Genomic DNA, 57,671 nt, shown 5'->3' on the forward strand with positions numbered 1-57,671 from the left:
CCCGGGTCGACGCTTTCGAGTCGGTGGCCGTTGTGGGGGCCGCCGTGGGCGTGGAAGTACCACCAGGGGATGCCGTTCTGGGCGGCGATCACGGCCGTATCGGGGTGGAGGAGGGGTTCGATGAGGGGCCCGCACGCCGCGTAGGAGGTGGCTTTGAGGCCGAGGAAGACGTAGTCGACGGGGCCGATGTCGGCGGGGTCGTCGGTGGCGTGGGTGTGGGCGGTGAAGTCGCCTCGGGGGGAGAGGATCTGGACGCCGTTTTGCCTCATGGCCGCGAGGTGGGGTCCACGGGCGATGAGGTGGACGTCGGCTCCTGCGCGGTGCAGGGCGGCGCCGACGTAGGCGCCGATGGCTCCGGCGCCGAGGACTGCGACTTTCATGGGGTGGGAGCTCCGTTCGGTCGAGGGTGTACCGCGGAACCGTCGAACTGTGTCGACGAAATATTGTCTACAGGATGGAATGAAGGGCAGCAAGAGTTCGGCCACCCCGCTGTCCGGTTCCCGCGCCCCAACTCCCCTCCGCCCGGCCTTTTGTGCGCCGTAGACTGTAGGCGAAAGCCAATTCATAATTGGCTCCTGCACACAGCGACGATGCTGACGAGGAGGGGCCGTGATGTTGTCGACGACTGGCCTGCCGCAGGGTGCGGTGCCCAAGCTCGAACGCCCCGGCCCGTTGCGTGACCGTGTGTACGAGGCGCTCCTCGAACTCATCACCACGCGTGCGTTGCAGCCTGGTCAGCATCTGGTCGAGAGTGAGCTGGCGGGGCATCTGGGGGTCTCGCGGCAGCCGGTGCGGGAGGCGTTGCAGCGGCTCAGTACCGAGGGGTGGGTGGATCTGCGGCCCGCGCAGGGTGCGTTCGTGCACGAGCCCACCGAGGAGGAGGCCGATCAGCTCCTCACCGTGCGGACACTGCTGGAGGCCGAGGCCGCCCGGCTCGCCGCGGCCAACGCCACAACCGCCGCCATCGCCGTCCTGGAGGAGATGTGCGCGGAGGGCGAGCGTGCCGTCGCCGACGACGACGTGGACGCCGCCGTCGCGATGAACGCCCGGCTGCACGCGAAGATCATGGAGCTCGCCGGCAACGCGGTCCTCGCGGAGCTGGCCGCCCAGGTCGACCGGCGGGTCCGCTGGTACTACACGCCGGTGGCCCGACAGCGCGGCCGGCAGTCCTGGATCGAGCACCGCGAACTGATCGCGGCCATCGCGGACCGCGACGAACAGGGTGCGACCGAGGCGATGCGGGCCCACACCGAGCACACGCGGAAGATGTACCACGAGCGGGCGAAGCAGCCGCCTGCCGAGTGACCGCCCGGTCACTCACCGCACCCCTGGCACCGCCCTGCCGTGGCCACCGCCCGGCCTGCGGATATGCAGGTGAAAGGCGCTCCGAAAGCTTGGTATTGTTGTCCATGTCGCCGCGGGGAACACCTCCGGCCAGGCGGCAGACACCTAGTCCGGGTGGCGGAATGGCAGACGCGCTAGCTTGAGGTGCTAGTGCCCTTTATCGGGCGTGGGGGTTCAAGTCCCCCCTCGGACACAGAGAGTAACCGCAGCTTGTGCGGGTCGAGGTTTCGCCTCGGCCCGCACAAGCTGTTTTACGTTGCCTTGCGAGCCGTCGAATATTCGCGTGCCGACCGCTCCACCCGCTCCCTACACTCACCACGAACCGCACGCCGCCCGTGACCGGGCCCGGTGTGCCGTACGACGAGATCCATGACGAGTGAGGGGAGTCCGGCCGTGTGTGAGCGCACCGCTGCCGTCGCTTCCCGTGCCCGCTACGAGGTGATCCTCGTGTCTCCGGCCGCCCGGTGCCTGCTGCGCGGCCGGTACCGGATGCCCGTCACGAACTCCTGACGCAACGTCAAGTCGAGTGTCTCGTACGGGAATCGCGCTGCCCTTTTCCCGGAACACCTCGAAAGGCCTCGGGCCGTGCGTACTCGCATCAACCCTCTCACCACCGTCCGCAACCTGGGCATCCTCGCCCATGTCGACGCGGGCAAGACCACCGTCACCGAGCGGATCCTGTTCGCCACCGGCACCACGCACCGGCGCGGTGAGGTCCACGACGGCACCACCGTCACCGACTTCGACCCGCAGGAGCGCGACCGCGGCATCACGATCTTCGCGGCGGCGATCAGCTGTGCCTGGGACGGTCATCGGGTCAACCTGATCGACACCCCGGGCCATGTCGACTTCGCCGACGAGGTGGAGCGCTCGCTGCGCGTCCTCGACGGCGCGGTCGCGGTGTTCGACGCCGTCGCGGGCGTGGAACCGCAGAGCGAGTCCGTCTGGCGGCAGGCCGACCGGTACGGCGTCCCGCGGATCGCGTTCGTCAACAAGATGGACCGCGCCGGCGCCGACCTCGACTCCGCCGTCGCCTCCCTCCGGGAGCGGCTGCACCCGGCACCGCTGGTCGTGCAGCTGCCCATCGGGGCGGAGGACGGCTTCCGCGGGGTCGTCGACCTGGTCCGGATGCGGGCGCTGACCTGGGCCGACGGCGCCGACATGGTCGTAGCGGAGATCCCGGAGGCGCTGGCCGAGGAAGCCGCGCGGCGGCGTCGGCTGCTGGAGGAGGCCGTCGCCGAGCTGCATCCGGCGGCGCTGGAGGAGTTCTGTGCCCGCTCGGCGCTCGACAACCGGACGCTCGGCGAGGCGCTGCGCGAGCTCACGCACTCCGGCGACGGGGTCGTCGTGCTGTGCGGCTCGGCCTACCGCAACCGCGGTGTCGAACCACTGCTCGACGCGCTCGTGGCGTATCTGCCGTCCCCGCTCGACGTACCCGCCGTGCGCGGCACCGGCGAGGGGGACGGGCAGGAGCGGCCCGCCGACCCGGCGGCGCCGTTCGCGGCGCTGGTGTTCAAGGTGAACGCCACCCCGACCGGCAGGCTCACCTACCTGCGGGTCTACTCCGGAACCATCGAGAAGGGGGACGCGGTGTGGGACTCGGGTGTACGGCGTACCGAGCGCGTCGGACGCATCCTGCGGGTCCAGGCCGACCGGCATGCCCAGCTGGAGCGGGCGGTCGCCGGGGACATCGTGGCGGTCGTCGGGCTGAAGGCGGCCCGCGCCGGGTCGACCCTGTGCGCGCCGGACGCGCCGCTCGTCCTCGAACCGCCGAGCGTCGCCGAACCGGTCGTCTCGGTGGCGGTCGAGGCCGTACGCTCCACCGACACCGACCGGCTGAGCCAGGCGCTCGCCCGGCTGGCCGAGGAGGACCCGTCGCTCGTCGTGCGGGCCGACCCGGAGACCGGACAGACCGTGCTGTCCGGCATGGGCGAACTGCATCTGGAGGTCGCGCTGGAGAAGGTACGGCGTGATCAGGGGCTGGACGTCAACGCCGGGCGGCCGCGGGTGGCGCACCGGGAGACCGTCGGACGCGGGGTGTCCGGGTTCGTCTTCCGGCACGTCAAACAGGACGGTGGAGCGGGGCAGTTCGCGCATGTCGTCCTCGACGTGGAGCCGTGGGACGGCGACGCCGGGTTCGAGTTCCGCTCGGCCGTCGTCGGCGGACGGGTGCCGCAGGAGTACGTCAGGGCGGTCGAGGCCGGCTGCCGGGACGCCCTGGCCGAGGGGCCGCTCGCCGGTCACCCCGTGACCGGGCTCCGCGTCACCCTCACCGACGGGGCGACCCATGTGAAGGACTCCTCCGACACGGCCTTCCGTACGGCGGGCCGGTTCGGGCTCCGGGACGCCCTGCGCGCCTGTGCCATGGTGCTCCTCGAACCGGTGGCCGAGGTCACGGTCACCGTGCCGGACGCCGCGGTCGGCGGAGTGCTCGGCGACCTCGCGGCCCGGCGCGGCCGGGTCACGGGCTCGGCGGCGCGCGGGGGTTCGGTGGTCGTCACGGCCACCGTTCCGCTCGCCGAACTCTTCGGCTACGCGACCCGGTTGCGCAGCCGGACCCAGGGCCGCGGCACGTTCACGGCCCGGCCGACGGGGTACGCTCCGGCGCCGTCCGGGGTGACGGCCGGGTAGTCCTGGGGCTGCGGTCCTAGGCCGAAGGCCCTGTTGTCAGTTCGTACCACGAACCAATAACGTTCGTGGTACGAACTGAAACGGCGCTCCGGGGAACGGGGCACGCAGTCGACGGGGAGAGGGCGGAGTCCGCCATGTCATTGCACAAGCCGGTGTTCGGTACCGGTATCAGCACAGCCGTCGGTGACATCGAGGAGTCGCTGCGGCTCGCCGTCCAGGCGGACCGGCAGGGCCTCGACCTGGTCACCGTCTCCGACCACCCCTACTACGCGGCCAGGCTCGACGCGTACGCCCAGGTCGGGGTGGTCCTCGGCCGGACCGAGCGGGTCTCGGCGCTGGTCAGTGTCAGCAACCTGCCCAGCCGCCCCGCGCCGATGCTGGCGCGCACGGTCACCTCGCTGTCCGCGCTGACCGGCGGCCGGCTGGTGCTGGGCATGGGCGCGGGCGGGCTGTGGGACGAGATCGCCCGGCTGGGGGTCGAGCGGCTCGGGCCGGGAGCCGCGGTACGGGCCTTCGAGGAGGCGGTCACCCTCATCCGGCTGCTCGGCGGGGGCGGCGAACCGGTCACGTTCGAGGGGGAGTTCTACCAGGTGCACGGCCTCGAACCGGCCGCGGTCGCGGTGCCGCCGGTGTGGACCGGCTCGGTGGGGCCGAAGTCGCTCGCCGCCACCGGCAGGGTGGCCGACGGCTGGATCCCCGGCCACGCCGCCGACTGGCTGAGTCCGCGCCACCGTGACTCCCGGCCCGTCATCGACGAGGCCGCCCTCGCGGCGGGCCGCGATCCCGCCGACATCGTCACGGTCTACAACCTCCCCGGTGTCATCACCCGCACCCCCGTCGCCGCCCCGCGCGACACCGACGGGGTGTGGCGGGGTGGCTCGGTGGCGCAGTGGGTCGAGGAACTCACCGGCGCCGTACTGGAGTTCGGCGCCCACGGGTTCGTCCACTTCCGCGTGGACGACGGCACCCCGGCCGACGTCACGCTCGGCCGGTGGGCGCAGGAGATCGCTCCGGCGGTGCGGGAGGCCGTGATGACCGCCCGCACCTGACGGCACGTCAAGATCGGTCAGGGATACGACACCACGGTGGACGGCACGGTCGAGGTGCCCGACGTCGCCGCTCCCGTCTCGTTGATGACGCGCTCGTACTGGCCCTGGCCCCCGAGCGAGACGACGAGCAGGTCGTGGAAGCGCACTCCCGGCCGGTTCGGGGCGGCGAACCCGTGGTGCTGCACGATCGTGGGGTCGACGTTGTAATAGCAGTAACTGCCCAGGCCCCAGCCCTCGTGGGCGGTCACCGCGTCGCCGACCCGGTAGGCCGCGTACCCCTTGACCGTGCCGTTCTGGATCGCGGCCTGGTTCGGGGCGTCGTACGCCTTCTCGTTCTGGAAGAAGATCGTGCGCCCGCGCTCGCCGAACCACTGGACGTCGTACTTGTTGAAGTGTTCCACGAACAGGCCGGTGGCGAGGACGTCCGAGCCGTGGACGACCACGCCGTAATCCGCGCGGTTGGTCTCCCAGCCGACGCCCTCGCCGTGGTCGGCGCGCCAGACCCAGGTGTGGTCGACGATGGTGTGCCGGTTGTTGATGACCATGGAGGTCGTGGCCTTGCCGGGGCCCGCGCCGCCGATGCGGATGAACACGTCCTGCACGGTGGTGGGGTTGGCGGAGTGGTTCCGCCACGCGCCGCTCGGGCCGACCTCCAGCAGGGAGGGGGAGTTGACCGGCCCGGCGTCGATCAGGAAGCCGGCCAGCCGCACGCCGTCGACATCGGCGACCTTCAGCGCGGTGACGCCGTTGTCCGGCACGAGGGTGGCGTAACCCAGGCCCAGGACCACGGTGTTGGCGCGGTCCACCTGGATCGGCCGGTCGACGTGGTAGATGCCCGGCGTCAACAGCAGGTGCAGTCCCTGGGCGAGGGCCTGGTTCAGCGTCGCCGCCGAGACGCCCGGCTTGGCGACGTAGAAGAGCGACAGGGGCAGTGAGGTGCCGCGCGGCGTGCCGTTGCCCCAGGTCACCCCGCGGGCGTTGGTACGCGGGGCCGGCAGGAAGACCCGGTACTCGCTGCCGCTGAGGTAGAGGAACGGCTTCTCACGGGAGACGGGTGTGGTGTCGAGGGTGGTGTACGGCGGGTTCGGGAAGCTCTGGGCGGGGGCGCCCTCGACGCCCGAGAACACCATGTTCCAGACGCCGTTGAGCCAGCTGCCGATCGAACTGTCCCGGGTGTACCACTGCTGCTGGGAGTACGGGCCGACCTGGCCGTCGATACGGCTGTCGGCGATGTAACCGCCGCTGGCCCAACCGTAGCCGGTGGGGGAGAGGTTGAGGCCGCCGCGGACGTGCATCCGGCGGAACGGGGCGGCCTGGGCGACCGCCCAGCGGTTGGTGCCGTTCGCCGGGACCAGCGCCAGGTTCTCCGCCGAACGCCAGAAGTTCTGCGTGGCGTTGCCGCCGAACCAGCCCGCGTCGACCGTCACGTCCCCGTTGATCGTCGTGTCGTCGGGGGAGAGGCCGAGGCCCGCGATCGAGGTGTAGAAGCCGAGTTGGGCGTTGAGTCCGTGGTAGGTGCCGGGCTTGAAGAGCAGTGCGTAGCGGCCGGTGCCGAACTGGGCCGACTCCTGCCGGGCGAACACCGCGTCCAGTCTCGCCTGGATGTCAGGGGTGCCGGGGTCGAAGACCAGGACGTTCGGGCCCAGGTCGCCGCCTCCCGGCAGGGCCTTCGGGCGGCCCCAGGACGGGGACGCGGACAGGGCGAGGGCGGTGGGGACCGCGGCGCCGAGGACGGTTCTCCGGCTGAGCGGGGACGGACTCATGGGCGGCTCCTTGTTCAGGAAGTCCTTGTTCAGGAAGTGAACGACGCAAGGGTTGGGAGCGCTCTCTCGCCGAGGGATGCTTCAGTGTTCGAACGCGGACGTCAAGAGGTGTCGCCGAGTTCAACAAGTGCTGTTCAAACCCTTGACGCGCCGAACGCGGCCCGTTTAACTCACGTCCTAAATTAAGCCGTGAGTGCATTCCCTGAAGGGACACCAGGAGCCATGCGCAGCATCCGAGCCGCGGCCGTAGGCGCCGTCACCATGTCTCTCGCCCTGGCCGCATCGGCCTGCGGAGGCGGTTCGTCGACCGAGGGCGGGTCCAACGACTCGCCCAAGACGCTCACCTACTGGGCCTCCAACCAGGGGGCGAGCGTCGAGATCGACAAGAAGGTCCTCCAGCCGGAACTCGACAAGTTCAAGAAGCAGACCGGCATCGAGGTGAAGGTGGAGGTGGTGCCCTGGTCGGACCTGCTCAACCGCATCCTCACGGCGACGACCTCGGGCCAGGGCCCCGACGTCCTCAACATCGGTAACACCTGGAGCGCCTCCCTCCAGGCCACCGGCGCGCTGCTGCCGTGGGACGCGAAGAACTTCGCGGCGATCGGCGGCAAGGACCGCTTCGTCGACTCCGCGCTCGGCTCCACCGGTGCCGAGGGCAAGGACCCGGCCGCGGTGCCGCTGTACTCGATGGCGTACGCGCTCTACTACAACAAGAAGATGTTCGCCGACGCGGGCATAGCCCAACCCCCCGCCACCTGGGCCGAGTTCGTCGAAGACGGCAAGAAGCTGTCCAAGGGCGGCAAGTGGGCGCTCGGCGTGGAGGGCGCCAACCCGTCGGAGAACATCCACCACGCGGTCGTCTTCGCCAAGCAGCACGGCGGCGACTTCTTCACCGCCGACGGCAAGCCCGACTTCACCAACGACGGGGCGGTCGCCGGCGTCAAGGAGTTCGTCGATCTGATGGCCAAGGACAAGGTCATCGCCCCGGGCAACGCCGAGTACGCGCAGAACCAGTCGGTGAGCGACTTCGCCAAGGGCAAGACCGCGATGCTGCTGTGGCAGTCGGCGTCCGCGAACCTCAAGTCCCAGGGCATGAGCGAGGACTCCTTCGGTATCGCCCCGGTGCCCGTGCAGTCCGGCACCCCCGGCACCGGTACCGGTGTCAACTCGATGGTGATGGGCATCAACCTCGCCGTCTTCAAGAACTCCGACAACCTCGACGGCGCCAAGAAGTTCGTGAAGTTCATGACGAGCGACGCCGAACAGAAGATCCTCAACACCGCCTACAGCTCCATCCCGCCGGTGAAGGGCGCCCAGTCCGACGCGGCGTTCAACACCGCCGCCAACGGTGTCCTCAAGGACACCCTCGCCACCAGCGCGGTCGCGGCCCCGCAGGTCGCCGACGAGTCCCAGTTCGAGACGGCGGTCGGCACGGCCATCAAGGGCCTGTTCGCCGACGCGGCCGCCGGCCGCGCGGTGACCACCGAGTCGGTGAAGGCGGCCCTGGAGAAGGCCCAGGCGCAGATGCCGGCGGCGTGACCCAGATGACCAGCACCGTCGAACTCCCGCTGAGCAAGGGGGAGTCGGGCGAGACGGCGGCGCGTGGACCGCGCCGCCGCGCTCCCGGCCGGATCCGCCGCGTCGGACTGCCCTACCTGCTCCTTCTGCCCGCCCTGATCCTCGAACTCCTCGTCCATCTCGTGCCGATGATCATCGGCATCGTGATGAGCTTCAAGGAACTCACCCAGTTCTACATCCGTGACTGGGGCGCCGCCCCCTGGGCCGGCCTCGACAACTTCCGGGTGTCGGTGGACTTCGACGCCCCCGTCGGCGAAGCCCTGCTGCACTCCTTCCTCGTCACGATCGCCTTCACCCTGCTGTCGGTCGGCCTGTGCTGGCTGATCGGCACGACCGCCGCGATCTGCATGCAGGACACCTTCCGCGGCCGGGGCCTGCTGCGCGCCCTGTTCCTGGTGCCGTACGCCCTGCCGGTCTACGCGGCCGTCATCACCTGGGTGTTCATGTTCCAGCACGACAACGGCCTGGTGAACCACGTCCTGCACGACCAGCTCGGCATCACCGACAAGCCGTCCTTCTGGCTCATCGGCGACAACAGCTTCATCGCCCTGCTCGTCGTGTCCGTGTGGAAGGGCTGGCCGTTCGCCTTCCTCATCGTCATGGCCGGACTCCAGAACATCCCACGGGAGTTGTACGAGGCGGCGGCCCTCGACGGCGCCGGGATGTGGCAGCAGATCCGCCGCATCACCCTGCCGTCGCTGAGCGCCGTCAACCAGGTGCTGATCCTGGTGCTGTTCCTGTGGACGTTCAACGACTTCAACACGCCGTACGTCCTGTTCGGCAAGTCGGCGCCGGAGGCCGCGGACCTCATCTCCGTCCACATCTACCAGGCCTCCTTCGTCACCTGGAACTTCGGCACCGGCTCCGCCATGTCCGTGCTCCTGCTGCTGTTCCTGCTCCTCGTGACGGGCGTGTACCTCGCTCTCACCTCGCGCGGACGGAGGGCGTCGCGTGTCTAGTTCCGGTTCTCCGATGGCCCCACCGAAGTCCTTCCTGTGGACCCGGCGTGTCTTCCTCACCCTGCTGGCGGGCTTCGTCCTGCTGCCGGTGTACGTGATGATCTCCAGCTCGCTGAAGCCGCTGGCGGACGTCACCGGCAAGTTCCGCTGGATTCCGAGTGAGGTGACCTTCCAGCCGTACATCGACATCTGGTCGACGGTCCCGCTCGCCCGGTACTTCGTGAACTCCCTGATCGTGGCGAGCGCGGCAGCCGTCTGCTCGGTCGTGATCGCCGTCTTCTCGGCCTACGCCGTGAGCCGCTACGACTTCCGTGGCAAGCGCGTCTTCACGGTCACCGTCCTGTCGACGCAGATGTTCCCCGGCATCCTCTTCCTGCTCCCGCTGTTCCTGATCTACGTCAACATCGGCAACGCCACCGGCATCGCCCTGTTCGGCTCGCGCGGCGGGCTGATCCTGACGTACCTCACCTTCTCGCTGCCGTTCTCGATCTGGATGTTGATCGGGTACTTCGACTCGGTGCCGCGCGACCTGGACGAGGCGGCGCTGGTGGACGGTTGCGGGCCGCTCGGCGCGCTCTTCCGGGTCGTCGTGCCCGCCGCGATCCCCGGGATCGTCGCCGTCACCGTCTACGCGTTCATGACGGCCTGGGGCGAGGTGCTGTTCGCGTCGGTGATGACCAACGACACCACCCGCACCCTCGCCGTCGGCCTCCAGGGCTACTCCACGCTCTACGACGTGTACTGGAACCAGATCATGGCGGCCTCGCTGGTCGTGAGCGTCCCGGTGGTGGCCGGCTTCCTGCTCCTCCAGCGCTATCTCGTCGCCGGTCTGACGGCGGGCGCCGTCAAGTGACCATTCCTGAAAGGACTTACGTGACCATCGATCTCGCCGCACTCCCGCACGACTTCCTGTGGGGCACGGCCACAGCCGCCTACCAGATCGAGGGAGCCGTGGCGGAGGACGGCCGTGCGCCGTCGATCTGGGACACCTTCTCGCACACCCCGGGAAAGGTGGCGGGCGGCGACACCGGCGACATCGCCTGCGATCATTACCACCGCTGGCGCGAGGACATCGACCTGATGCGCCGACTCGGGGTCGACGCCTACCGGTTGTCCGTCGCCTGGCCGCGGGTCGTGCCGGGCGGTGACGGCCCGGTCAACCCCAAGGGCCTCGCCTTCTACGACGAGTTGATCGACGGTCTGCTGGCGGCCGGCATCACCCCCTCCGTCACCCTCTACCACTGGGACCTGCCCCAGGCCCTCCAGGACCGCGGCGGCTGGCCCGCACGCGACACCGCCGAGCACTTCGCCGCGTACGCCTCGGTCGTGGCCGAGCGGCTGGGCGACCGGGTGCACCACTGGACCACCCTCAACGAACCCCTGTGCTCGGCGTGGATCGGCCACCTCGAAGGGACGATGGCCCCCGGCTGGACGGACCTGACGGCGGCGGTCCGGGCCTCCTGCCATCTGCTCCTCGGCCACGGCCTCGCCGTACAGGCCATCCGCGCGGCAGCCCCCGGAGCCCAGATCGGCATCGTCAACAACCTCTCCACCGTGCACCCCGCCACCGACCGCCCGGAGGACCTGCGAGCCGCCCGCCGCATGGACGGCCACACCAACCGCTGGTGGCTGGACCCGATCCACGGCCGCGGCTTCCCGGCGGACATGCAGGAGGTGTACGGCGTCGAACTCCCCTTGAAGCCCGCCGACTTGGAGACCATCGCCGCCCCGCTCGACTGGCTCGGCCTGAACTACTACTTCCCGCAGACCGTCGCCGACGACCCCGACGGCCCGGCCCCGCACGTCCGTTCCGTCCGCCGTACCGGCGTCCCGCGCACCGGCATGGACTGGGAGATCGACGCGAGCGGCATCGAGACCCTGCTCCTGCGCCTCACCGAGGAGTACGGCGCCCGGCGGCTGTACGTCACCGAGAACGGCTCCGCCTACCCGGACGTCGTACGCCCCGACGGCACGGTCGACGACCCCGAGCGGCAGGACTACCTGATCCGGCACCTCGCCGCCTGCGCCTCGGCGGCCCGCAAGGGCGCCCCCCTGGCCGGGTACTTCGCCTGGTCCCTGCTCGACAACTTCGAGTGGGCCTACGGCTACGACAAGCGCTTCGGGCTCGTCCACGTCGACTACCGCACCCAGACCCGCACGATCAAGGGCTCCGGGCACCGGTACGCGGAGATCATCCGCGCGCACCGGGGGAGGGAGCGGAACGCGGCGTAGGGGAGCGACATCACCGACCGGACGCCCGAGAGCGAGCTCGCGCCGAGCTGAGGGCCGTTGTCAGTGGTGCCTGCCAAGATCCGGGGCATGCTCTACGACGACTTGGCGCGGGCGTTGACCGACGCGGCCTTCGAACGGGACGTCCGGTCCGCCGACCTGGCGCAGCTCACCGACGAACAGCTCGGTGAGCTGCGCCAGGTGGCCTACCGGGTGGACCACATCGAGGCCACGCCCGCGACCTCGCGGGTGGCTCTGGCGGTCCGCCGCGCGGCCGACGAACGGCGACCGTGCGCCACCCCCGACGCCTGCCGCCGGCTGTTCGAGGCGCTCGTCGAGCGGAGCCGGCACAGCGACCTCGGGGCCGACCTCCTGCCGGGCGTGGCGGCGCTGGCGCGCTGCGCGGACCCCTGGCCCGACCTGTCGGGGCCCGCCCGCGCCTTGACCGAGAGCCTCCTGGAGAGGAAGAGCGTCGCGCACCCGTACGCGCTCTTCCTGGTGGCCGGACTCGGTGACGACGACACTCGGCGCGCGGTCGCGGAGCGGCTCGGGGAGGGACCCGTCGCCCGGGCGGAGATCGACCTGCTCACCGGGTTCACCCCGGCCGAGCTGCTCGTGATGACCGAGCTCGACCTGGTCAACACGTACGTCGAGCCGGAGTCCACCCCCGAGGTGTGGCGGAGGCTGGCCGACCTTCCGGCCTACGTCGACTTCGCCCGGCGCGCGCTGGAAGCGGCGGCCGACCGGGCCGACGGGATCGGGTCCGGCGAGATTCCGTACCGCTCCGACAAGGCGTTCACGGCCCGGGAGGTCGCCGTGCTCGGCCAGGCCGCGCGGGTGGCACTGCTGCGGGACGAGGACTGGCTGCCGGACGTGTACGGGCGACTGCTGCCCGGCGTCGCGGTCGCGCCGACGCCCGCGAGGACGGTGCCGTCGCAGGCGCTCCTGTACGAACTGGTCCGCGCGGCCAAGGAGTTCCCCACCCCGGAAGCGGTCACCGCGATCCGCACCGCCCGCTCGCTCACCCGGCACGCGGGCGTGCCCAAGCAGCTCGACAAGCTGCTCAAGAAGGTGGAGGCGGCGCTGGCCCAGCGCACGGAGGTCGCCCTGCGCCTGCCGAGGCTGGGCTTCGACGACGAGGGGGTCCTGCGCAGACCGGCGGGCGACGGATACACGGCCGTCGTCACGGTCACCGGGGCCGCCGAGCTGACGTGGCGGAAGGACGGCCGTCCGCTGCGCGGCGTCCCGGCACCGGTCCGCCGCGACCACGGGGACCTGGTGAAGGAGCTGCGGGACCTGGTCAAGCGCGTGAACCTCCAACTGGCCACGTTGGCACGGGCCTTGGAGGGCGGTCTGCCGGTCGACACCGTCCACCGCTTCGGCCGGTGGCGGACGGAGCTGGCCGAACACCCGCTCGCCCGGCCCGTCGTGGGGAGACTGATCTGGGAGATCGAGACGGCCCCGGGCGCGTGGCGGACCGTCCTTCCGGCGACGGAGGACCTTCCCGACGCCCCTGACGACGCCTCCGTCCGCCTGTGGCATCCGATCCGCGCCGACGCCGAGACCGTACGGGCGTGGCGGGACCGGCTGGTGGACGGGCAGCTGGGCCAGCCGTTCAAGCAGGCGTTCCGGGAGATCTACCGGCTCACCCCGGCCGAGGAGGAGACCCGGCTGCACTCCCACCGCTTCGCCGCGCACCTCGTCCACTACCGCAGGATGCGCGGGCTGTTCCGGGCGCGAGGCTGGACGAGCCGTCTGCTCGGTCCGTGGGACGGCGGCGACGGGGACGAGGCGACGCGGACGCTGGTCGCGGACGGTTGGCGGGCCCGCTTCTCGCACGCCTTCGTGGACTGGGCGGACGACGACCCGGTGGCCTCGACGGACCGGGTCCGCTTCGACCAACGGGTGGGCGGCCGTTGGCGCGAAGCCCCGCTGGCCGAGGTGCCCCCGCTGGTCTTCAGCGAGGCCATGCGCGACGTCGACCTCTTCGTCGGCGTCACCTCCATCGCCGCCGACCCCGACTGGAGCGAACAGGGCCCGGCCCGCGCCTACTGGGAGCGCGCCGGTTTCGCCGACCTCACCGAGACCGCCGAGGCCCGCCGCGACGCCCTCTCGCGCATCCTGCCCCGCCTCAAGATCGCCGACCGCTGCACCCTGCGCGACCGCTTCCTCGTGGTCCGAGGCGATCTGCGCACGTACCGCATCCACCTCGGCTCGGCCAACATCCTGATGGACCCCGACGACTCCTACCTCTGCATCGTCCCGTCCCGCACCCGGACCCCCGCCGCCAGGATATTCCTGCCGTTCGAGGACGACCGTCTCTCGCTGATCCTCAGCAAGGCGATGCTGCTGGCCGCGGACAGCGAGATCAGTGACGGTTCCATCCGGGCCCAGATAGCCGGGGGAGCCGGACGCCCGCGTTTTTGAAAATGGATGTCATGTCGGTAGGTTGTGGGGGTGTTCCCGACCACTGTCACATCACCCCGTGATCAAGCGTTTCCGCTAATGCATATGATGCGCAAGTGCATGACTACAGCATCAGGGCCGCGGGCCCGGACGACCTGGACGGTGTGCGGGCCGTGATGCTCGACACCGTCTACCGCGACTTCGGCACCGGGTACGTGCCCCGCTGGCACGGCGACATCATCGACCCGGCCGCCGCCTATCTGGCCCCGTCGCGGCACACCCTCCTCGTCGCCACCGACCCGGCCGGCGAGGTCGTCGCCACCGGCGCCCTCGACGCGCGCGGCCCGGCCCACCCGCCGAACCCCCGCCATGTCGCCGAGCGTTACCCCTCCGGGGAGACCGCCCAGGTGCGCCGGATCTACGTCCGCCCCGAGCACCGCCGACGCGGCCTCGCCCGACGGCTGGTCGCCGAACTGCTGGCGTTCGCCGCGGCCGACGGCGCCTACCGCGCCGTATATCTGCACACCGATCCGTCCGTTCCCGGCGCCGAGGCGTTCTGGCGGTCGCTCGGCAAGCTCGTGCACGACGAGCGCGACGACCCGGACGGCGGCAACGGCGTTCTGCACTTCGAACTTCCGATGGGACGGTGACCGGCCGATGCGCCGCCTCCGACTGCTCTGCGCGTTCCTCCTCACCCCGGTCCTGAGCGGCTGCTTCGCCTCCGAGGGAGCCGACGGCTCGGCCGACGACACGGACGACGGCTCCCGGCTGCGGGTCGCCCTCGCCTTCCCGCCCGCCGAGAACCTCTCGCCGTACGGCGCCGACGCCACGATCCTCAGCCGCCTCGGTGTCACCGAGGGCCTGACCGCCCTCGACGCCAACGGCGCCCCGGCCCCCGCGCTCGCCTCGTCCTGGCGGCGCGAGAACGACCGCACCTGGCTCTTCACCCTGCGCGAGGCCGGCTTCCAGGACGGCACCGAGGTCACCCCGGCCGCCGTCGCCGCCTCCCTCACCCACGCCACCGAGGCCAAGCCGGCCCCGGCCGCCCTCGCGGGCGTGACCCTCACCGCGAAGGCCGAGGGGAGCACCGGCGTACGGGTCACCACGAAGGACCCCGACCCCGTCCTGCCGCTGCGCCTGTCCAGCCCGAGCCTCGCCGTCCTCTCCGCGCAGGCCTACGCCGAGGAGGACGGCGTCGACCCGGTAGGCCACGCCACCGGACCCTTCGAACTCACCAAGGTCATGGGCGCCACCGCCGCCACCCTCGACCGTTTCGCCGACTACTGGGGCGGCCGGGCCCAGGCCGCCGGGATCGACGTCAAGTTCGTCTCCGACGGCACCGCCCGCGCCAACGCCCTGCGCACCGGCCAGGTCGACCTCGCCGAGGCGATACCCGTCGCCCAGGCCGCCACCCTCGACAAGGGCCTGCGCAAGGCGACCGCGACGACCCGTACCACCAGCCTGCTGCTCAACACCGGGTCGGGGCCCTTCAAGAACGCCGGCCGCCGGGCCGCCGCCCGTCAGGCCGTCGACACCGCCGTGTTCGCCAAGGACGTGTACGAGGGATACGCGGACGCCGGCACCGGCATCTACGGACCCGCCGTCACCTGGGCCGAGGGCAAGCGGACCGCACCGGGCGGACGTGCGCCGGCCGCCGACGCCGACGGGACCGCGATCACCCTCGCCACCTATGACAACCGGCCCGAACTCCCCGAGGTCGCCCAGGTGTTGAAGCAGCAACTGGAGAAGGCCGGATTCCGCGTCGACCTGGAGGTGCGCGCGTACGCACGGCTCGAAACCGACGCGCTGGACGGGAAGTTCGACGCGTTCGTCCTCGCCCGCAACACCCTCGTCGACACCGGCGACCCCGTCTCCGTGCTCGCCAGTGACCACACCTGCGACGGCGGCTACAACATCGCCCAACTCTGCGACCGGAGCGTGGACAAGGCCGTCGCCAGGGCCGAGAGCCTCGCCGACACCGACGCACGGCAGGACGCGGCCATGGCGGCCGAGGCGCGGATCCTGGGCACCGACGCCGTCGTCCCCCTGGTCCACCAGCGGATCATCACCGGCGTCGGCACCGGCGTACGCGGCGCGCTCCTCGACCCCTACGAGCGCACGCTCGTCGGCATCGGCACCCGGCGCTGACGCATGCGGAACCGAGCGGCCGCGCTGCTGTGGCGGGCCGGGATCGCCGCCGCCCTGGTGTGCGCGATCGGCCTGCTGCCCTGGCTGACCCGCACCGACCCGGCACTGACCGTGCTCAAGGCACGCTCGGCCGAACGTGATCCCGACCCCGCGGTACTCGCCGACATCCGCGACGAACTCGGCCTGGACGCCGGTCCGTTCCGTCTCCTCGGAGAGTGGCTGGGCGGGCTGTGGCGCGGGGACGCGGGACGGTCGTGGATCTCCGGCGACGCGGTCACGCCCGCCGTGCTCCAGGCACTGGGCGCCTCGCTGCTGCTGATGGCGGTGGCCCTCCTGGTCGCCGCCGTCACCGTCGCGCTGATCTGCGCGCGCACGCTGTGGCTGGGCGCGCACCGGCGGCTCGGCGGACGCCGTGCCGGTGGCAGCGGCTCCGCGGTCCTGGCCGCGCTGCCCGAGTTCCTCACCGCGTCCGTGCTCGCCACCGTCGTAGGCGTCCAACTCGGCTGGCTGCCCGCCCTCGGCTGGTACGGGCCCCGCTGGACGATCCTCCCCGCCCTCGCCCTCGGCCTGCCCGCGGGCGCGGTGCTCGGCCGGCTCCTCGACGACCTGCTGCCCGGCGCCTTCGCCGAACCCTGGGCACTGGCCGCCGCCGCACGCGGAGTGCCGGGCCGCTCCGTCGCCCGTCAGGCCGTCCGCCGCTGTCTGCCCGGACTCCTGCCCAACACCGGCCTGTTCGCGGTCGGCCTGACCGGTGGCGCGGTCGCCGTGGAGCAGATCTTCGACATCCCCGGCCTCGGCCGCACCACCCTCCAGGCGGCCCTCGCCCAGGACCTCCCCGTCCTCCAGGCCGGCACCCTCGCCCTCGTCCTGCTCGCGGCCGCCGCGGCGGGCCTCGCCGCCCTCGTCGGCCGCCTCCTCGTCGGCCCCGCCCTGCGCGACGGCGCCCTGCCGTCCCTGCACGGCCCGACGCCCCCGGCCCGCACCCTCCAGCCCTTCGCGTACGGCGGGCTCCTCGCGCTCGTCATCACCCTCGGCCTGCCCCGCGACCCGCTCGCCCTCGACACCGGCGAGCGCCTCCAACCCCCGTCCCTCCAGCACCCGTTCGGCACCGACGGACTCGGCCGGGACCTGCTCGCCCGCGTCGGCCACGGCGCCCTCGACACCCTGCTGCTCGCCCTCGCGATCAGCGCCGCCGCGCTGCTGAGCGGCGTTCTGCTGGGCCTGCTGCCCCGCGTCTCGGGGCCCCTCGTGGACACGATCGTCGCCCTGCCCCCGGTCCTCGTCGCCCTCCTCGTCACCGCCGTGGTCGGCGGCGGATCCGCCACCCCCGCCCTCGCCGTCGGCGCCGTCGCCTGGGCACCCCTGGCCGCCCACACCTCCGCACTCCTGCGCCAGGAACGCGCCGCCCTCCACATCACCGCCACCCGTGGCCTGGGCGCAGGGCGTTGGTATCTGCTGCGGCACGAACTCCTGCCCGCCGTGCTGCCGCCCGTCACCCGCCACGCCCTGCTGCGGCTGCCCGGCATCGCCCTCGCCCTCGCCTCGCTCGCCTTCCTCGGCCTGGGCGCCCAGCCGCCCACCCCGGAGTGGGGCCTGCTGCTCGCCGAGAACCAGCCCTACGCCGAGCGTGCTCCCTGGGCCGTCCTCGCCCCGGCCGCGGCCCTCGCCCTGCTGGGCGCGCTGGCGGTGACGGCGGCGGGGGGCGTGCGAATGCCCCGACGCAAGCCGCGCACGCCGGCGGCGGTACCTGAACAGCAGCCTCGTACAAGGGAATCGAAGGAACTGGCAGGAGTCCGATGAGCGGCCTGTCGATCGGTGTCCGCAGGGCGCCGGACCGCACCGCCCGCCTCTCCCCGCTCCTCCGCCTGCTGATCCTCACCCAACTCGCCTTCAACATCGGCTTCTTCGCCGTACTGCCCTTCCTCTCCGAGCACCTCGGGCAGGCGGTCGGGATGGCGGGCTGGCTGGTCGGGTTCGTGCTGGGACTGCGGACCTTCAGCCAGCAGGGGCTGTTCGTGGTGGGCGGGGCGCTGGCCGACCGGTACGGCATCCGGCCCGTCGTCCTGGCCGGCTGCGCGCTGCGGATCGCCGGGTTCGCGTGGCTCGGGTACGCGACGCGGACCTGGGCGGTCATCGGTGCCGTCCTGCTGATCGGGTTCGCCGCCGCGCTGTTCTCACCGGCGGTCGAGTCCGAGGTCGCCCGGCAGGCGGTGGTCCACGAGGAAGCCACCGGCATCTCGCGCACCCGCGTCCTCGCGCTGTTCACGGTGGCGGGCCAAGCGGGCGCGTTCGTGGGGCCGTTGCTCGGCGCGCTGCTGCTGTCGGTGGACTTCCGGACGGTGTGCCTGGCGGGCGCCGGCGTCTTCGTCCTGGTGCTCGCCGGGCACGCCCGGCTGCTGCCCCAGCACATCCCCGGCCGCAGGCGTGTCCGACTCAAGGGCGGCCTACGGCTGTTGTTCCGCAACCGGCGCTTCCTCGCGCTGTGCTGCGCGTACGGCGCCTACCTCCTCGCCTACAACCAGCTCTACCTCGCCCTCCCGGCGGAGGTGGAGCGCGCCGCCGGCTCGCAGGCGCCCCTGGCCTGGCTGTTCGCACTGTCGTCGCTGCTGGTGGTGACCGCCCAGCTGCCCGTCACCCGCTGGGTGGGCGACCGGCTGGAGCCACGCCGCTCGATGGTGGCCGGACTGCTCCTGATCTCCGCCGGCTTCGCCGTGGTGGCCCTGGCCCGCCCCGCCGACCGGACGGGTACGGCCGGGCTGCTGCCCGCGGCCGGTTTCGTCGTCCTGCTCACCCTGGGCCAGATGCTCGTCGCCCCCGTCGCCCGCGCCTGGGTCCCCGACCTCGCCGAGGACGGCCGGCTCGGCCTCTACACCGGGGCGCTGTCCTCCGTGTCCGGCCTCATCGTCCTGATCGGCAGCTCGGCGACGGGCACTCTCCTCGACACCGGGCTGCCCGCGGCCGTGCCCTGGCTGGTCCTGGCCGCCGTACCGGTGGCGGCGATCGGGTTGCTGCCACGCCGGGCGCAGGGCGAGTGAGCGCGCTGGTCCCGACTCATCCGGCGACGAGCTCGCGCACGTCCTCCATCAGGACCGCCTCGACCCGCGAGGTCCGGTACAGCCACAGCACATCCCGTCCGAACGACCACACCAGCGTCCCCAAAGCCGTCGCGACGACCGCGAACTCCAGGGCGTACGACAGCAGACCCGACGCGGCGAGGAGCAGGAACACACCCTGGAGCGCGGCGACCGTCTTGCGGGCGGTGCTCGGCGGGAGCGGGGCGTTGAGCCAGGTCCAGACGCGGGCGGCGGCCACGAAGGCGTAGCGCATGGCGCCGATGAGAAGGACCCACGGGCCCAGGGACATCGAGACGTGGACACTGAGCACCAGGATCAGGAACGCGTCGACCTCCATGTCGAAGCGCGCGCCGAGCGGCGTGGACGTGCCGGTACGGCGGGCCACCTTGCCGTCCACGCCGTCCAGGATCAGCGCCACCGCGGTGAGACCGACGAACAGCGTGACCGGCGGGGAGCTCTGGAAGGAGTCGGCGACCAGGGCGGTGACCCCGCCCACCAGGATGGAGCGGCCGAGGGTCACCCGGTTGGCGGGGCCGAAGGAGCGGGGCTGGGTGCGGTGCAGGGCCCGGGAGAGCACCGCCCAGGTGGCCACGGCGAAGGCGAGGCCGGTCAGCCAGCCCGCGGGACCCATGCCGATCGCGGTGCCGAGCAGAGCCAGCAACAGGATCTGGACACCCGCTCCGACAGCGGTCTCCTGCTGGACCAGCCTTGCTTCGTACGTGTTGTTCAGGGCCACCGAACATCCTCCGGCCGTGTGACAGAGTCGATCAACGCCGCGTACTGTGCGCGACCTGTGCACACCTCGGTACGTGAACTGCTTCCCGATCGTTCAGGAGGATGCCGATGAACCGCACCGCAAGGGCGTTCTGGCTCAACAGCCCCGGTGACGGCGAGATACGGGAGGTCACCCTTCCGGCCCCCGCCGAGGACGAGGTGCTGGTACGCGCCCTGTGGTCCGGCGTCAGCCGCGGCACCGAGACCCTCGTCTTCCGCGGCGGCGTCCCCGCCAGCCAGCACGCGGCCATGCGCGCACCCTTCCAGGAGGGTGAGTTCCCCGCCCCCGTGAAGTACGGCTACCTCAGTGTCGGGGAGGTGGAGGAGGGCCCGGCCGAGCTGGTGGGGCGCACCGTCTTCTGCCTCTATCCGCACCAGACGCGGTACGTCGTCCCGGCCGCCGCCGTCACCGTCGTACCGGACTCCGTGCCCGCCGAACGAGCGATCCTGGCCGGCACCGTGGAGACCGCCGTCAACGCCCTGTGGGACGCGGCGCCCCTGTTGGGGGACCGGATCGCGGTCGTCGGCGGCGGGATGATCGGCTGCTCGGTGGCCGCGCTGCTCGCCCGCTTCCCCGGCGTCAGGGTCCAGTTGGTCGACGCCGACCCGGCCCGGGCCAAGACCGCCGAGGCGCTCGGCGTCGACTTCGCGCTGCCGCCGGACGCGCTCGGCGAGTGCGACCTCGTCGTGCACGCCAGCGCCACCGAACAGGGCCTGACCCGCGCACTGGAACTCCTCACCGCCGAGGGCACCGTCCTCGAACTGAGCTGGTACGGCGACCGGCCGGTCAGCCTCCCGCTCGGCGAGGCCTTCCACTCCCGTCGCCTCGTCATCCGCTCCAGCCAGGTCGGCACCGTCTCCCCGGCCCGCCGCGCCACCCGCACCTACGCCGACCGGCTCGCTCTCGCCCTCGAACTGCTCGCCGACCCGTCACTCGACGCGCTCATCACGGGGGAAAGCGTGTTCGAGGAGTTGCCGGCTGTGATGCCGAGACTCGCGGCGGGGGAGATTCCGGCCCTTTGTCACCGCATCAGCTACGACAAGAGCGCCTGACCTGAGAAAAGAGTGAGAGGGGGCTGAACACGGGGAAGCGAGGAGCCGTACTACACGGCATCCCGGCGGCGATCAGGCCGAGGGGCTCAGACGCGCCGCACCTGGAGGGTCGTCCGTTGTTCAGTGTCACCGTCCGCGATCACATCATGATCGCCCACAGCTTCCGCGGCGAGGTCTTCGGACCCGCGCAGCGCCTGCACGGAGCGACGTTCCTCGTGGACGCCACCTTCCGCCGGGAACAGCTGGACGACGACAACATCGTCGTCGACATCGGACTGGCCACCCAGGAGCTCGGCGCCGTGGTCGCCGAGCTGAACTACAGAAACCTCGACAACGAGCCCGACTTCGCGGGGATCAACACCTCGACGGAGTTCCTGGCCAAGGTCATCGCCGACCGGCTCGCCGAGCGCATCGAGAAGGGCGCGCTCGGCGAGGGGGCCCGGGGCATCGCCGCCATCGGCGTCACGCTCCACGAGTCGCATGTCGCGTGGGCGAGTTACGAGCGTGCGCTGTGACCGACGTGACCCTGGAGAAGACCCCGACACCGTCGCTCGGTTACGTGCCCGTCCAGCACTCCGCCCTCAAGAACGCCGACATCATCCCCATGTCCCTGCGCTCCGTGCACTTCGTCCTGCCGGGCGGTGTCGACGACCCGGCGACCCCCAGCGGCGGCAACGCCTATGACCGGCGGGTGAGTCTCGATCTGCCCGGCTTCGGCTGGCAGGTCCACAAGCACGCCGTGGACGGCGAGTGGCCCCGCCCCGGTGCCGCGGCCCGCGCCGAACTCGCCCGCACGCTGAGGGAGTTCGCGGACGGCACGGTCGTCCTGCTGGACGGCATCGTCGCCTGCGGGGTCCCCGAGATCGTCGTCCCCGAGGCGGAACGCCTGCGGCTCGCCGTCCTCGTCCACCTTCCGCTCGGCGACGAGACCGGCCTGGAGCCCCTGGTGGCCGCCGAGTTGGACGCCAAGGAGCGCGCGGTACTGCGGGCTGTGCCCGCGGTCATCGCCACCAGCGACTGGGCGGTCCGCCGCCTCGTCTCCCACCATGGTCTGGCCCCGGAGCGCGTCCATGTCGCCGCCCCCGGCGCCGACATCGCCCCGCTCGCCTCCGGAACCGACGGCGTCTCACGCCTGTTGTGCGTCGCCGCGGTCACGCCCCGCAAGGGCCAGCACCGGCTGATCGAGGCGCTGGCGACGGTACGGGACCTGCCCTGGAGCTGCGTCTGCGTCGGCGGCCTCGCCCAGGACCCCGAGTACGTCGGCCAACTCCGGTCCCTGATCGCGAAGTACGGCCTGGAACACCGGCTGGAACTGGCCGGACCGCAGGCCGGCGCCCAGCTCGACGCCAGCTACGCCGCAGCCGACCTGATGGTCCTCACCTCCTACGCCGAGACCTACGGCATGGCGGTCACCGAGGCCCTCGCCCGCGGCATCCCGGTCCTCGCGACCGATGTCGGCGGTCTGCCCGAGGCGGTCGGACGCGCCCCCGACGGGGGAGTGCCCGGCATCCTCGTCCCGCCGGAGGACCCCGCCGCCCTCGCAGCCGAACTGCGCGGCTGGTTCAACGAGGCGGACGTACGACGTCGGCTGAAGGCGGCTGCCCGGGGCCGACGGGCCGCCCTGGACGGCTGGGCGACCACGGCCCGCAGCCTGGCCGGAGTACTGGGCCGACTGCCGAACGAACCCAGGAGGGCGGCATGAGGAAGACGGCTACCACGGAACGTGCCGGCAGGATCCCGGCCCAGCCGGGCCCGCGGGACGCGACGGGCGGCGGCGCGGACGCGTCCCCGCTACCGTCGGCCGACGCAAGCATCGAGGAGTCCCTGATGACGGAGCCGGTCGAGGACTCCGTGATCCCCGGCGCGGACCCCGCCGTCGACTCCGTCATCCCCGGCGCGGGCCCCGCCGCCGTCCGTCCCGGAGAGCGCCCCACCGTGCGGCTGCGTGAGGACGGACCCGGGGAGCAGCCTCGGTACGCCCCCGAGTGGCTGGAGCTGCGCGAGCCGGCCGACGCCTCCGCGCGGGCCCACGATCTGCTCGACCCGCTGCGGATCCGGCTGGCGAACCTGCCCGGCAAGGCCGGTCTGGTCATCCACGACCTGGGCTGCGGCACCGGCTCCATGGGCCGCTGGCTCGCCCCGCTCCTCGACGGACCCCAGCACTGGATCCTGCACGACCGCGACCCCTACCTCCTGCACTTCGCCGCCGTCGCCTCCCCGCGCGTCGCCGCCGACGGCAGCCGGGTCACCGTCGAGACCCGCCGCGGCGACGTCGCCCGGCTCACCCCGGACGCCCTCTCCGGCGCCTCCCTGGTGACCGCCTCCGCGCTCCTCGACGTCCTCACCCGCGAGGAGATCGACACCCTCGCCGAGGCCTGCACCGGGGCCGGCTGCCCGGCGCTGCTCACCCTGTCGGTGGCCGGGCGCGTAGAGCTCACCCCGTCGCATCCGATGGACACGGAGATCATGGAGGCGTTCAACGCGCACCAGCGACGCTCCGGCCTCCTCGGCCCGGACTCGGTCACCGCGGCCTGCGAGGCCTTCTCCGAACGCGGCGCGACGGTACGGCTGAACCCGAGCCCCTGGCGGCTCGGCCCCGCCGAGGCCGCGCTCACCGCGCAGTGGCTGCGCGGCTGGGTGGGCGCGGCCGTGGAGCAGCGCCCGGAGCTGAAGGAGTCGGCCGACCGCTATCTCCGCGACCGGCTGGAGGCCTGCGAGGCGGGCGAGTTGACCGTCCTCGTCCACCACACCGACCTGCTGGCGCTGTCCCGGCCGACGGGCGGGGCGGCATGAGCGTGGAGACGGTACGGGCGTATGTGGTGCGCAGGCCGTCGGGCGAGCGGAAGAACCGAGGGACCGGGGCCCGGGTATCCGCCGCGCCGGTCGAGGTACCGGGAAGGGACGTTTCTGCCGAGGTCGATCCCCGGCCGGCGGGCGCTGCCGTTCCCACCGGCACCGCCCCCCGCACCGCCGGCCTCGCCCTCGTCCCGCCCGTCAAGGCCGTCCCTCCACCGGACGTCGCCGTCTCCGGCTCCCGTATCGGCGTGATCGTCGCCGCCGCCCGCCCGGAAGCAGCCCCCAGCCCCGAAACCGCCACCCCCCGGTGGCGTACCGCCCTCGCCCGCCTCAAGTCCCCCGCCGTACGCACCCACGTGGGCAGTGCCGTCGGTGTCCTGATCCTCGCCGTGCTGCTGTGGCGGCTCGGTACCGGCGTGTTCCTGGACGGGCTGCGGCGGATCGACGGCGGATCGCTGGTCGCCGCGCTCGGGATCGGGGTCGTCACGACCGTGTTCAGTGCCTGGCGCTGGCAGTTGGTGGCTCGTGGCCTGAACATCCGGCTGCCGCTCGGGCCCGCCGTCGCCTCCTACTACCGCGCCCTGTTCCTCAACGCGGCGCTCCCCGGCGGTGTGCTCGGCGACGTCCACCGCGCGGTGCGGCACGGGCAGAGCACCCGGGACCTCGGACGCTGTGTGCGGGCCGTCGTCCTCGAACGGGTCGCCGGGCAGCTCGCGTTGGCGGTGGTCGGCGCAGGGGTGCTGCTGACCATGCCGTCGCCGGTGCTGAACCAGGCCCGTGATCTCGCGCCGGTGCTGCTGTTCGCCCTGGTGGGCGCGCTGGCCGTCGCCCTCGCCCTGCGGATGAACCGGGCGCCGGCGCGGTGCGGCCGGGCGCTGAACGAGGTCCGTGCAGGGCTGCTCTCGCGCCGGAACGGACCCGGGGTCGCGCTGTCGTCCCTCGTCGTTCTCGCCGGGCATGTCGGGATGTTCGTGCTGGCCGCCCGCGTCGCCGGGTCGGCCGCCTCCGTCGCCGCGCTGCTGCCGATCGCCGTGCTGGCCCTGGTCGCCATGGGCCTGCCGCTCAACGTGGGCGGCTGGGGGCCGCGCGAGGGCGTCACCGCCTGGGCGTTCGGCGCGGCCGGCCTCGGGGCGAGCAGCGGGCTGGCCGTCGCCGTGGTGTACGGGGTACTCAGCCTCGTGGCCAGCCTGCCGGGGGTGTTCGTCCTGCTCGCCCGTTACCCGCGCACGGAGTCACCCGAGCCCACGGAATCGTCGTCGGAGGTGAGCAGCGAGAAATACGGCCCGAACGAATCCGCCAGGCTCTCCAGCAGCGTTTTGCCCTTTTCCGCCGAACCCAGCGAGGGACGGCCGATGACACCCGAATCGGTATAGGCGGACATACCGAGGGTGAGCAGATGACGACGGTCGTCCGCGACGAAATCGGAGGTCTCATAGCCGGGTCGGACGAATTCGGGATGAGCGTGCAGAAGGATGGAGGTCTCGATTTCCCCCGCGTGCATGTCGGTGAGCAGCGACGTGACCACCCCCGCCCGCTCGCGCGCCGACTCCCAGTCCTCCGCGGCCGGGAACAGTGCCATGTGCTCGCCGCGGGAGGAGGATTCCTGAACGACGTTGCCCAGTACGTAGTTTCCGCCGTGCCCGTTGACCACGACGAGGGCCTCCACCCCCGAACGGCGGAGCGAAGCCGCTATGTCCCCTATCACCGAGTGAAGGGTCACCGAGGAGATGCTGACGGTCCCCGCCCAGGCCGCGTGCTCGTGCGAGCAGGAGATCGTCACCGGCGGAAGGAGGTGCACCGGGTATGCCGCGGCGATCTCCCGGGCGATGGCACAGGCGACGAGGGTGTCGGTCGCCAACGGCAGGTACGCGCCGTGCTGTTCGAAGCTCCCCACGGGCAGTACCGCCACCTGTCGTGAGACATTCGCGCCCCGCGTCCGTACGTCTTCCGTGGTGTCCGCCGGCAACGGACCGTATGCCGCCGACCGCGCCCTCGAATCACTCATTCTTTCACGGCCTTTCGTCTCTGCTTAGGAACTCGAGAATCATGACAGACAACATTGGCGTCCTCGGCAAGAAGTCCCCGCAGCGCACCGGCGTGGAACGCATAGTGAATGCCCCGCTGCCCACCGTGTACGGGCAATTCCGGGCGGTCGGCTATCTCGACCACGACCGCGGCGACGAACAAGTGGCTCTCGTCCACGGCGAGATCGGCACCGACGACGTACTCGTGCGGCTGCACTCCGAGTGCCTCACCGGTGACGCCTTCGGCTCCCGGCACTGCGAGTGCGGCGAGCAGCTCGACTCGGCCATGCGGGCCGTCGTCGCCGAAGGCAGCGGCATCGTCGTCTACTTGAGGGGCCACGAGGGCCGCGGTATCGGACTGCTCGCCAAGCTGCGCGCCATGGCCCTCCAGGCGGAGGGCCTGGACACCGTCGAGGCCAACCTCGCGCTCGGCCTGCCGGTGGACGCCCGCGACTACGGCGTCGCCGCCGGCATGCTGCACGACCTCGGCGTGAACAGCGTCCGCCTGATGTCCAACAACCCCGACAAGCGCGAGGCGCTGATACGGCACGGCATCGAGGTCACCGAGACGGTGCCGCTGCTGATCCAGCCGTGCGAGAGCAACATCACCTACCTGCGCACCAAGCGGGAGCGCCTGGACCACCATCTTCCGCATCTGGACGCGGTGGCCCACCTGTCCTGATTACGGGGACCTGCGTCCGGACAGGAAGAGGGGACCGACCGATCCCGTCACCCCTGGGAGGATCGCCCGTGAGGATGCAGGCACAAGCCGTCGTGATCGGCGGCGGAGTGATGGGCACGAGCATCGCCTACCACCTCGCCGCCGCCGGTGTCCGCGACGTCGTACTCGTCGAACGCGACGAACTGGCCTCCGGTTCCACCTCGAAGGCGGCGGGCGGGGTGCGGGCCCAGTTCTCCGACGAGCTCAACGTGCAACTCGGGGCGCGCAGCCTGGCCGCGTTCGGCCGGTTCCGGGAGGAGATCGGGTACGACATCGGGCTGCACCGCGTCGGCTATCTGTTCCTGCTGTCGACCCCCGAGGACGTCGCCTCCTTCGAGGCGGGCGTACGGCTGCAGAACGCGCTCGGCGTGCCCAGCCGCATGCTCACCCCGAAGGAAGCCCGCAAGCTCTCCCCGCTGATCCGCACCGAGGGCCTCCTCGCCGCCGCCTACTCGCCCGACGACGGCCACTGCACGCCCGAGGCCGTGGTCCACGGCTACGCCTCCGCGGCCCGCGCCCTCGGCGCCCGCGTCCTGCGCCGCGCCGAGGTCACCGGCATCGAACTCCACGGCGACCGGATCACCGCCGTGTCCACCACGCTCGGCCGGATCGCCACCGACACGGTGATCTGCGCGGCCGGACCCTGGTCGCGGGCCGTCGGCCGGATGGCCGGCGTGGAGCTGCCCGTGGAGCCGCTGCGCCGCCAGATCGCCGTCACCGAGCCGGTCCCCGGCCTGCCGCCTGGCCTGCCCATGACGATCGACTTCAGCACCACCCTCTACTTCCACCGCGAGGGCCCCGGTCTCCTTCTCGGCATGTCCGACCCCGACGAACGCCCCGGCTTCGCCACCGACACCCACGACCGCTGGATCCCCCGGTTGGCCGCCGCCATGGAACACCGCGCCCCCGCCCTCCTGGACCTGCGCCGCACCGGCGGCTGGGCGGGCCTGTACGAGGTCACCCCGGACCACAACGCGCTGATCGGCGAGGCCACTTCGGTCTCTCGTTTCCTGTACGCCACCGGCTTCTCCGGCCATGGTTTCCTCCAGGGCCCGGCCGTCGGCGAGGTGGTCCGTGACCTGGTCCTGGGCCGCGTACCCTTCGTGGACGTCAGCCCGTTGAACGCCGGCCGGTTCGCGGCCGACGCCCCGCGCCCGGAGGCCAACCGCGTATGACCGAACTCCATCTGTGGCTGCGCCACGAGGTCCGTCCCACCGAGCGACGCACCCCCATCGTGCCCTCCGACGCCCGGCGGCTCGTCGAGAGCGGGGTGACCCTGAGCGTCGAGGAGTCCCCGCAGCGGATCTTCCCGGTCGAGGAGTACGAGGCGGTCGGCGCCCGGGTCGCGCCCGCGGGGTCGTGGGAGTCGGCGCCGACGGCGGCCGTGATCCTGGGTCTCAAGGAACTCCCGGACGCCCCGGGCCGGTTGGCGCACCGGCACATCTTCTTCGGCCACGCCTACAAGGGGCAGCCGGGAGCCGCGGAGCTGCTGCGCCGGTTCGCCGCCGGGGGAGGAGAGCTCCTCGACCTGGAGTACCTGGTCGACGACAGCGGGCGCCGTCTCGCCGCCTTCGGGTACTGGGCCGGATACCTGGGCGCCGCCCTCGCCGTGCTCCAGCACCGGGGCCGCCTCGCCGCGCCGCTGACACCCACCTCCAAGGAGGAGCTGGACGAGACCCTCCGGCCCGCCGCCGGGGACCCGGACTTCACCGCGCTGGTGATCGGCGCCCTCGGCCGCAGCGGACGCGGCGCCCGCGTGGCCCTCCGAGCGGCCGGCGTCGAGCCCACCGCCTGGGACCTGGACGAGACCCGGGACCTGGACCGCCCGGCCCTCCTCGCCCATGACCTGATGGTGAACTGCGTCCTCGCCACCACCCCGATCCCGCCCTTCCTCCGTGAGGAGGACCTGGACGGCCCCGCCCGTCGGCTGCGCACCCTCTCCGACGTCACCTGCGACGTCGGCTCGCCGCTCAACGTCCTGCCGGTCTACGACCGCACCACCGAGTGGACCGACCCGGTACGACGGCTGCGCAAAGAACCCCCGCTCGACCTGATCGCCATCGACAACCTGCCGTCACTGCTGCCGAAGGAGTCCAGCGAGGACTTCTCCGCCTCGCTGCTGCCCCTGCTCCTCGACTTCGGGACCGCCGGCACCTGGGGGCGCGCTCTGGACCGGTTCCATCAGGCATGCCGGGAACACGGCATCGCAGAAGGGGAGTTGCCGCATGACTGACCAGGTTCCCGCGAGCGGCACCGTCCACTGGATCGGCACCGGCCTGTCCACGGGCGGCGGACTGGCAGAGCTGTGCGAGAGCGCCGGCCGGGTGCGTGTCTGGCATCGCACGGAGGAACGCGCGTCCGAGGCCCTCGACCGGCTGGGCCTCGCCGGTCGCGCCGAGCCCCGCGCCTACACCCTGGACAGGCTGACGGCGGCCCTGGCGCCCGGGGACGTCGTCGTGTCGATGCTGCCCGCCCCCGAACACGCCGGGATCCTCGCGGTCTGCGTCGCCTCGCGCGCCCACTTCGCCTGCTCCAGCTATGTGTCCGAGGCCGTCCTCGAACAGGTCCCCGCGGCTGCCGAGGCCGGGCTCGTCGTCCTCACCGAGGCGGGCCTCGACCCGGGCATCGACCACCTCTTCGCGCACAGCCTCGTCGCCCGCGGCCGGGAGGCGATCGGTGACGGCACGGCGGCCTCGTACCGCCTCACCTCGTACTGCGGCGGCATCCCCGCGGTGCCGAACGACTTCAGGTACCGCTTCAGCTGGGCGCCCCTCGGTGTCCTCAACGCCCTGCGCTCGCCCGCCCGTTACATCCGGGACGGCGCCGAGACCACCGCCGCGCGGCCCTGGGAGGCGACCCGGCCGCACCTCGTCGACGGGGAGACCTTCGAGGTCTATCCGAACCGGGACAGCGTGCCGTTCGTCGAGCAGTACGGCCTGCCGTCCGCCTGGAAACCGCAGACCTTCGTGCGGGGCACCCTGCGACTGGAGGGCTGGCTGGAGGCCTGGGGTGCCGTGTTCGAGGAGCTCAAGGCGGGGGACGACGCCCGGATCGCCGCCCTGGCGCAGGAGTTGGCGACCACCTATCCCACGACGGACGCCGACCGGGACCGGGTCGTCCTCGCCGTGTCGCTGGACGTGGCCGGTCCGGCGGGGCAGGCGTGGTCGGGCAGCTATCTGCTCGACCTGACGGGGGACGCGGAGGAGAGCGCGATGGCCCGCTGTGTCTCCCGCACGCTCGCCCTCGGCGTCCGCCACATCCTGGACGGCTCCCTGCCGTCCGGCCTGAACCGCGCCGCCGAGACGGCGACGCGGTCGGAGGAGTGGCTGCGTGAACTCGCCCTGGAGGGAATGGACTTCACCCTGCGGGTGGACTCCTGATCAGTCCGTCACGGCCTCGTGCACCAGCCGCTTCAGCTCGGGGTAGAGCGTGTGCGAGCCCTTGGGCCGGACCTGCGTCATGAACTGCACCGTCAGATCACGGCGCGGGTCGACCCAGAACGTCGTCGTCGCGACCCCGCTCCAGCCGAACATGCCGAGGCTCGTCGGGGCCTTCGTGCGCTCCGGGTCGATCACCACGGAGACACCGAGGCCGAAGCCGAGCCCGTCGTTGCCGGGCTCGTCATGGGCGGGACGGCTGCCGAAGGCGCGCAGATCGACGCCGCCCGGCAGCTGGTTCGAGGTCATCAGGTCCACGGTGCCGGGGGACAGCAGCCGCACGCCGTCGAGTTCGCCGCGCCGCCGCAGCAGCTCCATGAACCGGTGGTAGTCGTACGCGGAGGCCACCATGCCGCCGCTGCCGGACAGGAACCGGGGACGCCCGAACAGCGGCAGACCGGCGATCGGCGCGATGCCGCCGTCCTCGGTGTCCCCGTACAACTCGGCCAGTCTGCCCGCCTGTTCGTCGTTCACGCGGAATCCGGCGTCGGGCATCCCGAGCGGGCGGAAGATCCGCTCGGCGAAGAACGCGTCCAGCGGCTGCCCGGACACCACCTCGATGACCCGGCCCAGCACATTGGGGGCGACCGAGTAGTTCCACTGCGTGCCCGGCTCGAACTGGAGCGGCAGGCTCGCGTACACGTCGACCGTCTCGGCGAGCGTCGAACCCGGCACCACGGACGACTCCAGGTCGGCCTCGCGGTAGAGGGCGTCGACCGGATGGCAGCGGTACGAGGCGAAGGTCAGTCCTGCGGTGTGGGTCATCAGATGCCGGACCAGTACGGGCCCGGCGGCTGGGCGGGTCCTGACGTCGGCGCCGGAGCCACTGTCGTAGACCCGCAGGTCGGCGAAGGCGGGCACATACCGGGCCACCGGGTCGTCCAGCGACAGCTTCTCCTCCTCCACCAGGAGCAGCGCGGCGACCGAGGTGACGGGCTTGGTCATGGAGTAGATCCGCCACAGGGTGTCGGGCGTGACGGGCAGCCCGGCCGCCAGGTCGCGCCGGCCGTGCGCGGTGAGGTGCGCGACCCGGCCGCCGCGGGCGACGGCCACGAGGAAGCCGGGCAGCCGCCCCTCGTCGACGTAGTGGGCGACGTGCTGGTCGAGGCGGTCCAGCGCCTTCGCGTCCAGCCCGACCTCGCCCGGGTCCACCTCTTGCCGCAGCTGTGCCATCGCTCTCCTCCGAATACGTTCGTCGAGGTGCGATCCGGCATACCCAGCCGCAGCGACCTCAGACCTCATCGTCGCTCAGCAACCCGCGAACGTCCCTGCGCCCGGCCATGATCGGCGGATGTGGCGGATCCGGCGGACTCCGGACGGCCCGGCAGCACCGCGCTCGCCACCGCCCCGGCCACCGCCACGACGGCGAGCACCACCAACGCCCCCCGCCCCATCAGCAGGGTCGCGACGGCCACCCCCAGCACCGGCCCGACGTTCATCGCCGTCTGCTGGAGCCCGCCCGCCACCCCGGCCGCCTCGACGGGACTGTGCCGTACGACGACATGGGTGGCGGCCACCATCACGGTGCCGAACCCGGCGCCCAGCAGGGCGAATCCGGCGCACAGCGCGAACGTGCCGGTGGCTCTGTCCAGCGTCAGCACCCCCACCGCGAGGACCGCCATCGCGGTCACCGCCGTACGCCGGGCCCCCACCCGGCGCAGCAGGACCGCGCACAACGGAGCCGCGCCCACCATCAGCACCGCCAACGGCAGGCACCGCAGGGCGCTTTGGAGCGGGTCCAGGCCGAGCGTGTACTGGAGGGTGTACGTGCTCACGAACAAGGTGCCCGACAACGCGGCCGACGCGGCGACCAGGACACCGAGCGCCGGCCCGGCGACGGCCCGCGGGAGCAGCGGGCTCGTGGTACGGCGTTCATGGCGCAGAAAGGCCGCACCGGCGACCACGGAGGCGGCCAGCCCGAGCCACCGCAGGGACACCAACGCATGGACCAGACACCCCAGAGTCACCGCCAGCAGCAGGGCACCCGGAACGTCCAGCCGCACCGGCACCGCCCGCACCGGTTCCCGGCCGTCCGCAGAGAGCGGCCCCGCCGCCCGCACCGGTTCCCGGCCGGCCAACGCGAGAAGCCCGAACACCAGCGCCGGTGCGACGTTGAGGAAGAACACCGCCCGCCAGCCGGGCCCGGCCACCAGCACCCCGCCCACCAGCGGCCCCACCGCGGCCGACACCCCGATGGCGGCGGTCCGCACCGCGATCGGCGTCCGCAGCCGGTCCGCCGGATACGCGGCCCGCAGCATGCCGAGCGTGGCCGGTTGCAGGAGCGCCCCGAACACCCCCTGCACGACCCGCAGTCCGACCACCCACCCGATCCCGGGCGCCAGCCCGATGCCCGCCGAAGCCGCCCCGAACCCGAGCATGCCGATCGCGTAGAGCCGCCGGTGTCCGTACCGGTCCCCGAGCCGCCCGGCGAAGACCAACAGTCCGGCGACGGCGATGAGATAGCCGGTACTGGTCCACTGGACCTGCGCGAAGGACGCCCCCAAGTCCCGTTGCAGGGTGGGCTGGGCGATGGTGAGGACGGTGCCGTCGAGGGCGACGATCACGGCGCCGACCACGCTGCTCGCGAGCGCGAGACCCGGTCTCACGCGCGCTCCTCACCGAGGTGCGCGTCAAGGGCCGACCGCAGCAGGGGTGCGAAGTCGGTGGCGCCCGTGGCCAGTTGGAGGCTGCCCCAGCCCCAGAGCTGGGCGATCCCGTGCAGGTTCGCCCACAACGCTCCCGCGACGAGCCGGGCGTCCACGTCGGGGCGGATCCGGCCGACCAGATCCACCAGGCGCCCGAAGAGCGGCAGGCTGGTGTCCCGCAGGCCCAGATGGCCGCTCTCCAGCAGATCGTGACGGAACATCAGCTCGTACATGCCGGGGTTGTCCAGCGCGAACGCCAGGTAGGTGCGGGCGAGTTCGGCCAGCTGGGCGCGCGGCCCCGCCGTACCGTCACCGACGGCCGCGGTCACCCGCTCGGCGAGCTCACCGAAGCCGCTGCGCGCGATGGCCGACAGCAGCTCCAGGTGGGTCGGGAAATACCGGCGCGGCGCCCCGTGCGAGACGCCTGCCCGACGGGCGATCTCCCGCAGGGTCAGGGCCTGTGCGCCCTCCCGGGCCACCAGCTCCACTCCGACATCGACCAGCCGGGCTCGCAGCCCGCTCTCGGGTTCATGCATGGACAGTGTCTACCAAGAGGATGTAGACACTGTCTACCCGGAATGGGGGCGACCGGTGATGGGGTTGATCCGTTCATGACTCAGAACGCGCTGCTCCAGTTGCTCGGCACCGGACACGGCGGGGTGCTGATCACCCTCAAGCGGGACGGCCGGCCCCAGCTGTCCAACGTCAGCCACGCCTACTACCCGGACGAGGGCGTCATCCGGGTCTCGATCACCGACGACCGTGCCAAGACCCGCAATCTGCGCCGCGATCCCCGGGCGTCGTACCACGTCACCAGCCCCGACCGACGGGCCTACACGGTCGCCGAGGGTACGGCCGAACTCACGCCCGTGGCCAAGGACCCGTACGACGACACCGTGGAGGAGCTCATCCGCCTCTACCGCGACGTCCAGGGCGAACACCCCGACTGGGCGGACTACCGCGCCGCGATGGTCCGCGACCGACGGCTGGTGCTGCGGCTGAGGGTGGAGCGGGCGTACGGCATCCCCGAGGGCGCAAACCGCGGGTAGCGGGCTCTGGTACGGGAGGTCCGTCACGCCCTGGCCCGCGGGACCGGGAACCCGTGCGTGCGCGCCCCCACCACCACGGCCACCACCGGCACCAGCAGCGCCAGCACGCTCCACGGGAACGCGGTCGCGCCGAACAGGCCGAGCAGGAGGCCGCCGACCGCGCCGCCGCCCGCCATCGCCGCGTTCCACAGGGTGACGAGCATGGCCTGGGCGGCGTCGGCCTGCGCGCCGCCCGCCTCGGCCACCGCGGTCTGCAACAGGGTGGGCGCACCACCCCAGCCGAGCCCCCACAGCGCGGCGGCGACGTACACCAGGGCCGGGGTGTCGGCGAACACCGCCAGCAGTGCCGCCGCCGCGCCCACCAGCACCGTGCTCGCGACCGTCAGGGCCCGCAGCCGCCGGTCGATGAACGCGCCCACGATCCAGATGCTCAGCAGCGAGGCACCGCCGAAGACCAGCAGCACGAGGTCGGTCGAGTCGCCGAGGCCGAACTCGTCGAGGAACGTGGCGATGTACGCGTACAGCACCGTGTGCGCCAGCACGAGGACCAGCGTGACGAACAGGACCGGCACCACCCCGGGCACCGACAGCACCCGCGCCACGGGCACCCGGCCGGCGCGCTCCTGGCCGGGCCGGTCCGGCACCCCCAGCGCGATCCAGCCCAGCAGCAGCACGGCGACGCCGGTCATCAGCGCGAACGCCCACCGCCAGCCCAGCGCCCCGCCGAGATACGTGCCCGCGGGCACCCCGACCGACAGCGCCACCGGTACGCCGGTCATCACGACGGCGACCGCCCGGCCCTGGAGCGCGCCGGGCACGAGCCGGCGCGCGTAACCGGCGAGCAGCGCCCAGGCGAGCCCGGCGGCCACACCGGCGACGAACCGGGCCGCCATGGTGAGGGCGTAGTGCCCCGAGACGGCCGTGACCGTGTTGGCCACGGCGAAGCCCGCCATCGCCGCGAGCAGCAGCCGCTTGCGCCGCCAGGTGGCTGTCGCCGCGGACAGCGGGATCGCGGTGAGCGCCGTGCCGACCGCGTACACGGTCACCGCCTGACCGGCCGCCGACTCGCTCACCCCGAGATCCCCGCTCATCGCGGGCAGCAGGCCCGCCGGGAGGGTCTCGGTGAGGCTGGTGACGAAGACGGCGGTGGCGAGCGCGAGGAGGGCGGGGAGGGGAAGGGTTCGGGCGGTTTCGGGAGGTGTGGTCGTGGTCGTCATACGGGGAGCGTCCGCCTTGACACTGGTGTCAGGTTCAAGGGCGAGCGAGCTGATGACCAGTCATCTCCGGCTCCGGCCGGCAGGGTTGAAGCACTGCGGACGCCGACCGGCGGGAGATGGCCGGGCCACGATGGACGACCGCCGCACCGTGCGCACCGGCCGCCCCTGAAATCGGCCGGTACGCACGGGGGCCGTCCGCTCCGCCACGGAGTGCGGAGAGGGCCTGGTCAGCGGTGTTCCGCACGGCTCGTACCGGCCGATGGTCTTGCCGCGGGCGTCCCCTGTCAACGGGGCGGCGCCGAAGAGGTCCTACTCCTCGGGGCGCAGGGCGGACGACCGATGGCCCGGCGCACCTCCCGTGCCTAGGCTGCCGATGGTCCCACCGCAGCGGAGAAAGAGGTCACGATGCCCGTCAACGGCCGCAGCCACATCCGTGTCGCCCGCCCGTCCCGTGATCTCGCCGCGGCCGAGCGCTTCTGGGCGGGCGGGCTCGGCCTCGCCGTCGTCTGGCGTGCCGAGGGCGGTACCGAACCCGGCGAGCACGACCTGCTCATGCTCGGCTGGCCGGACGCCGACTGGCATCTGGAACTCGTCCACGAACCCGCCCGCCCGGTCGCGCCACGGCCCACCGAGGAGGACCTCCTGGTGATCTACGTCGACGGGCCCGTCCCCGAGGACCTGGTCACTCGGCTCGAACAGCACGGCGGCAAGCGGGTCTCCTCACCGAACCCCTACTGGAACGAGTGGGGCGTCACGATCGAGGACCCGGACGGCTACCGGCTCGTGCTGTGCGAGCGCGCCTGGTCCAACGCCTGAGCGTTCCCACGCACGAACGCCGGGTCCCCGGAGCCTTTGTGGCGTCCGGGGACCCGGCGTTCCGCGGGCGGATCAGGCCGTCACGGTGGCCCGCTCCTCCGCCGTCCGGGGCGTGCGCTCGCCGAGCCGTTCCGTCGGGACCTTGTGGGTCTCGCGGGCCGACAGGGCGGCGATGACCGGCGGGACGCACAGGGCCGCGGTGAACAGGGCCACCGAGGACCAGTCGTCGCCGTCGGGGCCGGCGATCTGCGCGGCGAAGGTCACCGCGAAACCGGCCACGGCGAAGCCGATCTGCGTACCGATGGCCATGCCGGACAGTCGGACACGGGTCGAGAACATCTCGCCGTAGAACGACGGCCACACCCCGTTCGCGGCGCTGTAGACGACACCGAAGGCGATGATGCCGAGCAGCAGGATCAGCGGGTAGTTGCCCGTGGAGATCGCCCAGAGGTAGAGGAACATCGTGATCGCGCTGCCCACCGCGCCGATCAGATAGACGGGGCGGCGGCCGACGCGGTCCGAGAGCGTGGCCCACAGCGGGATCGCGGCCAGCGCGACCACGTTGGCCAGCGCGCCCACCCACAGCATGGAGGAGCGGCTCATGCCGACCGAGTCGCTCGTCGCGTACGCCAGCGCCCAGACCGTGAAGATCGTCGAGACCGAGGCGATGAGCGCACCCGCGACGACCCGCAGGACGTCCGCCCAGTGGTGGCGCAGCAGGATCGCCAGCGGCATCTTGACGACGCCCTCGGTCGCCGTCTGCTGCTCGAAGGCCGGGGTCTCCTCCAGCTTGCGGCGGATGACGTAACCGACGATCGCCACGCCGATGCTCAGGAAGAACGGGATCCGCCAGCCCCAGGACAGCAGCTGGTCCTCGGGCAGCGCGGCGATCGGGATGAAGGCCAGCGTGGCCAGGAGCTGACCGCCCTGGGTGCCGCTGAGGGTGAAGCTGGTGAAGAAGCCGCGCCGGTGCGGCGGCGCGTGCTCCAGCGTCATGGAGTTGGCGCTGGCCTGCTCACCTGCGGCCGAGATGCCCTGGAGGACACGGCACAGCACCAGCAGGACCGGCGCGAGCGAGCCGACCTGGGCGCGGGTGGGCAGACAGCCGATGAGGAACGTCGACAGGCCCATCAGGATCAGCGTGAAGACCATGATCTTCTTGCGGCCGAGCTTGTCGCCGAAGTGGCCGAGGAAGAGCGCGCCGACGGGGCGGGCGGCGTACGCGACGCCGAACGTGGCCAGCGACAGCAGGGTCGCGGTGGCCGGGTCGGACTCGTCGAAGAAGACCTTGGGGAAGATCAGCGCGGCGGCGGACCCGTAGATGAAGAAGTCGTAGTACTCCAGCGCGCTGCCGATCCAGGCGGCGGTCGCGGCCTTCCTCGGCTGGCCGGGCGGCGCGGTGGCGGGGGAGGGGACGGACACGGCGGCTCCTTTGGGGGACTCCAACGTAAGCGGAGTGAGCGGCGGGGAGGGAGAGGGCCGGGTCTCGTGAACCCCGGCTAATTAACCCACTGGATAGTTAGTCCCGGTGGGTAGGGATGTTGCGCGCGCGTTTCCCCGCTGTCAAGAGGTCGGGTCCGCCGAACCCGGTCGCCGGCTCAGTCGCCGGCGCGGTCCGCCGTCAGATACGCGATCACCATGTCGCCCAGCATGTTCCGGTAGCGCTCCCGCTGAGCCGGGTCGACCAGGTCGCGGCCGAAGAGGGCGCCGAAGGTGTGCCGGTTGGCGACCCGGAAGAAGCAGAACGAGCTGATCATCGCGTGCAGGTCGACGGCGTCCACGTCGGCCGTGAACAGCCCCGACTCCTGGCCCGACTTCAGGATCCGGCGGATCACGTCCAGGGCCGGCGAGCCGATCCTGCCGAGCTCCTCGGAGGCGGCGATGTGCTCGGCCTCGTGGATGTTCTCGATGCTCACCAGGCGGATGAAGTCCGGGTGCGCCTCATGGTGGTCGAAGGTCAGCTCCGCCAGGCGCCGGATGGCGGCGACCGGGTCCAGATGCTCGACGTCGAGCCCCTGCTCGGCCTCGCGGATCACGCCGTACGCCCGCTCCAGGACGGCCGTGAAGAGCTGCTCCTTGCCGCCGAAGTAGTAGTAGATCATCCGCTTCGTGGTGCTGGTGAGGGCCGCGATGTCGTCGACGCGGGCCCCGGCGAAGCCGACCCGGGCGAACTCGCGCGTGGCCACGTCGAGGATCTCGGCCTTGGTGCGGGCGGCGTCACGGATGCGCCCGTTGGGTCGTGCCGGTTCTTCGACGCTGGTCATCGGGTTCCTTCGGGCGTAGGGCGGGGCTGTGGGGCCGCGTGCCGCAGATTCTAGAAGGCGGCTGCGCTCGTGCGGCGGGTGAGGGCTTCCCAAGCGCAGGTCCCCGGTGTTATGACTAACTCACTAGTTCGTACATTGTGAGCCGCTCAGGAGGTCCGCGTGGCCAAGGACTCGTATCTCGTCGGACTGATCGGCGCGGGCATCGGCCCCTCCCTCAGCCCGGCACTGCACGAGCGGGAGGCCGACCGTCAGGGCCTGCGTTATGTGTACCGGCTCATCGACATCGACACCCTCGGTGTCCCGCCGGAGGCGGTCGGCGACCTGGTCCGGTCCGCCCGCGACCTGGGCTACGACGGGCTCAACATCACCCACCCGTGCAAGCAGCTGGTCATCGAGCATCTCGACGCGCTGTCCGCGCAGGCCGAGGCGCTCGGCGCGGTCAACACCGTCATCTTCGAGGACGGCCGGGCCGTCGGCCACAACACCGACGTCACCGGCTTCGCCGCCTCCTTCGCCCGCGGCCTGCCCGACGTACCGCTGGAGCGGGTCGTCCAGCTCGGCGCGGGCGGCGCGGGCGCGGCCGTCGCGCATGCCACCCTCACCCTCGGCGCCGGGCGGGTCACCGTCGTCGACGCGCTGGCCGACCGGGCGGCGGACCTCGCCGCCGCCCTGAACCGCCACTTCGGCGCGGGCCGGGCCGCGCACGCCACCCCCGACCGGCTGCCGGACCTTCTCGCGGACGCCGACGGCATCGTCCACGCCACCCCCACCGGAATGGCCGCCCACCCAGGACTTCCTTTCCCGGCCCAGCTCCTCCACCCGAGGCTGTGGGTCGCGGAAGTGGTCTACCGCCCGCTGGAGACGGAACTGCTCCGCACGGCCCGGGCCATCGGCTGCGCCACCCTGGACGGCGGCGGCATGGCCGCCTTCCAGGCCGTGGACGCCTTCCGTCTCTTCACCGGCCGGGAACCCGACGCGGCGCGCATGCTCGCCGACATCGGGGAACTGGCGGGTGCCGTCAGCGCGCCGAAGTAGGAAGAGGTACCGCCCGTGCGTACGTCCATCGCCACCGTCTCCCTCAGCGGTTCGCTCACCGAGAAGCTCACCGCCGCCTCCCGGGCCGGCTTCGACGGGGTGGAGATCTTCGAGAACGACCTCCTCGCCAGCCCGCTCACCCCGGAGGAGGTCCGGGCGCGCTGCGCCGACCTCGGGCTGACCGTCGACCTCTACCAGCCGATGCGGGACATGGAGGCGGTACCGGCGGAGGTGTTCGCCGCGAACCTGCGCCGGGCCCGGCACAAGTTCGAGCTGATGGGCCGGCTCGGCGCGGACACGGTCCTCGTCTGCTCCAGCGTCCATCCGCTGGCCGTGGACGACGACGCGCTGGCCGCCGAGCAGCTGCGCGAACTGGCCGCGCTGGCCCAGGAGTCCGGCATCCGCGTCGCCTACGAGGCGCTCGCCTGGGGCCGCCACGTCAGCACGTACGACCACGCCTGGAACATCGTCGAGGCGGCGGACCACCCCGCGCTCGGCACCTGCCTGGACAGCTTCCACATCCTGTCCCGCGGCAGCGACCCCAAGGGCATCGAGGACATCCCCGGCGAGAAGATCTTCTTCCTCCAGCTGGCGGACGCCCCGCTGCTCGCCATGGACGTCCTGCAGTGGAGCCGCCACTACCGCTGCTTCCCGGGCCAGGGCGGCTTCGACGTCGCGGACCTGGTCCGCCGCGTCCTGCACACGGGGTACGCCGGGCCCCTGTCGCTGGAGGTCTTCAACGACGTCTACCGGCAGGCCGAGGCGGGCCCGACGGCGGTGGACGCGCACCGGTCGCTCCTGCTGTTGCAGGAGACGGTCGGCGTCACGACCCCGCCCGCACCCGTCGTGCCCACCGGTGTGGCCTTCGCCGAGCTGGTCACGCCGGACGCCGAACCGGTCGCCGCGCTGCTCGGGGCGCTCGGCTTCGCACGTACCGCACGGCACCGCAGCAAGCCGGTCGATCTGTGGCAGCAGGGCGAGGCGCGGCTGCTGGTCAACACGGGACCGGCCGGGCGCCGGGACGGTACCGGCCTCGCCGCGATCGGCCTGGAGTCACCGGACCCGGTGGGAGCGGCCCTGCGGGCGGAGGCACTCCTGGCACCGGTGCTGCCGCGCAGGCGGGCGGCGCAGGACGCTCCGCTGGACGCGGTGGCGGCGCCGGACGGCACGGAGCTGTTCTTCTGCGCGACGGACCGCCCCGAACTACCCAACTGGCGGGCGGACTTCGAGGAGGTGACGGACGCCAAGGACATGGGGGGCGTACGAGGCATCGACCACCTCGCTCTCGTCCAGCCCTGGCACCAGTTCGACGAGGCGGCGCTCTTCCACCGCAGTGTGCTCGGGCTGCACGCCCAGGAGAGCGTGGACGTCGCCGACCCGTACGGCCTCATGCGCAGCCGCGCGGTGACCAACGCCGACGGCAGCGTGCGGATCGCGCTGTCCGTGGGCGCGGCCCCGACCGACGACACCGTGCACGCCCAGCACATCGCGCTGGCGACGGACGACGTGGTGAGGGCGGTCCGCCGCTTCGGGGCGGCGGGCGGCCGGGTGCTGCCGATCCCGGCGAACTACTACGACGACCTGGCCGCCCGGTTCGAGTTCGCGGACGGCGAGTTGGAGACGTACCGAGAGCTCGGCATCCTCTACGACCGGGACGCGCACGGGGAGTTCAGGCACTGCTACACCCGCACGGTGGGACGCGTCTTCTTCGAACTCGTCCAGCGGGACGGCGGCTATCGCGGGTACGGCGCCCAGAACGCGCCGGTGCGCCTTGCCGCGCAGCACGCCGTCACTGGCGGCTGACCGTGCGGGTGATGCCGGTGATCACGGTGCTGGCGAGGATCCAGCCCGTGATCACCAGGGCGTAGGAGAGCGCCTGGTACCCGCCCTTGGGGGCGAAGGCGCCTTCCTGGCCGAAGCTGATCACCGGCAGCAGCAGGTCGAGCGTGAAGAACACCGGGTTGAAATCGGGGTGTTCGGACGACTTGAGCGGCGGCGGCTCGTGCAGGGCGTACACCATCGAGCCGACGGCGAGGAGCGAGAGCAGCCAGGCGAGCGCGCGCAGGGGGCGGAAGCCGTAGCCGACGGTGACGTCCTGGAGGTGGCCCCACAGGCGGCCGTACCAGGCGCGGGTGGTGCGCAGGCGGCGCTGCTTGGCGAGTTGGACGAGCCGGGCGGCGTGGTCGTCGCCGATGCGTTGGTACAACGCGGTCAACTGCTCATAGGCCTGCGGGACATAGCCGTCGACGTCCCGCCGCAACACCGGCAGCCAGCGCTCGGCGGGGACGTGGGGGGACAGCATGGTGTAGCTGAGGCCGTTGAGCCGCACGTCGCCGGCCAGGGTCTCCGGTGCCACACGCAGGAGGTCGGTCTGGGTCTGCCGAAAGTTCACCGAGCCGTTCAGGGGTTCGGCCTCGTTGAGCCACAACTCGCCGATCACCGCGCTGCTCGCCTGGAGCGCTGTGCGGCCGGGGTGCGACAACCGGGAGTGCGCGAGATCGAGTCGGCCGGTGACACGGGCGCCGCGCAGATCGACCCGGCCGAGGGCGGTGAGGCGCCTGGCGTGCACGTCGGACGCCACGGACAGGGTCTGGGCGTCGACGGCCGTGCCGCCGGGGTTCTCCAGCCGTGCGTCCAGGAGGTTGACCGACGCGTCGACGGAGGCGTCGTTGCACACCAAGCGGCCGTGGACCTGGATACCGGGGGCCACGAGGTCCTCGCCGACGGAGGAGTGGTTGAGGCGCAGGGCGGGTTCGTCCGAGTCGTCGGAGGCGCGGAACACGGCGCGGTCCATGAACAGGGCTCCGCCGATCTGGACCCCGCCGAGGGTGACGGGCCCCCGGAACCGGCAGTCCGTCAGCCTGAGCACGCCCTCCACCCGCATGGTCCCGCCCGCCAGGCCCGGCAGCACGGAGCCGCGGAGGTTGAGCTGCCGGAACTGGCTGCCGTAGAGCCGCGGTGCCTCGTCGAACTCGCAGTTGCTCAGCCGTACGACCCGCTCCACCGTCCCGTGCTGGACATCGAGCGCACCGGTGATCCTCGCGCCCGCCACCTTCAACGCGGCTATCTCTCCGTCCTGCACGGGCCCGTTCAGCATCAGCGCCCGCAACACCACGGCCCGCAAGGTCCGTTCGGCGCTGCCCTGGAAGTCCACGGCAGCGCCGGTCGGAAACGCCTCCCACACCCGCAGTTCGGCCGGAGTCAGATCATTGAGGTCCATCACGCGAGACTCTAATGCCACAACTCCGCATGACGCCGGTGCGTTCTCAGCTGCGGGTGTTCCACTCGGCGATCACCGGACGGTCGTGTTCCGTCGACAGCCGGCTCACCGTGCCGGTCGCCAGTTGGAAGAGGCGTCCGTCCGCCGGGTCCAGGCCCAGCCGGCGGGCCGTGAGGACCCGCAGGAAGTGGGCGTGTGCCACGAGGACCACGTCCCCCTGCGGGAGGGCCGTGTCCACGCGGGCCAGCACCCGGTCGGCGCGGGCGCCGACCTCGGCGGGCGACTCGCCCGGATGGCCCTCGGGGCCGGGCGGCACGCCGTCCGTCCACAGGTACCAGTCGGGACGGGTGCGGTGGATGTCGACGGTGGTGACACCCTCGTAGCCGCCGTAGTCCCATTCGTGCAGGTCGTCGTAGGGCAACGCCCCGGTGACACCAGCGAGTTCGGCGGTGCGTATCGCGCGGCCCAGCGGGCTGGTGAGCGCGAGCGAGAAGGTCCGTGAGGACAGGAGCGGAGCGAGCGCCTTGGCCTGCTCCTCACCGTGGGTGGTGAGGGGCAGGTCGGTCCAGCTGGTGTGCTGTCCCGACACGCTCCACTCCGTCTCCCCGTGGCGGACCAGCAGGAGATCCCCCACGGTGCGCCTACTTCGACTCGACCGCGTGGCCGCCGAACTGGTTGCGCAGCGCCGCGATCATCTTCATCTGGGGGGAGTCGTCCTGACGGGACGCGAACCGCGCGAACAGGGACGCGGTGATCGCGGGCAGCGGCACGGCGTTGTCGATGGCCGCCTCGACGGTCCAGCGGCCCTCGCCGGAGTCCTGTGCGTAACCGCGCAGCTTGTCCAGGTGCTCGTCGTCGTCCAGGGCGTTGACCGCGAGGTCGAGCAGCCAGGAACGGATGACCGTGCCCTCCTGCCAGGAGCGGAAGACCTCGCGCACGTCGGTGACGGAGTCGACCTTCTCCAGGAGCTCCCAGCCCTCGGCGTAGGCCTGCATCATCGCGTACTCGATGCCGTTGTGGACCATCTTCGCGAAGTGCCCGGCACCGACCTTGCCGGCGTGGACGAAGCCGAAGTCACCCTCGGGCTTGAGGGCGTCGAAGACCGGCTGCACCTTCGCCACGTGCTCGGCGTCGCCGCCGACCATGAGCGCGTAGCCGTTCTCCAGACCCCACACACCACCCGAGACGCCCGCGTCGACGAAGCCGATGCCCTTGGCCGCCAGCTCCTCGGCGTGCTTCTCGTCGTCGGTCCAGCGGGAGTTGCCGCCGTCCACGACCGTGTCGCCGGCGGAGAGCAGGTCACCCAGTTCGTCCACGACCGACTGGGTCGGGGCGCCGGCCGGGACCATCACCCAGACCACGCGCGGGCCTTCGAGCTTGGCGACCAGTTCGGCGAGGCTCGCCACGTCCGAGACCTCGGGGTTGCGGTCGTAGCCGATGACGGTGTGCCCTGCGCGGCGGATCCGCTCGCGCATGTTGCCACCCATCTTGCCGAGGCCGATGAGTCCGAGCTGCATTTCAGTGCACTTCCTTCAGTTCACGGTAGGCGGCCACCAGGGCGGCGGTCGAGGCATCGAGACCGGGGACGTCCGCGCCCTCGGTCAGCGCGGGTTCGACCCGCTTGGCGAGCACCTTGCCCAGTTCGACGCCCCACTGGTCGAAGGAGTCGATGTTCCAGACGGCGCCCTGCACGAACACCTTGTGCTCGTACAGCGCGATCAACTGGCCGAGCACGGACGGTGTCAGCTCACGGGCGAGGATCGTCGTCGTCGGGTGGTTGCCCTTGAACGTCTTGTGGACGACCAGCTCCTCGGGCACCCCCTCGCCCCGCACCTCGTCCGGCGTCTTGCCGAAGGCGAGGGCCTGCGTCTGGGCGAAGAAGTTGGCCATCAACAGGTCGTGCTGGGCCTTGAGTTCGTCGCTCAGCTCACCGACGGGACGCGCGAAGCCGATGAAGTCCGCCGGGATCACCTTGGTGCCCTGGTGGATCAACTGGTAGTAGGCGTGCTGCCCGTTGGTGCCGGGCGTGCCCCACACCACCGGCCCGGTCTGCCAGTCCACGGGCCGGCCGTCACGCTGGACCGACTTGCCGTTGGACTCCATGTCCAGCTGCTGCAAGTAGGCGGTGAACTTGGACAGGTAGTGGCTGTACGGCAGCACCGCGTGCGACTGGGCGCCGAGAAAGTTGCCGTACCAGATGCCCAACAGGCCGAGCAGTAGCGGGGCGTTGGCCTCGGCGGGGGCGGTGCGGAAGTGCTCGTCGACGATGCGGAAGCCGTCGAGCATCTCCCGGAAGCGGTCCGGGCCGATGGCGATCATCAGGGAGAGGCCGATCGCCGAGTCGAAGGAGTAGCGGCCGCCGACCCAGTCCCAGAATTCGAACATGTTGTCCGGGTCGATACCGAACTCGGTGACCTTACCGGCGTTGGTCGACAGCGCCACGAAGTGCTTGGCGACCGCCTTGTCGTCACCGCCGAGCCCTTGGAGCAGCCAGGACCGGGCCGAGGTCGCGTTGGTGATCGTCTCGATGGTGGTGAAGGTCTTGGACGCGACGATGAACAGCGTCTCCGCCGGGTCCAGGTCTCGGGTGGCTTCGTGCAGGTCGGCGCCGTCGACGTTCGACACGAACCGGAGCGTCAGGTCCCGTGCCGTGTACGGCCGCAGCGCCTCGTACGCCATCGCCGGACCGAGGTCGGAGCCGCCGATGCCGATGTTGACGACGTTCCGGATGCGCTTGCCGGTGTGGCCGGTCCACTCGCCCGAGCGGACCCGGTCGGCGAAGTCGCTCATCTTGTCGAGCACGGCGTGCACCTGCGGGACGACGTTCTCGCCGTCGACCTCGACCACCGCGTCCGGCGCCGCCCGCAGCGCGGTGTGCAGGACCGCCCGGCCCTCGGTGAGGTTGATCTTCTCGCCGCGGAACATGGCGTCCCGCAGGCCGAACACATCGGTGGCGGTGGCCAGTTCCTGGAGCAGGGCCAGCGTCTCGTCGGTGATCAGGTGCTTGGAGTAGTCGATGCGCAGATCACCCACGCGCACGACGTACCGCTCGGCGCGCCCGGGGTCGCCGGCGAACAACTCCCGCAGCCGCGCGAGCCCTTCGGCGCGGTGGTCCTCCAGAGCCGTCCACTCGGGGCGACGGGTCAACAGGGGTGAGTCAGACATGGGCGGGGGTCTCCTTGGCGCGGCCCTCGCCCCGCAGGGCGACGGCGTACATCTCGTCCGCGTCGAGGCGCCTGAGCTCCTCGGCGATGAGTTCGGAGGTGGTGCGGACCTTCAGCGCGAGGGTGCGCGGCGGCTGGCCCGGCAGGGACAGCGTGGCCAGCGGGCCCTCGGGGCGGTCGATGACGACCTCGCCGTCCGCGGTGCCCAGGCGCACGGCGGTGACGACAGGACCCGCGGTGACGATCCGGTCGATCTTCACCTTGAGCCGCGCCTCCAGCCAGCGCGCGAGCAGTTCGGCGGCCGGGTTGTCGGCCTCGGCCTCCACCGCCCCCGAGACGATCTTCGCGCGGGCCTGGTCCAGAGCCGCGGCCAGCATGGAGCGCCACGGGGTGAGCCGGGTCCAGGCGAGGTCGGTGTCGCCGGGCGCGTAGGAGCGGACCCGGGTCTCCAGGACGTCGAGGGGGTTCTCCACCGCGTACAGATCGGTGATCCGGCGCTGGGCCAGCGCGCCCAGCGGGTCCTTCGCCGGGTTCTGCGGCGCGTCCACCGGCCACCACACGACGACGGGCGCGTCCGGCAGCAGCAGCGGCAGGACGACCGAGTCGGCGTGGTCGGACACCTCGCCGTAGGTGCGCAGCACCACCGTCTCGCCGGTGCCGGCGTCGGCGCCCACCCGGACCTCGGCGTCCAGCCGGGACGCCTGGCGGTCGCGCGGGGTGCGGGCGTGCCGCTTGATGACGACCAGGGTGCGCGAGGGGTGCTCGTGCGAGGCCTCCTCGGCCGCCTTGATCGAGTCGTAGGCGTTCTCCTCGTCCGTGACGATCACCATCGTCAGGACCATGCCCACGGCCGGGGTGCCGATGGCGCGGCGCCCCTGTACCAGCGCCTTGTTGATCTTGCTTGCCGTGGTGTCGGTCAGGTCGATCTTCATGGCCTGCGCCAGCTCCGTCCGTCTCGTGCGAGCATCTCGTCGGCTTCCTTCGGTCCCCAGCTGCCGGACGCGTACTGCGCGGGCTTGCCGTGCCGTGCCCAGTACGCCTCGATCGGGTCGAGGATCTTCCAGGACTCTTCCACTTCCTGGTGGCGGGGGAACAGGTTGGCGTCGCCGAGGAGGACGTCCAGGATGAGCCGCTCGTACGCCTCGGGCGAGGACTCCGTGAACGACTCGCCGTAGGCGAAGTCCATCGACACGTCCCGGATCTCCATCGAGGTGCCCGGAACCTTGGAGCCGAACCGCACGGTCATGCCCTCGTCCGGCTGGACGCGGATGACGATGGCGTTCTGCCCGAGCTCCTCGGTGGCCGTGGAGTCGAAGGGGGAGTGCGGGGCGCGCTTGAAGACGACCGCGATCTCGGTGACCCGGCGGCCGAGCCGCTTGCCGGTGCGCAGATAGAAGGGGATGCCCGCCCAGCGGCGGTTGTCGATCTCCAGCTTGATGGCCGCGTAGGTGTCGGTCTTCGACTTGGGGTCGATGCCGTCCTCCTCCAGATAGCCGGCGACCTTGGCGCCGCCCTGCCATCCGGTCGCGTACTGCCCGCGCACGGTGTGCCGGCCGAGCTCCTTCGGCAGCCGCACCGACTTCAGCACCTTCAGCTTCTCGGTGAGCAGCGCGTCCGCGTCGAAGGCGATCGGCTCCTCCATGGCGGTGAGCGCCATGAGCTGGAGGAGGTGGTTCTGGATGACGTCACGGGCGGCACCGATGCCGTCGTAGTACCCGGCCCGACCGCCGATGCCGATGTCCTCGGCCATGGTGATCTGTACGTGGTCGACGTACGACCGGTTCCAGATCGGCTCGTACATCTGGTTGGCGAAGCGGAGCGCCAGGATGTTCTGGACGGTCTCCTTGCCGAGGTAGTGGTCGATGCGGAAGACCTGCTCCGGGTCGAACACGTCGTGCACGAGCGCGTTCAGCTCCCGCGCGCTGGCGAGATCGTGGCCGAACGGCTTCTCGATGACCGCCCGCCGCCAGGACCCCTCGGGAGCGTCCGCCAGCCCGTGCTTCTTGAGCTGCTGGACGACCTTGGGGAAGAACTTCGGCGGTACGGAGAGATAGAAGGCGTAGTTGCCGCTGGTGCCCCGAGAGGCATCCAACTCCTTTACGGCCTCGGCTAGTTGCTTGAACGCCTGGTCGTCGTCGAAGTCGCCCGGGATGAACCGCATGCCCTCGGCGAGCTGCTGCCAGACCTCCTCGCGGAACTCCGTCCGCGCGTGCTCGCGCACCGAGTCGTGCACGACCTGCGCGAAGTCCTGGTCCTCCCAGTCCCGCCGGGCGAACCCGACGAGCGAGAAGCCCGGCGGCAGCATGCCGCGGTTGGCCAGGTCGTACACGGCCGGCATCAGCTTCTTGCGGGACAGGTCACCGGTGACCCCGAAGATGACGAGCCCGGAGGGACCGGCGATGCGGGGGAGCCGTCGGTCGCGGGGGTCGCGCAGGGGGTTGTCCCAGTCGACCGCCTCGGTCGCGGTGGTGTCGGTCATTCCGCGTCCACCCCCTTGCTGTCCAGCGACTTCGTGACGGTGGCCAGCAGGTCGTTCCAGGCCACCTCGAACTTGGCGACGCCCTCGTCCTCCAGCTGCCGCACGACCTCGTCGTACGACACCCCGAGAGCCTCTACGGCGGCCAGATCGGCGCGCGCCTGGGCGTAACCGCCGGTGACGGTGTCGCCGGTGATCTCGCCGTGGTCGGCGGTGGCGTTCAGGGTCGCCTCCGGCATGGTGTTGACCGTGCCGGGCGCGACCAGCTCGTCCACGTACAGGGTGTCCTTGTACGCCGGGTCCTTCACGCCGGTCGAGGCCCACAGCGGACGCTGCCTGTTGGCGTGGGCGCCGGTGAGGGCGGTCCAGCGCTCGCCGCCGAAGACCTCCTCGTACGCCTCGTAGGCGAGCCGCGCGTTGGCGAGGGCGGCCTTGCCCTTGAGGGCGAGGGCCGCGTCCGAGCCGAGCACCGTCAGCCGCTTGTCGATCTCGGCGTCGACGCGGGAGACGAAGAAGGAGGCCACGGAGTGGATCGTGGAGAGGTCGATGCCCTTCGCGGCGGCCTTCTCCAGACCGGCGAGGTAGGCGTCCATGACCTCGCGGTATCGCTCCAGCGAGAAGATCAGCGTGACGTTGACGCTGATCCCGAGGCCGATGACCTCGGTGATCGCCGGGAGACCGGCCTTCGTCGCCGGGATCTTGATCATGACGTTGGGGCGGTCCACCAGCCAGGCCAGCTGCTTGGCCTCGGCGATGGTGGCGGCCGTCTCGTGGGCGAGGCGCGGGTCGACCTCGATGGAGACCCGGCCGTCCTGGCCGTCGGTCGCGTCGTACACGCCCCGGAGCACGTCGGCCGCGGCGCGCACGTCGGCGGTCGTCATCATCCGTACGGCCTCGTCGACCGTCACGCCGCGCACGGCGAGGTCGGTGAGCTGCTCCTCGTACCCCTCACCGGAGCCGATGGCGGCCTGGAAGATGGAGGGGTTGGTGGTGACGCCGACGACGTTCTTGTTCGCGACGAGTTCGGCGAGGTTCCCGGACTCGATCCGCTTGCGCGACAGGTCGTCCAGCCAGATGGAGACGCCCTCGTCGGACAGGCGCTTGAGTGCTCCCGCGGTCGCGGTTGCTTCGGTCACAGTGATCATCTTCTTTCTGGCGGTCGGATCAACCACGCGCGGCGGCGAGGGATTCCCTGGCTGCGGCGGCGACGTTCTCGGCGGTGAAGCCGTACTCGGCGAAAAGGGTCTGGGCATCGGCGGAGGCGCCGAAGTGTTCGAGAGAGACGATGCGTCCTGCGTCACCTGTGAACCGGTACCACGTCAGACCGATCCCGGCCTCGATTGCGACGCGGGCTCGCACGGACGGCGGAAGGACGCTGTCCCGGTACTCGCGCGACTGCTCCTCGAACCACTCCACGGACGGCATCGACACCACCCGGGTGCCGATCCCCTCGGCCTCCAGCCGCTCCCGCGCGGCCACGGCGAGCTGCACCTCGGAGCCGGTCGCGACGAGCACGACGTCCGGGGTGTCCTTCTCGGTGTCCTGAAGCACGTAACCGCCCTTCGCCGCGTCCGGGTTGGGGGCGTACGTCGGGACGCCCTGCCGGGTGAGGGCGAGGCCGTGCGGGGCGGGCTTGGTGCTGTGCCGCCTCAGGATCTCGGCCCAGGCGATCGCGGTCTCGTTGGCGTCGGCGGGCCGGACGACGTTCAGGCCCGGGATGGCGCGCAGCGACGCGAGGTGCTCGACCGGCTGGTGGGTGGGGCCGTCCTCGCCGAGCCCGATGGAGTCATGGGTCCAGACGTAGGTGACGGGCAGCTGCATGAGCGCGGCCATGCGGACGGCGTTGCGCATGTAGTCGGAGAACACCAGGAAGGTGCCGCCGTAGATGCGGGTGTTGCCGTGCAGGGCGATGCCGTTCATCTCGGCCGCCATCGAGAACTCACGGATGCCGAAGTGCACCGTACGGCCGTAAGGGTCCGCTTCGGGGAGCGGGTTGCCCTGCGGCAGGAAGGAGGAGGTCTTGTCGATGGTGGTGTTGTTCGAGCCGGCGAGGTCGGCGGAGCCGCCCCACAGCTCGGGCAGCACGGCACCCAGCGACTGGAGCACCTTGCCGGAGGCGGCGCGGGTGGCGACGGACTTGCCCTCCTCGAAGACGGGCAGCGCGTCCTCCCAGCCCTCGGGCAGCTGACCGGCGACCACCCGGTCGAACAGCGCGGCCCGCTCGGGCTGGTCCGCACGCCACTCGGCGATCCGCTTGTCCCAGGCGGCGTGCGCCTCGGCGCCACGGTCGAGGGCGCGGCGGCTGTGCGCGAGCACCTCGTCGGCGACCTCGAAGGTCTGCTCCGGGTCGAAGCCCAGCACCCGCTTGGTGGCCGCGATCTCGTCCGCGCCGAGCGCCGAGCCGTGCGAGGCCTCGGTGTTCCGGGCGTTGGGGGCGGGCCAGGCGATGATCGTGCGCATCGCGATGATCGAGGGCCGCTCGGTCTCGTCCCGCGCGGCCTTCAGCGCCGCGTACAGGGTCGGTACGTCGATGTCGCCGTCGCCGGTGGGCTCGACGCGCTGGGTGTGCCAGCCGTAGGCCTCGTAGCGCCTCAGGACGTCCTCGGAGAAGGCGGTGGCGGTGTCGCCCTCGATGGAGATGTGGTTGTCGTCGTAGAGGAAGACCAGGTTGCCGAGCTTCTGGTGCCCGGCGAGGGAGGAGGCCTCGGCGGAGACGCCCTCCTCCAGGTCACCGTCGGAGACGATGGCCCAGATGGTGTGGTCGAACGGGGACTCGCCCTGTGCGGCCTCCGGGTCGAACAGGCCGCGCTCGTAACGGGCGGCCATGGCCATTCCGACGGCGTTGGCGACGCCCTGTCCGAGCGGACCGGTGGTGGTCTCGACGCCCGCGGTGTGTCCGTACTCGGGGTGACCGGGCGTCTTGGACCCCTGGGTCCGGAACGCCTTCAGGTCATCGAGCTCCAGCTCGTACCCGGCGAGGAAGAGCTGCGTGTAGAGCGTCAGCGACGTGTGCCCCGGGGACAGGACGAACCGGTCCCGTCCGGTCCACTCGGGGTCCGCGGGGTCGTGCCGCATCAGCTTCTGAAAGATCGTGTACGCCGCCGGGGCGAGGCTCATGGCCGTCCCCGGGTGGCCGTTCCCGACCTTCTGCACGGCGTCGGCCGCCAGCAGACGGGCGGTGTCGACGGCACGCCGGTCGAGTTCGGTCCATGCGAAGCCGTCCGCGCCGCCCGGTGTCTGCGTGCTCATCTGTGACCAGTCCTCTTCAAGAGTTCATGGATTCGTGCATCGTTCCTGGTGAGACGCGTTCGACTCTAAAAGTCTGACTTTTACGAGGGAAGGTCGAGGTGTGTCAGCCTGTGGTGAAAGTGGGACACGGGACGGCTTGATCGGGCGGCGCGAGAAGGACATGGCGGACAGAACACCCCAAGGCGGGGACGGCGACGGAATCAGAACGTTCCCCTTTCCGGTCGAGCTGAGCGAGGGCGGCGTCGGCATGCAGGTCGGTCCGATGGGCCCGCACCGCACCTGGCACGCGGACGCCCCGCTGCACCGCGTCCACCGCATCGACTTCCATGTCGTGATGCTCTTCGACAAGGGCCCCGTCCGCCACATGATCGACTTCGCCGAGTACGAGGCGTACGCCGGCGACGTGCTGTGGATCCGCCCCGGCCAGGTCCACCGCTTCTCGAAGTTCAGCGGGTACCGCGGAACGGTCCTGACCATGCAACCGGGCTTTCTGCCCCGGGCGACGGTCGAGGCGACCGGCCTGTACCGCTACGACCTGCCGCCGCTCCTGCACCCCGACGCGGCGCAGTTGGCGGGCCTGGGGGCGTCCCTCGCGCATCTGCGCCGCGAGTACAAGGACACGGAGACCCTCCCGCTGAGCCTGCACACGGCCGTCCTGCGCCACTCCCTGACGGCGTTTCTCCTCCGTCTGGCCCATCTCGCCGCGAGTTCCGAGGAGGCGGCGCGGGGGCAGTCGGACACGACCTTCACCCTCTTCCGGGACGCCGTGGAGCGGGGCTTCGCCGCGAACCACAGCGTCAGCGCGTACGCCGACGCCCTCGGCTACTCCCGCCGGACGCTCGTCCGCGCGGTGCGCGCCGCGACGGGGGAGACACCGAAGGGGTTCATCGACAAGCGGGTGGTCCTGGAGGCGAAGCGCCTGTTGGCCCACACGGACCTGCCCATCGGGCGGGTGGGGGCGGCGGTGGGGTTCGCGGACGCGGCGAACTTCTCGAAGTTCTTCCAGCTCCACGCGGGACAGACGCCGGTGGCGTTCCGGGCGGAACTGCGCTGAGTCCGTGACGGCGTGCACGGGGTCGTGCGGTCGAGGGGGAAGCGGTCCTCTTCGGCGAGGGCGAGGTCACGGGCGGCACGGGGGCAGACGGCGCGCAGCCAGGTTCCGGGGTCGGGGGGCCGGACGGTGGCGCCGGGTCGGCGGACGGACCCGGGTACCGTCCTCGTTCCCCGCCGTCGGCCGCGCCCCGGCCCACGACCGCGAGGCGAGGGGCCCCGCTTCCGCGAGGCCCCTCACCAACAGGTCCGTCAGTGGCCGAAGTTGAACCAGTTCACGTTCACGAAGTCCGCCGGCTGGCCGCTCGTGAACGTCAGATACACGTCGTGCGTGCCCGTCACCGACGAGATGTTCGCCGGGACCGTCCGCCAGGACTGCCAGCCCCCGGTGTTGGCGAGGGCGAAGCTGCCGATGGGAGCGTTGGAGCGGCTGTCGAGGCGTACCTCCACCAGGCCGCTGACCCCGCTGCCCGCACCGCTCGCCACCCGGGCGACGAACTGGGTGGCCGCGGTGGAGCCGAAGTTGACGTTCTGGAAGAGCGCCCAGTCGCCGTTGGCCAGCGCGCCGATGTTCTGGCCGCCACCGGTGTCGGTGGTGGTCTCGGTGATCGTGCCCGACTGGCTGTTGTAGGACTCGGCCTGGATGGCGCTGTAGGCGTCCCGGCTGCCCGAGGGCGGCGGCGTGGTACCGCTCCCACTGGCCGACAGCACCTGGACGTAGTCCACGGTCATCGGCACACCGGACTGAGTGCCGCTGTCCAGGCCGCCGCCGAACGCGTCCGGGAAGGCGCCGCCCATCGCCACGTTCAGGATGACGAAGAAGCCGTGGTTGGTGGCGTTGGCCCAGGTCGTCGCGTCCACCTGGCTCGCGTTGACCGAGTGGAACTGGGTGCCGTCGACCAGGAACCGGATCGTCTCGGGGCTCACCGAGCGGTCCCATTCCATGGTGTAGGTGTGGAAGGCCGACTGGCACGTCGAGCCAGGACAGGCGACGTTGTTGCCGATGCCCGTCGTCTCGTTGCACGGGCCACCCGGGTTGGTGCCGCAGTGCACGGTGGCCCACACGCGGTTCATGCCCTGGACGTTCTCCATGATGTCCAGCTCGCCGACGCTGGGCCAGTTCTGGTAATTGCCGCGGTAGGGCGCGCCCAGCATCCAGAAGGCGGGCCAGTAGCCCTCGGCCGCCGTGCCGGTGACGTTCGGCATCTGGATGCGCGCCTCGACCCGCAGCTTTCCGCCGGACGGGGGCTGGAAGTCGGTGCGGTTGGTCTCGATGCGGCCCGACGTCCACTTGCCTGCCGAGTCGCGGATCGGGGTGATGCGCAGATTGCCGTTGCCGTCGAGCGCGACGTTGCTGGTGCTCGACGTCATCGTCTCGACCTCGCCCGTGCCCCAGTTGGCCGGTCCGCCGGGATAGGAAGTGCCGGTCGCGTACTGCCAGTTGGAGGTGTTGACGCCGGTTCCGGCGGAGCCGTTGAAGTCGTCGAGGAACACCTGCGTCCAGCCTGAGGGGGGCGTGGGCGCGGAGGCGTTCGCGGGGAGGGTCGCGGCCGAGGCCACGGCCGCCGCCAGGCCGAGGGTGGCGAGGACGGCGACGAGGGCCCGTCGCCGTCTGGGTATGCCGGAGGATTCGCTCATGGGGGTGCCTCTCGGGTACGGAGATGGGTGCGCGGGTACCTTTTGAGAACCTTTGAGAGCGCTCTCAAAGTGGGCCCAATGTGCTCTCCGGCAGAGAGGCCGTCAAGACTTAAAGCAAGGAAAGTCCTTTCGTTCCAGGCAAGTTCAGGTCATGAAGGGCGCATACGCCCTAAAGCGCGCTGCCCTTAAGCGCGCTCCCCGCCTTCCAGTCCGACCACGACAGGTTCCACCCGTTGAGCCCGTTCGCCGGATCGACCGTCTTCTCACCGGAGTTCCTGACGATGACGACATCGCCGAGCATCGAGCTGTCGTAGAACCTGTAGCCCGGCACCGAGCTGTCGTTCGCGCCCTTGGCGTCGTGCAGACCGACACAGCCGTGGCTGGTGTTCTGGCTGCCGAACACCGAGGTGGACGCCCAGTAGTTGCCATGGATGAAGGTGCCGGAGGTGGTCAGGCGCTGGGCGTGCGGGACGTCGGAGATGTCGTACTCGTCGCCGAGCCCGACGGTCGAGGACTCCATCCGGGTCTCCTTGAACCGCTCGCTGATCACCATGATCCCGGACCAGGTGGTGTGGTCGGCGTCGCCGCCGGAGACGGGATAGGTGGCGTACGTCGCCCCGCCCCGCTTGACCACCATCTCCTTGGCCGACAGGTCGACGGTGCTGATCTGCTCGCGGCCGATGTGGAAGGTGACGTCCTTGGACTGGACGCCGTAGACCCCGTCCGTGCCCTCGACGTCCTTCAGGCGCAGACCGAGGGTGATGGTGGTGCCCGCCGCCCAGTACGTCTCGGGCCGGAAGTCGAGGCGGGTGTCGCTGAACCAGTGGCCGACCACCTCGACGGCCGGTTCGGCGGTCACCGTGATGGCCTTCTCGACGGCGGCCCGATCGGAGACGGCGTGCGTGAAGTTGATCGAGACCGGCATGCCGACGCCGGACGTCGAACCGGCCTCGGGGGTGAAGTAGCCGACGAAGGTCTCGCCCGGCGACCTGGTGGTGAAGGTCGCGGTCTCGGCGTCGGCTCCCTCGGCCTGGGCGGTCACCGTGTACTTCGTCCCCGAATACGGGTTCTCCGTCGACGTCCAGGTGGTCCTCGCGTCGTCGAAGGTGCCGTCGAGCGTCGAGCCGTCGTTCCCGCCGACCTCGACGGACGCGAGGGTGCCGTCGGTCACGGTGACCTCGACGGGGCTGGTGAACGCGGCCTTCCTGGTGCCGTCGGCCGGGCTGACCGTGACGACCGGCTTCTTCGCCGTGGCGGACTTCACCGAAGCCGTCGCCTTGGCTTCCTCCGTGGCGTCGGCCGACCCGCTGCACCCGGTGAGCACCGCGGCGGGGACGACACCGAGCACGGTGAGCACTCCGCGCCGCGACCACCCCTGCGACGGCTGGTCGGAACGGTTCGATATGTGCGAGACGCCCACGGCAGGCCTTCCTGAGATATCCGCCTTTGCGTGGGCATCCTGCGTCGCGCAGATGTGGCGATCCTTTGAATCTCCGTGCCGCTTGCTGAGATTCCGGTGAGGACCCGCCCGGGGCGGACCGCTACCAGAAGTCCAGGAACTCGAACACGGCGTCCATCACCCGGTTCCTGCGCCGATGGGCCTTGCTGCAGAACTTCCGCCGACGCCACCGTCCGCGCGGCTGCTCGACCGGCACACCGCACCATTCGCACGGCCGCGTGGGCCGTTCCCCCGTGTCCCCACCCATGAAAAGACCATAGCCGCCCCACAGGAAACGGGACCCGGCCGGAAAGCCGGGCCCCGCTTGCCGCCGTCAGACGTTCGTCGGCACCCGCGGCGCGGCCGGCGCCTCCTCGCTCAGCCCGAACCGGTCGTGCACCCGGCGCAGCGGCCTCGGCGCCCACCAGGCGCGCCGCCCGAGCAGCGCCATCGTCGCCGGGACGAGCAGCATACGGACGACGGTGGCGTCGATCAGCACCGCGAGGGTGAGCCCGAGCCCGATCTGGAGGATGGGGGAGAAGCCGCCCGTCATGAAGGCGCCGAACACGACCGCGAGGAGCAGCGCGGCGCAGGTCACCACCCGTCCCGAGCGGCGCAGACCCGTCACGACGGCCTCCTGGTCGTCCTCGCCGGCCCGCCGCGCCTCCCGCATCCGGGCCAGGATGAACAGCTCGTAGTCCATCGCGAGACCGAAGGCGATGGCGATGATCAGCGGCGGTGCCGTCAGGCTCAGCGACCCGAGGCCCTCGGCGCCCAGGAGTCCGGCCAGGTGACCGTCCTGGAACACCCACACCACCGCGCCGAGCGCGGCACCGAGGCTGAGCAGGGTCGTCGCGATGGTGCGCAGCGGGATCAGGACCGAGCCGGTGAAGGCGAAGAGCAGGACGAAGATGCCGGCCAGCACGGTCAGCGCGGACCAGGGCGCCCGGTCGGCGAGCATGGCCCGGAAGTCGACGAGCCGGGCGGCGGGTCCCGTGACCTCGACCGGCGCTGTTCCGCGCAGGTCACGGACCCGCTCCACCAGGCCGGTGGCCGCGTCCCCGTCCACACCGCCGGAGGGCGGCAGCTCCGCGACCGTGGTGCCGTTCGGCAGCTCCCGGGACTCGGCGCGCGGTGACAGGGCGCGGATCCGGTCGGCGGTCGCGGCGTCGGTGCCGGGCTTGAGGACGACGGTGACCGTGGCCACACCGGTGCCCGGCGGGAAGTGGGCGCCGACGGTGTCGTACAGCAGCCGCGCCTCGGTGCTCGACGGCAGCTGCTGGGCGTCGCCGAGGTTGATCCGCATGCCGGTGACGGGCAGGGCGAGGACCAGCAGGGCCGGGACGATCACGGCCGGCACGGCGATGCGGTTGCGTGCGGAGAAGCGGGCCAGGCGGGCGAAAACCCGCCCTCCCTCGCTCTCCGGCCGGTCCTTCGCCGGTGGGATCTTCCCGCCGAAGCGGGTGAGCAGCGCGGGTAGGAGCGTGACCGCCGCGAGCATGTCGACGACGACCACGGCGGCCACGGCCAGGCCCATGCTGCGCAGGAAGACGCTCGGGAAGACCAGCAGCCCGGTCAGACTGACCGCCACCGTGAGCCCGGAGAACAGCACGGTCCGTCCGGCGGCGGCGACCGTACGGTGCACGGCCTCCACCACGTCCTCGGTCCTGCGGCGTTCCTCACGGAAGCGGACCAGCATCAACAGGGCGTAGTCCACGGCCAGTCCGAGCCCCAGCATCGTGGTCACCTGGATCGCGTACACGGAGATGTCGGTGACCGAGCTGAACAGGAACAGCGCCAGGAACGCGCCCGCGATGCCGCTCACCGCGATGACGAGGGGCAGCGCGGCCGAGCGCAGCCCGCCGAAGACGACGAGGAGCAGGGCGAGGACGACGGGCAGGGAGATCAACTCCGCGTTGCGCACGTCCTCCTGGGCCTTCTCGCCGATCTGGAGCCCCAGCAACGGACCGCCGCTGACATGGACTTCGGGTGCGTCGATCTCCTTGATCCGGTCGGCCGCGTCGTTCACGGCCCGTTCCTCGGCGTCGTCGCCGAGACCGCCCTTCAGGGCCACGGGGATGAGGAGCGCCCGCCCGTCCTCGGCGGCCAGACCGGGGGTCGTGTACGGGTCCGGTACGGCGGCCACGCCGGCGACCCCGCGTACGTCGGCGACCGCCCGCTCGACCTGGGCCCGCAGCGCGGGGTCGGTGACGGCGGTGCCCTCGACGACGGCGGTGATCGAGTCGCCGGACGGGTCGACCCGGTCGAGATACTCCGCGGCCGCCTCCGACTCGGTGCCCGGCACCTCGGGCACGTTGTCCGACAGGCGTCCGAAGACGCCCGTACCGAGCCCGAAGCCGAGCAGCAGGAAGAGCACCCACAGGGCGATGACGGTGAGCGGACGGCGTGTGGCCGTCCGGGCGA

Annotated in this window: 47 protein-coding genes, 1 tRNA gene and 1 pseudogene (1 of these 49 running past the window's edge); 27 read left to right on the forward strand and 22 right to left on the reverse strand. The window is 71.5% G+C overall.

Features of this window, described 5'->3' with window-relative positions; genetic code table 11:
- Nucleotides 1-710: ketopantoate reductase family protein (locus tag ACIHIX_RS37395; protein ID WP_399964303.1), on the reverse strand; the 710-nt coding region annotated here is incomplete at its 3' end.
- Here ACIHIX_RS37395 and ACIHIX_RS37400 point away from each other — a divergent pair.
- The 4 genes from ACIHIX_RS37400 to ACIHIX_RS37415 all read left to right on the forward strand — a co-directional run bounded on the left by ACIHIX_RS37400 (nt 616) and on the right by ACIHIX_RS37415 (nt 5,024).
- Nucleotides 616-1,305: a GntR family transcriptional regulator gene (locus tag ACIHIX_RS37400; protein WP_399964609.1), complete on the forward strand. Its 690-nt coding sequence runs from the start codon at nt 616-618 to the stop codon at nt 1,303-1,305. The two genes, ACIHIX_RS37395 and ACIHIX_RS37400, sit on opposite strands and share 95 nt — an antisense overlap.
- A gap of 147 nt (nt 1,306-1,452) precedes the next feature.
- Nucleotides 1,453-1,537: transfer RNA gene (locus ACIHIX_RS37405), tRNA-Leu, on the forward strand.
- A 392-nt stretch (nt 1,538-1,929) separates the two neighbouring features.
- Nucleotides 1,930-3,975, forward strand: a complete 2,046-nt coding sequence (gene fusA, locus ACIHIX_RS37410) for an elongation factor G (protein WP_399964305.1) — start codon at nt 1,930-1,932, stop codon at nt 3,973-3,975.
- A 134-nt stretch (nt 3,976-4,109) separates the two neighbouring features.
- On the forward strand, nt 4,110-5,024 hold the full coding sequence (locus tag ACIHIX_RS37415) for an LLM class flavin-dependent oxidoreductase (RefSeq protein WP_399964307.1): 915 nt from the start codon (nt 4,110-4,112) through the stop codon (nt 5,022-5,024).
- Nucleotides 5,025-5,041: 17 nt separating this feature from the next.
- Here the strand turns inward: ACIHIX_RS37415 and ACIHIX_RS37420 are convergent, their stop codons facing one another.
- Entirely contained in the window at nt 5,042-6,787 is a 1,746-nt protein-coding gene (locus ACIHIX_RS37420; RefSeq protein ID WP_399964309.1) for a coagulation factor 5/8 type domain-containing protein, read from the reverse strand.
- A 222-nt stretch (nt 6,788-7,009) separates the two neighbouring features.
- On the opposite strand from ACIHIX_RS37420, the gene ACIHIX_RS37425 reads away from it, so the two are divergent.
- From ACIHIX_RS37425 to ACIHIX_RS37465, 9 genes are all read left to right on the forward strand, one after another.
- Nucleotides 7,010-8,326, forward strand: a complete 1,317-nt coding sequence (locus tag ACIHIX_RS37425; RefSeq protein WP_399964311.1) for an ABC transporter substrate-binding protein — start codon at nt 7,010-7,012, stop codon at nt 8,324-8,326.
- Between the two features lie 5 nt (nt 8,327-8,331).
- Nucleotides 8,332-9,324 carry a carbohydrate ABC transporter permease gene (locus ACIHIX_RS37430; protein ID WP_399964611.1) on the forward strand — a complete coding sequence of 331 codons (993 nt, stop codon included), beginning with the start codon at nt 8,332-8,334 and terminating at the stop codon, nt 9,322-9,324.
- A 13-nt stretch (nt 9,325-9,337) separates the two neighbouring features.
- Nucleotides 9,338-10,177 (forward strand): carbohydrate ABC transporter permease, encoded by an 840-nt coding sequence (locus ACIHIX_RS37435; protein ID WP_399964313.1) that lies wholly within the window; start codon nt 9,338-9,340, stop codon nt 10,175-10,177.
- A gap of 20 nt (nt 10,178-10,197) precedes the next feature.
- Nucleotides 10,198-11,556, forward strand: coding sequence for a GH1 family beta-glucosidase (locus ACIHIX_RS37440; RefSeq protein ID WP_399964315.1), 1,359 nt, complete (start codon nt 10,198-10,200; stop codon nt 11,554-11,556).
- 87 nt (nt 11,557-11,643) lie between these two features.
- Nucleotides 11,644-13,980 (forward strand): DUF4132 domain-containing protein, encoded by a 2,337-nt coding sequence (locus ACIHIX_RS37445; RefSeq protein WP_399964317.1) that lies wholly within the window; start codon nt 11,644-11,646, stop codon nt 13,978-13,980.
- Between the two features lie 95 nt (nt 13,981-14,075).
- Complete coding sequence (locus tag ACIHIX_RS37450; protein ID WP_399964319.1) at nt 14,076-14,609, forward strand: GNAT family N-acetyltransferase; 534 nt, start codon at nt 14,076-14,078, stop codon at nt 14,607-14,609.
- 7 nt (nt 14,610-14,616) lie between these two features.
- Nucleotides 14,617-16,107: an ABC transporter substrate-binding protein gene (locus ACIHIX_RS37455; RefSeq protein ID WP_399964321.1), complete on the forward strand. Its 1,491-nt coding sequence runs from the start codon at nt 14,617-14,619 to the stop codon at nt 16,105-16,107.
- Nucleotides 16,108-16,110: 3 nt separating this feature from the next.
- The gene (locus ACIHIX_RS37460) at nt 16,111-17,907 is read left to right on the forward strand and encodes an ABC transporter permease subunit (protein WP_399964323.1); all 1,797 of its coding nucleotides are present in this window, start codon (nt 16,111-16,113) and stop codon (nt 17,905-17,907) included.
- Nucleotides 17,904-19,142, forward strand: a complete 1,239-nt coding sequence (locus tag ACIHIX_RS37465; RefSeq protein WP_399964325.1) for an MDR family MFS transporter — start codon at nt 17,904-17,906, stop codon at nt 19,140-19,142. The genes ACIHIX_RS37460 and ACIHIX_RS37465 overlap by 4 nt, the downstream gene beginning before the upstream one ends.
- Nucleotides 19,143-19,158: 16 nt before the next feature.
- On the opposite strand, the gene ACIHIX_RS37470 is transcribed toward ACIHIX_RS37465, so the two are convergent.
- A complete protein-coding gene (locus ACIHIX_RS37470; RefSeq protein WP_399964327.1) occupies nt 19,159-19,917 on the reverse strand; it encodes a CDP-alcohol phosphatidyltransferase family protein in 759 nt (252 codons plus the stop codon).
- A gap of 107 nt (nt 19,918-20,024) precedes the next feature.
- On the opposite strand from ACIHIX_RS37470, the gene ACIHIX_RS37475 reads away from it, so the two are divergent.
- From ACIHIX_RS37475 to ACIHIX_RS37495, 5 genes and pseudogenes are all read left to right on the forward strand, one after another.
- On the forward strand, nt 20,025-21,008 hold the full coding sequence (locus ACIHIX_RS37475; RefSeq protein WP_399964329.1) for a dehydrogenase: 984 nt from the start codon (nt 20,025-20,027) through the stop codon (nt 21,006-21,008).
- 116 nt (nt 21,009-21,124) lie between these two features.
- Nucleotides 21,125-21,523 (forward strand): 6-carboxytetrahydropterin synthase, encoded by a 399-nt coding sequence (locus ACIHIX_RS37480; protein ID WP_079309409.1) that lies wholly within the window; start codon nt 21,125-21,127, stop codon nt 21,521-21,523.
- Entirely contained in the window at nt 21,520-22,710 is a 1,191-nt protein-coding gene (locus tag ACIHIX_RS37485) for a glycosyltransferase family 4 protein (protein ID WP_399964331.1), read from the forward strand. The genes ACIHIX_RS37480 and ACIHIX_RS37485 overlap by 4 nt, the downstream gene beginning before the upstream one ends.
- Entirely contained in the window at nt 22,707-23,801 is a 1,095-nt protein-coding gene (locus ACIHIX_RS37490) for a class I SAM-dependent methyltransferase (RefSeq protein ID WP_399964333.1), read from the forward strand. Before ACIHIX_RS37485 ends, ACIHIX_RS37490 begins: the two co-directional genes overlap by 4 nt.
- A pseudogene (locus tag ACIHIX_RS37495) lies at nt 23,798-24,988 on the forward strand (YbhN family protein); the annotation flags it as partial. The gene ACIHIX_RS37490 and the pseudogene ACIHIX_RS37495, both read left to right, overlap by 4 nt.
- Before the next feature lie 32 nt (nt 24,989-25,020).
- Here the strand turns inward: ACIHIX_RS37495 and ACIHIX_RS37500 are convergent.
- Nucleotides 25,021-25,809 carry a creatininase family protein gene (locus tag ACIHIX_RS37500; RefSeq protein ID WP_399964335.1) on the reverse strand — a complete coding sequence of 263 codons (789 nt, stop codon included), beginning with the start codon at nt 25,807-25,809 and terminating at the stop codon, nt 25,021-25,023.
- Nucleotides 25,810-25,850: 41 nt separating this feature from the next.
- Between ACIHIX_RS37500 and ribA the strand changes: the two genes are divergently transcribed.
- The 4 genes from ribA to ACIHIX_RS37520 all read left to right on the forward strand — a co-directional run bounded on the left by ribA (nt 25,851) and on the right by ACIHIX_RS37520 (nt 29,929).
- Nucleotides 25,851-26,510, forward strand: a complete 660-nt coding sequence (gene ribA / locus ACIHIX_RS37505) for a GTP cyclohydrolase II (protein ID WP_399964338.1) — start codon at nt 25,851-25,853, stop codon at nt 26,508-26,510.
- Nucleotides 26,511-26,584: 74 nt separating this feature from the next.
- A complete protein-coding gene (locus ACIHIX_RS37510) occupies nt 26,585-27,724 on the forward strand; it encodes an NAD(P)/FAD-dependent oxidoreductase (RefSeq protein ID WP_399964613.1) in 1,140 nt (379 codons plus the stop codon).
- Nucleotides 27,721-28,782, forward strand: coding sequence for a saccharopine dehydrogenase (locus ACIHIX_RS37515; protein WP_399964340.1), 1,062 nt, complete (start codon nt 27,721-27,723; stop codon nt 28,780-28,782). The genes ACIHIX_RS37510 and ACIHIX_RS37515 overlap by 4 nt, the downstream gene beginning before the upstream one ends.
- Nucleotides 28,775-29,929 (forward strand): saccharopine dehydrogenase family protein, encoded by a 1,155-nt coding sequence (locus tag ACIHIX_RS37520; protein WP_399964343.1) that lies wholly within the window; start codon nt 28,775-28,777, stop codon nt 29,927-29,929. The genes ACIHIX_RS37515 and ACIHIX_RS37520 overlap by 8 nt, the downstream gene beginning before the upstream one ends.
- Here ACIHIX_RS37520 and ACIHIX_RS37525 read toward each other — a convergent pair whose 3' ends face one another.
- The 3 genes from ACIHIX_RS37525 to ACIHIX_RS37535 form a co-directional block, all read right to left on the reverse strand.
- Nucleotides 29,930-31,159, reverse strand: coding sequence for a serine hydrolase domain-containing protein (locus tag ACIHIX_RS37525; RefSeq protein WP_399964345.1), 1,230 nt, complete (start codon nt 31,157-31,159; stop codon nt 29,930-29,932).
- 65 nt (nt 31,160-31,224) lie between these two features.
- Entirely contained in the window at nt 31,225-32,592 is a 1,368-nt protein-coding gene (locus ACIHIX_RS37530; protein WP_399964347.1) for an MFS transporter, read from the reverse strand.
- Nucleotides 32,589-33,167, reverse strand: coding sequence for a TetR/AcrR family transcriptional regulator (locus tag ACIHIX_RS37535; protein WP_399964349.1), 579 nt, complete (start codon nt 33,165-33,167; stop codon nt 32,589-32,591). The genes ACIHIX_RS37530 and ACIHIX_RS37535 overlap by 4 nt, the downstream gene beginning before the upstream one ends.
- Before the next feature lie 75 nt (nt 33,168-33,242).
- Here ACIHIX_RS37535 and ACIHIX_RS37540 point away from each other — a divergent pair, with 75 nt between their 5' ends.
- Entirely contained in the window at nt 33,243-33,680 is a 438-nt protein-coding gene (locus ACIHIX_RS37540) for a PPOX class F420-dependent oxidoreductase (protein ID WP_399964350.1), read from the forward strand.
- A 23-nt stretch (nt 33,681-33,703) separates the two neighbouring features.
- Here the strand turns inward: ACIHIX_RS37540 and ACIHIX_RS37545 are convergent, their stop codons facing one another.
- The gene (locus ACIHIX_RS37545) at nt 33,704-34,897 is read right to left on the reverse strand and encodes an MFS transporter (protein ID WP_399964352.1); all 1,194 of its coding nucleotides are present in this window, start codon (nt 34,895-34,897) and stop codon (nt 33,704-33,706) included.
- A gap of 405 nt (nt 34,898-35,302) precedes the next feature.
- Here ACIHIX_RS37545 and ACIHIX_RS37550 point away from each other — a divergent pair, with 405 nt between their 5' ends.
- On the forward strand, nt 35,303-35,713 hold the full coding sequence (locus ACIHIX_RS37550; protein WP_399964354.1) for a VOC family protein: 411 nt from the start codon (nt 35,303-35,305) through the stop codon (nt 35,711-35,713).
- A 72-nt stretch (nt 35,714-35,785) separates the two neighbouring features.
- Here the strand turns inward: ACIHIX_RS37550 and ACIHIX_RS37555 are convergent, their stop codons facing one another.
- Both ACIHIX_RS37555 and ACIHIX_RS37560 read right to left on the reverse strand, forming a co-directional pair.
- On the reverse strand, nt 35,786-37,135 hold the full coding sequence (locus tag ACIHIX_RS37555) for an MFS transporter (protein WP_399964356.1): 1,350 nt from the start codon (nt 37,133-37,135) through the stop codon (nt 35,786-35,788).
- A 176-nt stretch (nt 37,136-37,311) separates the two neighbouring features.
- Complete coding sequence (locus tag ACIHIX_RS37560; RefSeq protein WP_399964358.1) at nt 37,312-37,977, reverse strand: TetR/AcrR family transcriptional regulator; 666 nt, start codon at nt 37,975-37,977, stop codon at nt 37,312-37,314.
- Nucleotides 37,978-38,136: 159 nt separating this feature from the next.
- On the opposite strand from ACIHIX_RS37560, the gene ACIHIX_RS37565 reads away from it, so the two are divergent.
- Complete coding sequence (locus ACIHIX_RS37565) at nt 38,137-39,012, forward strand: shikimate dehydrogenase (protein ID WP_399964359.1); 876 nt, start codon at nt 38,137-38,139, stop codon at nt 39,010-39,012.
- 15 nt (nt 39,013-39,027) lie between these two features.
- Nucleotides 39,028-40,815 carry a bifunctional sugar phosphate isomerase/epimerase/4-hydroxyphenylpyruvate dioxygenase family protein gene (locus tag ACIHIX_RS37570; RefSeq protein ID WP_399964361.1) on the forward strand — a complete coding sequence of 596 codons (1,788 nt, stop codon included), beginning with the start codon at nt 39,028-39,030 and terminating at the stop codon, nt 40,813-40,815.
- Here ACIHIX_RS37570 and ACIHIX_RS37575 read toward each other — a convergent pair.
- The 8 genes from ACIHIX_RS37575 to tkt are packed head-to-tail and all read right to left on the reverse strand — an operon-like array spanning nt 40,802 to nt 51,121.
- Nucleotides 40,802-42,232 carry a membrane-associated oxidoreductase gene (locus ACIHIX_RS37575; RefSeq protein ID WP_399964363.1) on the reverse strand — a complete coding sequence of 477 codons (1,431 nt, stop codon included), beginning with the start codon at nt 42,230-42,232 and terminating at the stop codon, nt 40,802-40,804. The two genes, ACIHIX_RS37570 and ACIHIX_RS37575, sit on opposite strands and share 14 nt — an antisense overlap.
- Nucleotides 42,233-42,278: 46 nt before the next feature.
- Nucleotides 42,279-42,866 (reverse strand): histidine phosphatase family protein, encoded by a 588-nt coding sequence (locus tag ACIHIX_RS37580; protein WP_399964365.1) that lies wholly within the window; start codon nt 42,864-42,866, stop codon nt 42,279-42,281.
- A gap of 7 nt (nt 42,867-42,873) precedes the next feature.
- Entirely contained in the window at nt 42,874-43,749 is an 876-nt protein-coding gene (gnd, locus tag ACIHIX_RS37585; RefSeq protein WP_399964367.1) for a phosphogluconate dehydrogenase (NAD(+)-dependent, decarboxylating), read from the reverse strand.
- 1 nt (nt 43,750) lies between these two features.
- A complete protein-coding gene (pgi, locus tag ACIHIX_RS37590) occupies nt 43,751-45,397 on the reverse strand; it encodes a glucose-6-phosphate isomerase (RefSeq protein ID WP_399964369.1) in 1,647 nt (548 codons plus the stop codon).
- Nucleotides 45,390-46,328, reverse strand: coding sequence for a glucose-6-phosphate dehydrogenase assembly protein OpcA (gene opcA / locus ACIHIX_RS37595; protein WP_329332622.1), 939 nt, complete (start codon nt 46,326-46,328; stop codon nt 45,390-45,392). Before opcA ends, pgi begins: the two co-directional genes overlap by 8 nt.
- Entirely contained in the window at nt 46,325-47,875 is a 1,551-nt protein-coding gene (gene zwf / locus ACIHIX_RS37600) for a glucose-6-phosphate dehydrogenase (protein WP_399964371.1), read from the reverse strand. Before zwf ends, opcA begins: the two co-directional genes overlap by 4 nt.
- Nucleotides 47,872-49,017, reverse strand: coding sequence for a transaldolase (gene tal / locus ACIHIX_RS37605; RefSeq protein WP_399964373.1), 1,146 nt, complete (start codon nt 49,015-49,017; stop codon nt 47,872-47,874). The genes zwf and tal overlap by 4 nt, the downstream gene beginning before the upstream one ends.
- Before the next feature lie 19 nt (nt 49,018-49,036).
- The gene (gene tkt, locus ACIHIX_RS37610) at nt 49,037-51,121 is read right to left on the reverse strand and encodes a transketolase (RefSeq protein WP_399964375.1); all 2,085 of its coding nucleotides are present in this window, start codon (nt 51,119-51,121) and stop codon (nt 49,037-49,039) included.
- A 160-nt stretch (nt 51,122-51,281) separates the two neighbouring features.
- Here tkt and ACIHIX_RS37615 point away from each other — a divergent pair, with 160 nt between their 5' ends.
- Entirely contained in the window at nt 51,282-52,175 is an 894-nt protein-coding gene (locus ACIHIX_RS37615) for a helix-turn-helix domain-containing protein (protein ID WP_399964377.1), read from the forward strand.
- 248 nt (nt 52,176-52,423) lie between these two features.
- Here ACIHIX_RS37615 and ACIHIX_RS37620 read toward each other — a convergent pair whose 3' ends face one another.
- From ACIHIX_RS37620 to ACIHIX_RS37635, 4 genes are all read right to left on the reverse strand, one after another.
- On the reverse strand, nt 52,424-53,809 hold the full coding sequence (locus ACIHIX_RS37620) for a glycoside hydrolase family 16 protein (RefSeq protein ID WP_399964379.1): 1,386 nt from the start codon (nt 53,807-53,809) through the stop codon (nt 52,424-52,426).
- Nucleotides 53,810-53,978: 169 nt separating this feature from the next.
- Nucleotides 53,979-55,229: an Ig-like domain-containing protein gene (locus ACIHIX_RS37625; RefSeq protein WP_399964381.1), complete on the reverse strand. Its 1,251-nt coding sequence runs from the start codon at nt 55,227-55,229 to the stop codon at nt 53,979-53,981.
- A gap of 121 nt (nt 55,230-55,350) precedes the next feature.
- On the reverse strand, nt 55,351-55,515 hold the full coding sequence (locus ACIHIX_RS37630; protein WP_399964383.1) for a hypothetical protein: 165 nt from the start codon (nt 55,513-55,515) through the stop codon (nt 55,351-55,353).
- Nucleotides 55,516-55,581: 66 nt separating this feature from the next.
- Nucleotides 55,582-57,671, reverse strand: partial view of an MMPL family transporter gene (locus ACIHIX_RS37635; RefSeq protein ID WP_399964384.1) — the 3' portion only. The gene runs 13 nt beyond the window's last position; only the last 2,090 of its 2,103 coding nucleotides appear in the window; its start codon lies off the right edge, out of view; its stop codon occupies nt 55,582-55,584.

The sequence above is a fragment of the Streptomyces sp. NPDC051913 genome (genome assembly GCF_044593635.1).
Classification (GTDB): Bacteria; Actinomycetota; Actinomycetes; order Streptomycetales; family Streptomycetaceae; genus Streptomyces.

Excerpts from the sequence above, each read along its gene's own strand:
- pgi (WP_399964369.1), bottom strand. The coding sequence starts at position 45,397 with ATGTCTGACTCACCCCTGTTGACCCGTCGCCCCGAGTGGACGGCTCTG.
- ACIHIX_RS37540 (WP_399964350.1), top strand. The coding sequence starts at position 33,243 with ATGACTCAGAACGCGCTGCTCCAGTTGCTCGGCACCGGACACGGCGGG.
- ACIHIX_RS37510 (WP_399964613.1), top strand. The coding sequence starts at position 26,585 with ATGCAGGCACAAGCCGTCGTGATCGGCGGCGGAGTGATGGGCACGAGC.
- opcA (WP_329332622.1), bottom strand. The coding sequence starts at position 46,328 with ATGAAGATCGACCTGACCGACACCACGGCAAGCAAGATCAACAAGGCG.
- ACIHIX_RS37630 (WP_399964383.1), bottom strand. The coding sequence starts at position 55,515 with ATGGGTGGGGACACGGGGGAACGGCCCACGCGGCCGTGCGAATGGTGC.
- ACIHIX_RS37550 (WP_399964354.1), top strand. The coding sequence starts at position 35,303 with ATGCCCGTCAACGGCCGCAGCCACATCCGTGTCGCCCGCCCGTCCCGT.
- zwf (WP_399964371.1), bottom strand. The coding sequence starts at position 47,875 with ATGACCGACACCACCGCGACCGAGGCGGTCGACTGGGACAACCCCCTG.
- ACIHIX_RS37500 (WP_399964335.1), bottom strand. The coding sequence starts at position 25,809 with ATGAGTGATTCGAGGGCGCGGTCGGCGGCATACGGTCCGTTGCCGGCG.
- tkt (WP_399964375.1), bottom strand. The coding sequence starts at position 51,121 with ATGAGCACGCAGACACCGGGCGGCGCGGACGGCTTCGCATGGACCGAA.
- ACIHIX_RS37490 (WP_399964333.1), top strand. The coding sequence starts at position 22,707 with ATGAGGAAGACGGCTACCACGGAACGTGCCGGCAGGATCCCGGCCCAG.
- gnd (WP_399964367.1), bottom strand. The coding sequence starts at position 43,749 with ATGCAGCTCGGACTCATCGGCCTCGGCAAGATGGGTGGCAACATGCGC.
- ACIHIX_RS37435 (WP_399964313.1), top strand. The coding sequence starts at position 9,338 with ATGGCCCCACCGAAGTCCTTCCTGTGGACCCGGCGTGTCTTCCTCACC.
- ACIHIX_RS37520 (WP_399964343.1), top strand. The coding sequence starts at position 28,775 with ATGACTGACCAGGTTCCCGCGAGCGGCACCGTCCACTGGATCGGCACC.
- tal (WP_399964373.1), bottom strand. The coding sequence starts at position 49,017 with ATGATCACTGTGACCGAAGCAACCGCGACCGCGGGAGCACTCAAGCGC.
- ribA (WP_399964338.1), top strand. The coding sequence starts at position 25,851 with ATGACAGACAACATTGGCGTCCTCGGCAAGAAGTCCCCGCAGCGCACC.
- ACIHIX_RS37415 (WP_399964307.1), top strand. The coding sequence starts at position 4,110 with ATGTCATTGCACAAGCCGGTGTTCGGTACCGGTATCAGCACAGCCGTC.
- ACIHIX_RS37475 (WP_399964329.1), top strand. The coding sequence starts at position 20,025 with ATGAACCGCACCGCAAGGGCGTTCTGGCTCAACAGCCCCGGTGACGGC.
- ACIHIX_RS37620 (WP_399964379.1), bottom strand. The coding sequence starts at position 53,809 with ATGAGCGAATCCTCCGGCATACCCAGACGGCGACGGGCCCTCGTCGCC.
- ACIHIX_RS37445 (WP_399964317.1), top strand. The coding sequence starts at position 11,644 with ATGCTCTACGACGACTTGGCGCGGGCGTTGACCGACGCGGCCTTCGAA.
- ACIHIX_RS37430 (WP_399964611.1), top strand. The coding sequence starts at position 8,332 with ATGACCAGCACCGTCGAACTCCCGCTGAGCAAGGGGGAGTCGGGCGAG.
- ACIHIX_RS37615 (WP_399964377.1), top strand. The coding sequence starts at position 51,282 with ATGGCGGACAGAACACCCCAAGGCGGGGACGGCGACGGAATCAGAACG.
- ACIHIX_RS37535 (WP_399964349.1), bottom strand. The coding sequence starts at position 33,167 with ATGCATGAACCCGAGAGCGGGCTGCGAGCCCGGCTGGTCGATGTCGGA.
- ACIHIX_RS37560 (WP_399964358.1), bottom strand. The coding sequence starts at position 37,977 with ATGACCAGCGTCGAAGAACCGGCACGACCCAACGGGCGCATCCGTGAC.
- ACIHIX_RS37545 (WP_399964352.1), bottom strand. The coding sequence starts at position 34,897 with ATGACGACCACGACCACACCTCCCGAAACCGCCCGAACCCTTCCCCTC.
- ACIHIX_RS37525 (WP_399964345.1), bottom strand. The coding sequence starts at position 31,159 with ATGGCACAGCTGCGGCAAGAGGTGGACCCGGGCGAGGTCGGGCTGGAC.
- ACIHIX_RS37420 (WP_399964309.1), bottom strand. The coding sequence starts at position 6,787 with ATGAGTCCGTCCCCGCTCAGCCGGAGAACCGTCCTCGGCGCCGCGGTC.
- ACIHIX_RS37425 (WP_399964311.1), top strand. The coding sequence starts at position 7,010 with ATGCGCAGCATCCGAGCCGCGGCCGTAGGCGCCGTCACCATGTCTCTC.
- ACIHIX_RS37515 (WP_399964340.1), top strand. The coding sequence starts at position 27,721 with ATGACCGAACTCCATCTGTGGCTGCGCCACGAGGTCCGTCCCACCGAG.
- ACIHIX_RS37455 (WP_399964321.1), top strand. The coding sequence starts at position 14,617 with ATGCGCCGCCTCCGACTGCTCTGCGCGTTCCTCCTCACCCCGGTCCTG.
- ACIHIX_RS37465 (WP_399964325.1), top strand. The coding sequence starts at position 17,904 with ATGAGCGGCCTGTCGATCGGTGTCCGCAGGGCGCCGGACCGCACCGCC.
- ACIHIX_RS37575 (WP_399964363.1), bottom strand. The coding sequence starts at position 42,232 with ATGGACCTCAATGATCTGACTCCGGCCGAACTGCGGGTGTGGGAGGCG.
- ACIHIX_RS37460 (WP_399964323.1), top strand. The coding sequence starts at position 16,111 with ATGCGGAACCGAGCGGCCGCGCTGCTGTGGCGGGCCGGGATCGCCGCC.